Raw genomic sequence first — 57,671 nt, 5'->3', positions numbered from 1 at the left:
CATTCTTACGGCAATAGCCTGTGAACAGTCGATCCGGTTTTCATTAAAGCATATTGGTTCGCAATGGTTTACGCGGTTTCTGAAATCTCTTATCATTTCTAATTTGGCATAAATACTTGCTCGATTTTCGAAAGCAGGCTTATGTTTAAAAACCTGTATTGGACGACCGTTCATCAGTCTGTAATTTGCAGGCTCAAAGAAGGCTATCCAGAAACCAAATGTCTGATCAGAGATCACCCTCCCACATGTGACAGGCGTTTTGGCTTTTCTCAATTTATTTTCTACAGATTCGACGCATTTCCGCAAATAGAAATTTGATTTTTCGAGTGATCGGTCATTCATGAATCCAGCTTTCTCATTAATGATCCAACTGCTATCGTTAAAATGTCTGGCTAAAACGGAATCAATAGCGTTTCTAAGAACAACCTCAAACTGGCTAATTAAAGGGTGAAAGGCCTCTGATAATGCTATCCCCGCATTGTAGAGATGCCCAGCCCGATCATCATTGTATGCACTCGCTATCAAATATCTGTCATATCTCGGCTTCGATAAATATCTATTTCGCAAACTCTTTTTCATCCTTTTTTGGAATTTCCAGTATAATGTGTTTTGTTTGTATCACGTAGGCCTGGTCAAGCCTCTTTCCTTCGTGGAAACGTAACCAGGTAGAGTTAGGGAGTTCTGTACAGAGCTCCCTTTTTTTGTCAAAAAAACACAGGCAATTGATCATTCCAATTGCTGTGTTCTTCAAACGTCGAAACAATGCCTTGTCTTAGGTGTCCAAACACTCATAGAAGCGCTTAGGGAGTTTTCGCTGATCCTCACCGTAACAAGGCAAAACGTTCAAATTATTCAAAAGCTATGTTTTTTTGAAGCGCGAATATTCCGCGGATTTCTTTAGAAAACAACCTCGAACACAACGATATAAGTGTGACTTATACTTTTTTTATTGAAACGTTCTCGAATCAAAAATGATGGGGACAACCTTCTCGATCTTTACTGATAAGGGCCAAGGGATTTGCGGAATTGTAATCTTTGTGAGACAATGGAGTAATTACTTTTTGGCTGACGCTCTTCATAAAATGTTAGATTTATAATGTGTGACGACGCAAGTTAAGATAAGAACAAATTCCTACACACCCATACAACCTTTTCCCCTTCTTGCGGCCTCTTTAAGTTGAGTACCCTAAAAAACAATGTATGACATCTGAGGCTGAGCTTATTTCAGGATGCCTTTTGCATGACCGGATTGCCCAGCGGCAACTGTATGATCGCTATAAGAAGGCAATGTATACGCTTGCTTACCGGATTACCGGGGATTTCGATGATGCTAATGATGTGTTGCAGGATGCATTTATGGACGTTTTCAAACACCTGAACCAATTCCGTGGCGACTCGGCGTTGGGCGCCTGGATCAAGCAGATTGTTATCAGAAAATCTACAAAAAAGAAAAAAATCGTGGTCTGGCATGACCTGGCAGAATATACGGGCGAAATCATCGACTGGAATGATGTAGAAATTAACACGGCGCATCTGGAAACAGCCGTGCGTTCATTGCCAGATGGTTTCAGAACCATTTTCGTGCTGGCAGAGGTGGAAGGCTACACGCACAAAGAAATCGCAGCAATGCTCAACATTACAGAAGGAACGTCCAAATCACAACTATTTCATGCAAAGAGAAAGCTGCGCAGCATGCTCTCCCCAAAATAATCACCACTATGGAAAAGAATCAGCATACATTAAAAGAGGCCCTGACCAAACTCCCGCATTACTCTCCTGGTGAGGGTGTTTGGGCATCGTTACAGCAGGAGTTGAATGAGTTACCATTAAAAGCAGCGGCACAGTCTTTACCAGAATATGAACCGGATGAAAGGCTATGGCAACTGATTGCGAATGGGCCAAAGATCAACCGAACTGCTCATTTCTGGCAGTATGCGGCCGCAGTGGCTTTGTTAATGGGCGTTGCAGGGGTTTGGTTTATTGGAAAGAAGTCCGGTAAACAAATCGCTTTCAGGCAGGAAATGGTTGATGAGCGGCTGCAAACAAAAGTGGACCAGGTTACTGACCAGCAATATGAAAAGCTCAAAGCATATTGCGAAACGGAGACGTTAATCTGCGCCAGCAATGATTACAAAAGGTTGCAAAATGAATATGAGGATTTGGTCAATGCAGCGACCCAGTTGCAGCAGGCCATCGGAGAATACAATGCAGAGCCCGACCTCGTGCGCCAGTTTGCAGACATTGAACAACAAAAGGCTGAAGTGTTGAACGAAATGGCCAAAATGATATAATTCCCTAAAACATGAAACAAATTTTTTATCTCAAAATACTCATGGCCATGCTTTCGGCTGCCGCCAGCCACATTGCCGCTGCACAGAGTGTATTACAAGTGGCAACGAAGACCATTGAAAAAAACATAACGTCACCCGATATACGCACGCTGCACATTTTTGCAGAGAAAGCAGACATTGAACTGACCACCTGGGACAAGTTGGAAATATCCATTGTCATGGAGCTGTCGGCGAGGCACCCGGAGAAAAGCGTTGCTGCGAATGACCTTTCCAAGGTTCAGTATATAGCCGACCGCAACGGCAAAGATTATTTTCTGCGTAACTATATTGTTCTGAAAGACGGAGAAAGCAAACCGGTCTCGAACCTCCGGGCGCGGTACAAAATCCATCTGCCCGCATCCTGCGCAGTGGATTTGAAAAATTCTTTTGGCACAATCACATTGAAAGGCCTAACGAACAGCTTGCAGCTGAAAGCCGATTTTTGTACAACAAATCTCATAGAAATCACGGGAAAAGGACAAATGCAAACCTCTTTCGGCGAGCTGAAAGGCAGTGAAATATCCGGCACTTTCACCTTCCAGAGCGATCATACGAAAATGTCATTATTAAGCATTGGCGGGGTAATCAAGGTGGATGCTGTTTACGGGGACATTGAGCTGTTTCCGACGAGCGGGCTCACAAGCCTGGGCGTAAAATCCAGGAAAGCAGAGATCACTTTGCAGACCAAAAACTGGCAAAACTTTGACTACACCATCCAAAGCGCCTATGCCACCATGAAGCTCCCTAACGGTTTCAAATGGAAGCGCAATACAGCGGATTTCAAAGAAGCATTTTTCTCTAAAAACCAGCTGGCAAACGTCGATATCAACGCAGAATTTGGCAGAGTGACGGTTAAGTAAATTATCTTATTCCAAGTATTAAGTATGAAAAAAGGCTTGACACCGCTTTTGTTCCTATTCGTCCTGCAATACGCTTTTGGCCAGGACAGCATTCCAGTTAATCGGTTTAATGTCAGCATTTTGCGGGATCTGATCGTCTCGCGATACAGGCGTACCAATATCTGGGGCAATGCAAAAGTGCGCTGGTACTACAACATGAACAGCCGGATGCGAAAGGGCTTGAACGCTAACAATTTCAGCGGTGCCTATCTTGCCTTTTCTTACGACCAGCAGCTCCACAACCCTATCCAGGAGGCGCTCCCTTCCCGCTTGCTTACAGGACTTACGGCACTGCCCGTCCGCATTTGACTTCTAAGCTCGCCGTTGGTTTTACATTTTAATACATAAAAAGAGAAAACATTATACAAAAAGAGAGCCGCATAACACGGCTTCTCTTTTTAACTGATGAACCTTAAACTGACTTATTACAAAGAATATCTCAGCGTTACCCCATAAGTTCTCTGATCACCAACGATTCCAGCGTACTGTCCGTAACTGCCCGGTGCGGCAAGCAATTGTTCGTAATAATCTTTGTTAAACAAGTTGCGTCCCCAAAGGAAGAATGTGATGCCGTTGGAAGCTCTGAAACCCGCTCTAGCGTTTGTCAGACCGTAGCCGTCGATGTTCAGATATTGTGATGGTGATGGGCTGGAGGAAAATTCCGAGCGATAATATTCATCCACGCTCAGGAAGAAATTACCTTTTAAGCCGAGCAATTTTCCCTTCGCAACCACTTCACCACCCACAGAGCCAGACCATTTAGAAATTCCCGGCAGACGTCCACCGGAAACATCTTTGAAAGCCTGCGGCCCGCCGACTTCTTCCAGAGGAACCGGAGCATTGATGAATTTAACATATTTACCATCTGTATAAGCCACCGCAGCATTCAATGTCAATGCGCCAAAACGAATATTACCATCCAATTCCGCACCCTGTACACGCACGTTTTCAGCATTGGCCAGGTAACCGCGGTTCACGCCAGGTTCCGGCGTTTGCACCTGCGTTTGAAAATCATCAATGTCGGAGCGGAAGAATGTCAGGTTCAATACCGAGTTACCTGTTGGTTTTGTTTTGATACCAAATTCTTTGTGCTCAACAAATTCCGGTTTTACTTTCGCCAGATCAAGCAAAACGGCCCCGTTTGCTGTTGGTAACCCACCCACATTCACACCAATTGGCTTAAATCCAACAGAATACGTGGCATATGCATTGAAACGTGTGCTGGCCCTGTATTGGACTGATAACTGCCCCGAGAAATTGCCCTCAGCATAATCTGTATTGAAAGCCTGGTTGCTGTAAACGCCGTTTTTCAGTTTCAACAACTCCGCATCGGTTGTCTGCAAGCCACCGTAGGCCACCCTGCTGTAATCCACCACTTTCTTATCGTAATTGTAACGAACCCCAGGAAGAATGTGGAACTTCTCAGCCACAGCCCAGTCAGCTTGTGCGAAAACCGCCAAACTAGTGCTTTTAATACGGTTTGTTGTTCTGATACCAAAGTTATCGAACAAGCCTGGTGTTTGCCATAACGGGCTGGTAGAGCTTTGCGCGAACCTCCATTGTGCAGAACCCGCTTCTTCTGTTTGTACCGGGTCAGAAGTCAGGTCTTGCCAAAGGCCGAATACGCCGATCACACCGCTCAGCTTCGGAGAAATTTTTCCTGAATAACGCAGTTCCTGTGACCATTGATCATGTGCAGAGTTACCCGAGGAAATTGTAAATACAGGCAGTCCGATATAATCCCGGTCATTCAAAGGCGTCCATTTCCAGTAACGCCACGCAGAAGTAGAGGTCAATGTTCCGTTTCCGATTTTGATATCTGCATTCACAGAAACACCACCCAAACGGTTATCTGCCTTGGAAGGCGTGTCCAAGTCCAGTCTGCGCTCGAAAGCACTTTTGTAAGGAAGTGTGTATCCCAGATCAGCAATAATGCTGTTAAACTGTCTGTAACCAGCCCTTTTGGTTGTTACAACCCCGGCCACCGGCCAGCCGTATCCCGTAGGTTTTTGATCTGAAACATCTCCGATCACCGTAATGTTAACCTTTTCCGAAGGCGTGTACAGCAGCTGCCCTCTTACACCAATGTTGTTGATATCATTGATCGGCAGTTGCGTATGCTCATTGAAGAATGTGCCGTTGCGTTGCGTTCCTGTAAAAGACACCCGGGCGGCAAGTTTTTTGCTCAATGGACCCGTTACCGAAGCTTTTGCCTGGATATATCCCAGGTTACCATAGCTTAGTTCGAGGTTGGCGCCGGTTGTAAAGCTTGCGGCGCGCGTTGTAATGTTAAATGCACCTGCGGTTGTGTTTTTACCAAACAGCGTTCCTTGTGGTCCGCGCAAGACTTCAACACGCTCAATGTCAATAAAATCCAATGCGGTTGCCGCCGGACGTGCATAGTAAACGCCATCCACATAAAAACCTACACCAGGATCGATCCCGTCATTGGTAAGTCCGTAAGTGGAGCCCAATCCGCGAATGTTCAATGTGGTATTTCTAGCGTTGGAAGCGTAAAGCTGAACTGTCGGCACCAGTTCTTTCAAGCGATTTACATTAAATGCACCTGCGTCCTCAGCTCTGGTCCCGCCAATTACCGAAATGGGGATAGGCACTTCCTGGGCAGATTCCTGCCGGCGGCGGGAAGAAATCACAACGTCGTCAAGCTGTGTGTTATTCTGTTCCAGTCTTATGTCGACTTTACTCTCATTGATCAGAAGTTCCTTTTTCACATAACCCACATAGGTAACGATCAAGGTAAAGGGCAGGATCTGGCCTGTAACAAGGCTGAACTCACCATTTGAATCGGTAACGTCGCCATTGGTCGTTCCCTTGATGGTCACCGTGGCACCTATGAGCGGTTCGCTGGTGCTGGCATCCAGCACTTTCCCGGTTACCGTAGCATTAACGGTGGCATCTTGCGCAAATAAATAGAGGGGAAAAAGAAGGGCAATTGTTAGAATGGCTGTTTTAAAATAATTTTTCATGCTTACTGCAATTAGCGGTATAATGGTTGTCTGGTTTAATTGAAGTCAGAAAGTTGAAAAGCAACCTCCTGGTTGTAATGCAATAATGTACCGCCAACAATAAGAGCCTTTGCCTAGGATAACTGAATGCATAAAGGAGTTTGATTAGTTTGGTCACAAATATATAAAACATAAACTATATAGAGTTAGTAGGTTAGTAAAAAAGTTAAAAAAAGACGCAATAGCGGCCCTGTAAAGCCACCATTGCGTTTTTTTAATCCTATTCGTGGTTATTTATTCCACCAAAGTAAGGTGGTAATGTCGTCGTTCCCCTGTGCTTTCACCGCATTCTGGTAATTGGCGAGGTTCACGCTTTGTTCTTTTGGCGGATAATATAACCGCAATGGAACTCCCTCACCGAAAAGCGGCTGAAACTTATAATCCGTCGTCTGGCCATTCGCAGTCCTGCGCCAAACCACATCGCCGGATTTTACCAGGAATGTAGGGTAACCAGTGCGGCGGATCTCACTCCACGCTTCATCGCCCTGGGTATAAAGTGCCAGGTATTTTTGGTTCAATACATTGGCCTTGTCGGCTTTCGGAAGCGCTGCGACATAAGTCGTAATGTCCGCCGGAGCAACGCCCCATTTTTGCAGAGAGGCAGTAACGCCGTTGATGTACGCCTGCTGATCCCAGTTTTTATACTCTGAAATCAGGAAAGAAACTTCCGCATATTCCTGCAAAACCTCACCATAATTGGCTGCATTAACTGCCGCTCCCGGAAGACTCACGTCTGTGGCTGTCAGTAAGCCTGCTGCTGCAACCGGCAATCCGTAAGGTTGGCCTACATACTCGCCCGCTGCATTCTTTGTAGCGTAGATAGGCAATCTGGGATCCTGCACTTTTACAGTTCCAAGCTCACCTTTCAGCACATTAATAAGCACGTGGGAAACGGCAAAGTCCTTTCTGTTCGCCGTTACAGTTGCGCGGAAGAGCGGTGCTTCGTTAGGCGCCAGTGCCTGGTATTTGAAAACCGCATTGTCTGCATTAGATGTGAAAACACCTTTTGCCAGAGCATCCTCAAAGTGTATATTTGATTCTGCCGGAAGCTTGGTCCTGATCCGGGTGGCGATCCGCAGTCGGAGCGAATTCGCAAATTTGGCCCACAACTCATTTTTGCCTTTGTAAATCACATCATAGTTGCCGAATGTGTTGGCCGTTTTGTATTTGATCAAAGTGTCACCGGCTGCCTTCAACTCATTCAGAATATCCTGATAGATCTTTTGCTGGCTCGCATAGGCAGGGCTCAGATTCTCGGGCGTCTGCTGCAAAGCCTGAAACTCGGGGTCCGGATTGCCATACGATTGGTAAGGAACATTCCCGAAAACATCGGTCAAGCCTTGAAAGGCATAGGCTTTCAAGATCCGCGCAATAGCGATCTGGTTTGCATTCGTACCCGCCACACCAGCAGCGGCAACATCCTTCTTGGTCGGGTCCGAGTTCAGGATAATGATCTCGTTCAGGTTATTAAGCGCCTTGTAAGCATTGCTCCAATAAGTATCTGAATAAGAACGCGGAATGTCATAACGCGACTGGTCACTGTAAATGTTCTGACTGTAATACTGAGCGAACAGCTGCGTGCCGCGCAGGGAGCTGTTTTCGTTCCGAATGTTGTCAATAAGCTGTTTTTCAGCCGATAGGAGTATCGTGGTCGTCGTCGTATTTCCGGGACGGTTGGGATCTTTGTTAATTTCCTCAAAATGGCTGTCGCTGCATGAAGCAAGGAATGCGAGCGCACCAATAGCAAGAGGAATAAGGCTTTTTTGATATATGGACTTTTGCATGGTCTTCTCTTTTAAACTTTAAATTAAAACTTCACATTCACGTTCAAGCCGTAAGTGGCAGGCACCGGAATGCTTCCGCCTTCAAGCCCCTGAATGTTCCCGCCGCTGCTTGTGAATTCAGGATCAATGTATTTGCTGGCCGTATAAATGTTGGCCAGATTGCGGCCATACAGACCAAAATAGATTGATTTCACTGTTTTGTTGGCCAATGGCAGGCTATAACCGAATGTAACTTCTCTCAGCTTTACAAATGTTGCATCGAAGATTGTCTGGGGCGTCGGACCGCTGTATTCGCCACGCGCCCAGGCTTGTGCAGTGATGCGTGTGTCGTTTTGCGTTGTGTTTGTTACTTCGTAGGAGCCGTCCGCATTGTATTTCACTGTTCCTTTCACACCTTCCAGCACCACGCCGGTTTCACGCACATTGTTGGCAGCCGTTTTGTCCAGCACACCAGCATACATACCTACTTTATAGGTTTGTGAGAAGAATTTCCCGCCGACGCGGCCATCCACCAGGAAGCCCAGGTTGAAGTTTTTATAGGTAAAGCTGTTCTGGAAACCGAAAAGATATTTTGGCAAAACACTTCCCAGCGGCGTCAGTTGCTGGCCACGGTCGTACGTTCCGTCCGCCTTGATCACTTTCTGGCCATCGGCTGCGTATATGAAATCATTGCCCAATATCTGCCCGTAAGGCTGGCCTTCCCGAGCAACCAATGTTACCAGGCTGTTGGCCAGCTGGAATGTGTTTACGCCCGGCGCCAGCGCAATCACCTTATTGCGGTTACGTGACCAGTTCAGGCTCGAATTCCATTCAAAACCGTTCTGCCGGATCGGCGTGCCGGTTAATGTTACTTCCACCCCTTTGTTGTTGATCTTACCTGCATTAATCACCTTGGAATCGTACCCGAACGCCGAAGAAACGGGAATGTTGATGATCTGGTTGCGGCTTACATTATCATAGTAAGTCACGTCCAATCCTACCCTGTTCTTAAATGCCTGAACGCTCAGACCAGTTTCCCAGGAGCTGGTGATCTCCGGTTTCAAAGCCTGGTTATTGAGCTGCGTAGGCAGTTTGTAAGAAGCTAATCCGTCAAATGACTGCGAAGCTTCATAGGCACGCTGCAATTGGTATGGGTCCGTGTCATTACCCACCTGCGCCCAGCCCAGACGAACTTTCGCAAAGTCAAGCCAGGTCCAATCGTCTATTCCGTTAAGCTCGCTCAGGATCAAACTGGTTGTTAATGAAGGATATGCAAATGAATTTCTGGCAACCGGCAAGGTGGAAGACCAGTCGTTACGCAATGTTCCGTCTACAAAAAGCAAACTTTTCCAACCTAGCGAGAAACTGGCAAAAAGTGAGTTGATCTGCTTGCGGTAAGCATTGGAATTCACCAGAACAGAGCTTGCATTTTTAAGGTTGTAATATTCAGGAATGATCAATCCGCCTTGTGTTACAGCGTCGCTCACGCGGCGTTTCTGGCTCATGATGTTTCCTCCGGCGTTCACATTCAACGAAATATCACCCCAGCTTTTGTTAGCCGAAGCAAGCAACTCGTAGTTGAACTCGCTGAAATTGTTGATATACTCCTGGTATTGCGACTGCGTACGCGAGTAAACCGCGATGCGGTCCTGATATTGATAATTGTAAACATCCGCATTCACTTTTCCGCTCACTTTCAGCCAGCTGTTGACGTCGTAAACAAGGCCCACGTTTCCATAAAAACGGTCGCGGTTCTCGTCCAGGTAACTTTCGTATGCCGACCAGTAAGGGTTATCGATAAACTTGGCTGCTTCTCCGGCAGGCGTATTCTGATAGCCGCTGCGGTTCCACAAAATCTGCGTTCCGTCAGCTCTTTTGTAATTTTTCAGCTTTTCATAATCCACCTGCACGGCGCCCCATTGAAATGCTTCCAGGATGATGTTCCGGTTCGTAGCACCCGTCCATGGACGGCCGGTCGACTGGTTTTTGATATAATTAAAATTGTTGTAAACCTTCAACTTACCCAGCTGCGTCGATCCCGAAAAATTGATCGAGTTTCTTTTCAGTGAAGAATTCGGCACAGTTCCTTTTACATTTTTATTGGTGTATGAAAGCCTGTAAGTGGAATTCGCGTTCCCGCCGCTTACTGAAAGGCTGTTGGTATTGGCAACACCCGTTTCAAAGAATGTGTGGACATCATTCTTGGGATAACTCCATGGCTGGGGATTCAGGTAATCCGCCGAATTTTCAGGATCAAGGTTATACCAATGCAGCACGGGCGTTCCGTCCAGCTTCGGCCCCCAGCTTTCGTCTACGGCATATTCTGCAATGTTGTAGTCTTTGCCCCCAATGTTCGCCTGCTGAAATGTGCTTGAAAAACCGCCGCCATATAATTTCTGACGCTTGGGCAACCGCACGATCTGCTCAAACTCGATGCCCGTGTTCAGCGTAATGTTAACCTTGCTGTTTTCTTTTCCTTTTTTGGTTGTGATCAAAATGACCCCGTTCGCGGCCCTGGTTCCATAAAGTGCCGCCGCCGAAGGCCCTTTCAGCACCGAAATGTTCTCGATATCATCTGGGTTAAGGTCCTGGATCATGTTTCCTACATCTTTTCCGCCGCTTCCTGAGCTGGTAGCCGCGCTGTTCAGGTCCGCATTGTCGATAGGCGTTCCGTCGATAACATATAATGGCTGGTTATTTCCAGAGATCGAATTCACCCCGCGCAAAAGCACACGTGACGAACCGCCCATGTTACCACCTGAGGTAACAACTTGCAAACCAGCTACTTTACCGGAAAGTGCGCTCAATGCATTGGTAGGTCGTGTTTGCAGTGCCTCGCCCTTTACTTCCTGCACGGCATAACCCAATGCGCGCTTCTCCCGCGAGATTCCGAGTGCTGTCACCACCACTTCGTTCAGGATCCGGGTGTCGGCTTTCAATGCAACGGCAATTTTATCGCCATTGCCAATCGCCACATCCTGGGCCAGGTAACCGATAAAAGAAACGACAAGGATGGACGCATCGTCGTTGATGTTTAAACTGAAAGCACCGTCTGCATCGGAAAGCGTTCCCGACGAGGTTCCTTTTACCGCCACCGATGCACCGGGAAGCGGTGAGCCGTCATTGGCATCAGTGATGATCCCGCTTATGACCCTTTGCTGGGCAATGACAGATCCCGTCGCGAGAAATGTCAGGATTAATAGATATAGAAATCTTGTTTCCATGAATTGTATTTTAGTAAGATGAGTAATGTTAAGTTCAGCGCACCAGGCGCTCACAATTCTTGCACAAATTTACTAAAAAGGGATTAAATATCTAATCTCTATCGAGATTATAGAATAATAATTTTATTTGTCTTATTCATTGATTTCATCCGTCAATAACGAGGACAATATTGTATTGGAATTGTACAGGAATTATGAAAGTGGCAGCAGAATGGTGCCAGGTAATTAGCGTTTTGACACTTTTGGTATAGCGGGCGAATCAGTTCTAAGATATCATCTCGCGAAGCAGTTGGCTTGTTTTAATAAGGCCGGTTCTTTGAATTTGTCGAGAACCTCGATCGCCGTCATTGGCGGGTTTCGAAGATAGCCTACTTGGTTTTCAAATGCCAGTAACGCATCCTCGGGATTGAGTTCGATCAGATTGCAGATGAAAAGATCGGGATGTTGAGCATCAAGATCGTATTGGCGTAAAAGCTTATTTGGGAAATCTTTTAAGTTAGCAGTGACGATCACATCAGCATTGCAACGTATTGCAGCCGCGAGAACGTGCGCATCGTTTTTATCAGGCAGTGCAATGGAATTTTGCAGCGATTTATAGTTGCGGACATTTGCATCAGGAAATGCATCTTGCATAGCAACCCTAGTTCTTTGCAGTTGCTTCGGAAGAATATCCGGTCTTTTCATCAGTAGATTTCGCGTCCACTCTTCATGGATTTCATCAGTCCATTTGGGGATGTATAAGCCCAAATCTGCCAGGTGCAAAAGTAAATCACGTATCGGTGCCGGGTATAGCACACAGGCGTCGAGGATAGCAACAACCCTTGCAGAATGAATCATTCGTAACCTAAATTTAATTCCTGCGCCTGCTCGGCCAGGAATTTCAGGTTTTGCTTTCTTGTTTTATCCAGCTGATCAGCATATTTCATCAAATCTTCTAATAAGATCCTGCGATGACTTCCAGCCTTTTTAAATGGCATGACGCCTTGTTCAAGCAACTTTACAATGTGAGGCCGGGACACATTCAGCATATCTGCCGCCTGCTGCGTACTCACTTCGGACTCTGAAGGAATTAGTGATATGGCCTTTCCCTCGGCCATGATCGAAAGGATATGCGCCAAAAATTCAAGTGCTTTTTTCGGAATTGTAAACAACTCCCCGCTCTCCTGAATACTAATGATGACCGTACCCGACTTGCGCCTGAATACCGCCGACGTAAAGTTCACTACCGATTCACTTGCCATTTGCTGTTCCCGTTTTGTTGGCCTTTTCAATACAGTTTCCATGTCGTGAGTAAATTTCAGTAAAGATACTAAACGAAATAAACGAAACAAAGGCTTTCCGTGACACACCGCTCCTTCCCCACCACACCCTACCACCAGAAGGTTAATTATTGGTTAATCGCCCGTTAACACAGCCTTAACATTGCCTGTCTACTTTTGCGGGCGTTAAACCTCCCTGCCCTGACGAGGCGAATTTTATCCAATCACAACTATTACTCAATTAACTCACCAAAAAATGAATCGATTAATTACCGGACTTATTGTGGCGTTCGCAATGGTCTTCTGTTCGGCCGGCCTTTATGCGCAGGGCAACGAAGCAACCATCATTGGGAAAGTCTCTGAAGTGAATGCTGGCCCGATCCCGGGCGCGACCGTACTGGTCAGAAACGAATCTACCGGTTTTCAGGCCGGAACGGTTACTGACATGAATGGCGACTACATTATCAAGCAATTACCGCTTGGTTCACCTTACTCCATCACCGTTTCTTTTATTGGTTTTGGAGAACAAAAGAAAACGGGATACGCACTCAACCAGGGCGATCAGCTGAGACTGAACTTTGCGATGGAAAGCAGCGCTAACGAATTGCAAGCTGTCGACATCAAAGCCAATTCACTTAAGAACACGGTGGTAACACTGGGTTCTTCCACGCCGATCACGGCAAAGGATATTTCCAAATTGCCTGTAAACGGCCGGAACTTCACTTCCCTGATTGACCTTTCGCCGCTAAGCAACGGAACCAGTTTGGGTGGACAACTTCAATCTTCTACCAACTTTACGGTGGATGGTATGACATCACGCGGAACGATCGCCGGAGGATCTACCTCAGGTGCCTACTCTATTTCGATAGAAGCGGTGCGGGAGTTTAAAGTGGTGACCAACGAATACGACGTAACCATGGGCCGCGCAGGTGGTGGTACCATCAGTACTGTGACGAAGTCGGGTACAAACAAGCTTTCAGGAAGCGCATTTACATTTATGCGTAATGACTGGCTTACCAGTCCTTATGATTTGAGAGGAAACAAAAGGGTGCAGGATTTCTCAACCTTGCAATTCGGAGGTTCATTGGGTGGTGCTATCAAAAAAGACAAAGCACATTTCTTCATAGCATGGGATCACCAGGCTGATTCCCGTCCTTTATACATTGCCAACATTCAGTCTGCCGCTGATGAAGCTGCCAACCGTGTGACACAGGAAACACTGGATAACTTCCTGGATATCGCCAGATCAAAATATGGTGTTTCTAACGGTCCTCAGTTTGGTTCCTTCGGAAAGACAAAAGGAACAGACGCCATCTTTGCAAGGATCGACTGGCAGTTGAACGCTAAGAACCTGCTGACGATACGCAATAACTTTGTACGGGAAAATGATCTCTTGTCCGAAGGTGATAACTCCGGCATCAATGCATACGAGTCTTATATAGACCGTAAGAAATTCGATAACAGCCTAATGTTGTCTTTGCGGACTATTTTAAACCCGAAAGTGACCAATGAGCTCAAACTGCAGCATTTTTACGAAGACCAGGCTATTATACCAAGTCCAGAACTTCCTGCTGACGGTATCCCCCGCGCCATTGTAGAAAACGTACAATCTACTTCAGGAACGACTAATTACAACACTTCTATTCAGATCGGTGGCCAGCGTTTCTCACCTGAATGGTTCAAAGGAAGTGTGGTTCAGCTGGTTGATAACTTTTACTATAACACGGGAAAGATCAACTTTACTTTCGGTCTCGACCTGATGTACAACCGCATGAAGTCGCGTTACGGAAGCGAAATGAACGGACGTTTTTACTTCACAGGTCTGGAAAACTTCAACAACATGACGCCTTACCGTTATGCAAGAGAGATCAACCTGCTGGAAGACCCCAGCAATGTTGTAAATTCTATGAGCACGGGTGTTTATGCACAAATGGACACGAAACTGGCGTTAGGATTGGAAATGATGGCAGGTTTACGACTGGATAATACGCAGTATCTGAACAAGGCCAATTTCAACCAGGATGTATATGATGAACTGGGATTAAGCACGGATAATGTAATCAACACAACACAGTTACAGCCTCGCGTGCAGTTTACCTGGGATGTCAATGAAAGAAGCAAAGATATCGTACGTTTTGGAGCAGGTGTTTTTGGCTCGGCTTTGAACCCTTACTCGATGATCAACAATATGTTGTTTGACGGAACAAGAGTTGCTTCCGTGGACATTCAGGACGCACGCCTGATGCCAAAACCAAACTTCCCTGGTTACCGCGCAGATCCTTCCACAGCACCGGGTGCAGAGCTTTTCAACATTCCCGGCGTTGAAAGATTGGTAACGATTAATACCAACAGCAAAGACGCGAAAATTCCGGTGGTGTATAAAACCAACTTCTCTTATAACCACTTTTTCAGCGACCGTCTGCGCGTGGGTGTAAGCGGATATGCTTCGTGGGCTCGTAACAACTATATGTACGTGGACCGCAACATGGTGGAAGATCCGTTTTTCCGCATCACAGCAGAAGCCAACCGCGGTGTGTATGTGCCGGCTGCAAGCATTAATGAAAAAAATGGTGCAACAAACTGGCTGCTGGGTCGTAAAACCACAAAGGTGGGTCGTGTGCTTGAACTGAACAGCGAAGGAAAGAAAAACCAGTACGCAGTGGTGATCGACGGAACCTACCGTTACTTCAAAGATGGACAGATTACTGCTTCCTACACCTGGAACGATTCAAAAGACAACACCTCTTACAACGGAAACGTGGCCAATACTGCAACGCTTGACCTGATGGTTACCGATGATCCACGTGATTTGAGCAAAATGACTTATGCCAACAACCAGTTCCGCAACAAAATCGTATTCTACGCAACAGCGCCAAGCATTTATGGGGTAACCATTGGCTTGCGTTACTCAGGCATCGGCGGAACGCGCTACCATCTAGCAGTAGGCGGTAACATGAATGGTGACTTCGTATCATCCAATGACCTGGCATACGTTTACGACCCGAACAGCGCTGAAACGCCTGAATATATCCGTAAAGGACTGCAGGCTATCCTGAACAATCCGGAGGCTGAGCAGAGCATTAAGGATTATATCAACAGGGATAAAGGTAAAATCGCAGAACGCAACGGTGGCGTGAATGGTTTTTACGGTGTATTTGATTTGAGACTTGCTAAAATGTTCAAAATTTACAAAAGTCATGGTCTGGAAGCTTCTGTTGATATTTTCAATGTTGCTAACCTTTTGAACAAAGATTGGGGCGTTGGTAACAACCTGGGTAAGCAGAACCTTTACACCATCAAAAGCTTCGATAAAACGACACAACAATTTGTCTACAATATGAGCGGCGGAACCGGTGTATCCAGCTTGAATGGTAACCCTTACCAGATCCAGCTTGGTTTGAGATACGCGTTTTAAAAGCTATTAATTAAAAGCTCTGTCAGCCTGAGCGGAGACGAAGGCGCGTTACTCCTGGATAACGCGCCTTCGTCTCCGCTCAGGCTGACAGAGCATTATACCGAATAGTCCGATCAGGCTGACAGGTGCTTCAATCCCCTACTTCAACATCTTAGTCAAATCATTTAAATCGACATCTCCGTCTCCATCCTTATCAAGGCCTAGCTTGGCGCCCATGCTGCCTAGGTTTCCGCCTAAGCCGCCGCTGGATGATGTGGTGGTTCCGCCCATGCCTCCGCCGAATTTGCCACCGGTGAGTGAACCGAGAAGCCCGCCTAAGTCAAAGCCGCCGGCTCCGCCCTGGCCGCCTCTGTTGGCCATTTTGGCGAGTACGACGGGAATGATTGCGGAGGCAATCGATGCTGCTGTGCTTCCGTTGATACCAAACTTCTGCATGATATTACCGGAAAAATTATTTGTCATCTGCTGCACGGCCGGGTTGCTTTCCGCTTGCCCGCTTCGCACGGATTCGAACAGACTATTTACCTGATCCGGCTCCTTGTTACTCAAACCGTCCACTATGGACGTTTGTGCTTCTTGCATTACGGCTTCGTTGTGCTCGTTGGGCACTTCGTTATTTTCAACAACCGCCTGTTGTCCGTTTTGTTTTATCAGATTCAACAATTCATCAAACATAGTTTCTCAGTTTAAGATTTGAATTTTGAATGTTAAACAAACCATGCCAATTCCATGCCGTCGATCTGCTTATCCATATGAGACTTGCGAGGCGCTGTCGGACGAGCCTAACAGTTTGTGCAAAGCCGTTGTTAGTCGCTGGTAGGAACTGTGGCCTGCGAGTTTTAAGCCTTTTCCGGCTAATGTCATGGTAATGGTCGGGAATGAATCGATGCGGTTACGGTGAAGGCACATTTAATGCAATTTTCGCGGGGCCAGTTAAAAAAATCCATGCCAGAGACTTACTCCCAAAAGTTGTGGAACGATTTTTAATTGCAACTTTCCCGAACTGATAAAAATGCAAGATTAAACCAAAAATACAGACCGGCATGAAAGATATCCAGATAGGTTACCACGCTTCCCACGAACAATTCAGACCCAGTCAGCTTACCGAGTTTGTGCAGCTGGCGCAGGCCGCAGGATTTACAACCGCGCTCAGTTCCGACCATTTTTACCCCTGGAGCGAAGCCCAGGGTGAAAGCGGATTTGCATGGAGCTGGCTGGGAGCTGCAATGCAGGCGACCAATCTTAGTTTTGGGATTGTTAATGCACCCGGGCAGCGTTATCATCCTGCCATTATTGCGCAAGCGGTGGCTACCCTTTGCGAAATGTTCCCGCGCCGTTTCTGGATCGCGACGGGGAGCGGCCAGTTTTTAAATGAACATATCAATGGCGAAAAGTGGCCTTCCAAAATGGAACGCAACCAGCGCCTGAAAGAGTCTGTGGACATTATGCGTGCCTTGTGGGCAGGCGAAACCGTTACAAATAACGGATTGATTAATGTTTACGACGCGAAGCTCTATACGTTGCCGGGATACATGCCTGATGTCATCGGTGCCGCAATTACGGAGCAAACGGCTGAATGGGTCGGCGGATGGGCGGATGGCATGATCACAACGTCGCGGCCGCCCGCGGAGCTGGCCCGGATGGTGGAAGCATTTCACCGGGGAGGCGGAGAAGGAAAGCCTGTTTACCTGAAAGTGCAGCTGTCCTATGATGTTACCCTTGAAAGAGCATTGTTGGGCGCGCACCAGCAATGGCGGAACAATGTCTTCCCATCCTCCCTTCTTGCCGACATCCGTTCCCCGGCAGGTTTTGATTCTACCGGCTTAATGGTCCGGCCGGAAGATATGTTGCAGGCAGTAAGAGTGTCGGACAGCCTCGACCAGCACACGGAATGGCTTTCGCAGGACATTGCGACAGGAGTTACGCACCTTTACCTGCACAATGTAAATCTGGAACAAGCGCTTTTTATAGAGAAATTCGGAAAAAATGTCATTCCGCACCTTGTCTGACAGTTTTGTTCCTAACTGAAAAATGCAGCCCGGCGATCCAGGAGTCCGGGCATACTTTTAATGGAATTTGCATAATACTTCTTGGCAATACATTAAAACAATAACCAGGGGAATCATTAGTATGGACACCGAATTATTTATAGTAGACGATAACCCGGATTTACATTTTTTGCTTTATAATATTTTCAAACAGTTTGATAAATCGTATCGTGTAAAGTTTTTCGAAGATGGCCGGTCCCTGTACCGCCATCTCGATGCTTTATCGCAGCGCCATGATAATCACCTGTTTCCCGGGCTTATCATTCTCGATCTAAATATGCCGGGCATGAGCGGAATGCAGCTTCTTACGCTGCTCAAACAGCCTTCCAAGCCGGAGCACGTTCATCTCAAAGACATTCCTGTGGTAGTAATGAGCAGCGATAACTCGGAAGAAAAGATTATACAATGTTACAAGCGCGGCGCGGATGCTTATGTGATCAAACCGATTGAACACGAGCTGATGAAATCGACATTGCATTCTGTATGCAAGTTTTTTCTGAGAACGGTGGATCGAAATAACCAGTTAAGCGTTTCCCACTCTGATGTCACTTTCAGGGATTAAGGTTTCGAGCGCAGATAAAATCATTTCCGGCGTGGGATAAGGAATGTGTTCGGTGTATAGTTTTTTTGAAACATATTGAATGACGGTGTTACGGCTTTGCAAATGGGCGGGAACCGAGAATGATAAAATCCTGTGATCCGACTTCCACGGCGTGTGTTGCGGGTTGGTTTCAGCATACAAAACAACCTGGGGCGTTTGCATTGCCGCTGCTATGTGGATTGTTGCAGTATTAACGGAAACGACGCAGGTTGCCTGCCCGATAAGCGCTGCAAATTCCCCTATTGAAAGCATTCCCGCAACCGACACTGCCGGTTTCCCGATTCCCAGGCTGATCATTTCGGCCAGTTCCTGCTCAGCACCAGATCCGGTTATGAAGATCTGCAAACCATATTTTTCCGCAATCTGCTTTCCCGCTTCTATCCAATATTCCGTCGGGTATTCTCTTTTCGCTTCGGACACACCCGGATGCAGTATCATGTATGGCCGCTCCAAAGAACTGGTCACAGTAGAAAGTTTACGAAATAAGGAAGCCCGCTCCAAAGGTTCGATCCCGAGTAAAAGGCGGTCGTCCGCGGTAGCGGCTCCCAATTGGGCAACCAGGTCAAGATCACGCTTAACCTGATGGGATATTTGCTGATAAGGCTCCGGATCTGGGAGCCAATGTGTGAGCAGTTGATAAGGATTTTCCCGCGCATAAGCCAGGCGCACAGGGATATCGGCCATATACACGAGCATTGCGGCTGGCAGCGCGCTTTGACTGTAAACGGTAAAAATGATAGCTGCATCAAAATTCCTGCTTTTTAACTCATCAATTCCCGCAGCCAATGCACCGCTGCTGCTGCCGGCACTCTGCACCCAGGGCAGGTCGGATACGATCAGGTCATCGATGCAATCCAAATAAGGCCCGATGAGCGAGCCCGCTTTTGAGGTGAGCAGGGTTATGCGACTTCCGAATGTCTCTTTCAATGCGCGAATGGCGGGTGCGGTCATGATGACGTCACCCATATTATCGGCCCGGATGCAAAGTATGTTTTCAAATGTTTGCTCAGGCATGGGCAATGGTGTTTTTGTTTGTAATAATGTGGCTTGCGGCATCCAGGAAGTAAGGGGTGGTATAATCGGGCTCCCGGAAAGGGCCTTTCAGCCATTCCGTTTCATTTCCGTTATTGATTAAAATGCTTCGGCAACCAGCACGGTTACCCGCCTCTACATCATTGAGAATGTCCCCGATCATCCAGGATTGTGCGAGGTCAATGTTCAAGTTTTCTGCTGCTTGAAATAATAAACCAGGCTGCGGCTTGCGGCATGTACAGGTTTCACTGCCTTCTGACGGCGCATGCGGGCAATAGTAAAACCCGGAAAGTGCAAGCCCGTTCTGCTCGAAAATGAAGTTGAAATGGTCGATCAGCTCGTTCAATTGACTTTGAGAAAACTTTTGTAAGGCAAGCCCGGATTGATTGGAAATGATCACAAGTTTGAATCCCTCTTCCTGCAACGCACCAAGGCCTTCAAAAACTCCCGGTTCGAATGTTACTCGTGCAGGATCAACATTATAGGGAACGTCTTTTACAAGCGTCCCATCTTTGTCCAGGAAAATGGCTTTGGCGGGAGGGGTTTCCAAATACTGCATGCATTATATTGGTTAATAAGACCGCTTTGGTAAAAAACAGTGCCACTGAGATGGCTTTCCCAAAGCAATATTTAAAACTTGCAGAAGTACTGGCAAACTTTTTGATATGCCGCTATTTTACGAATGTGAAAAGAATTTAACCTTTATATACCGAACACACATGGGCCAGGCCAACAAGCAGCATTCATTTTTATACAGAAACGGCTTAGGCCTTCTTTTTGTGGCTCTATTTATTATAACGCTCTGTGCGCAGGCCGTAACCGGCTGGCACGAACACAACTCAGAGCTTGAACAGGAACAGGCAGCGGCAATCAGCTTCCTCAGCTATCTTCAGACAGGGCATTTCATTTCTGCAACATTCGAAAATTTTGAAAGTGAGTTTTTGCAAATGGCCCTTTACGTAATACTTACGGTAGGACTTCGCCAGCAAGGTTCCGCTGAATCGAAATCCCTTGATGAGCCGGAAGAAGTGGATCGTGAGCCTAAGCCGGGACCGGATGCGCCCTGGCCGGTCCGAAGAGGCGGATTTATATTGAAGCTTTATGAAAATTCACTGTCCCTGGTGTTCGGGATTCTGTTTATCATCAGTTGGGGGCTGCACTTGTATGGAAGCTGGGTGGACCATAATGAGCAGCAGGTTTTACTCGGGCAGGCAAAAGATTCGATTGGTGATTATCTGCTGCAGGCCACCTTCTGGTTTGAAACATTCCAAAACTGGCAGAGCGAATTCCTGTCTATCGCCAGCATTGTAATATTGACTATTTTCCTTCGCCAGAAAGGCTCCCCGGAATCAAAACCAGTGGATGCACCAAATTCTGAGACCGGGAAGTAAGGTTTAATGCGTAAAAAAAGGCGAAACATTCGGGTTTACTGCTCTACAATCCAGCGGTTAACCACATTGTATTTGCCTTCGACAACCACCTTGTAAAATCCTTTCGGGAATTTGCTGATATCTAATGATGCCTTTCCTTCTGACACGGGGAGTTGTCTCATGAGCATGTAAAGGTCACTACCGCCGGTTTCGAATCTGTTGGTTACGGCAAGCCAGATCTTCACCTCGCCATCTTTTTCCTGCGGCAGCCAGCTTACAAGAATGTTGTCCGATTCTTTCTTTAAAGCCAGATCGGTGATGGATATTTTGCCTGTTAAAGGGATGCCGTCCAGCTCGAAACGTTGCTCTTTGGGGATTTTCAGATCCAGATGCCGTGCCATGGTAGGCATAATGTCCACGATAGCCGGAATCTGCTTGTTTTGTGCAGATTTAGTAAAATAAGTGTTGAGTTCTTTAGCATTCGTAACAATCCAGGTGCTGCGCTCGGCGTCGGACTGGCCGCCGTGGTCCTTTCCTGCCGGCTCTCCCCTTCCGTGATCCGTAGTGATAAATAGCTGCCAGTTTTCACCATGCTTGCTCTCTCTTTCGTTCACCGCTTCCCAGAGCTGGCCCATTTGCGCATCCATTCTTTTTACAGCATCAAAAAACTGCGGACTATTGCCATAGCGATGGCCCATATCGTCCGTGAATTCCAGGTAAACCCAGGAAAGGTCCGGCGCTTCACTTTTGATGTTGGCAGCAGCTTCGTCCACAACTTTCCCGTCGATCTTGCTGATAAATTGTGCGCCTTTATCGTGCGGGAAGTTAATGGTATCGAGCTCGAAACCATCGAAAAAGTAATCCATCTTCATCTTTCCCGTTTCGGGCAAGCCCGTCCCGATCAGCTTCGTGCGGTTGTCAAGCCAGGTGGAAAAAATGGCGGTTTTTTTGGCAGGATAGGATTCACGGAAAAACCTGAAAATAGTCCAGTAATGGTAATTGGGTGCCTTAATGTCGTTATCCCAGACGTTATGCTTGTTCACCCAGGTGCCGGTTAGCAGGCTATTGTAACCTACCGCCGAAATCGTCGGCGTTTGTGAATAAGTCTTTTTCTCACCCCCCACATAGGCCCGCGTCATCCCTCCCACTTTCGCAATCGCGTCCAGATTAGGCGTCGCCACTTTTTTCAACTGCTCATATGAAATACCATCCACGATGATGAAGAGGGATTTGTTCTTGTTTTGCGCAGCGGTCTGGTGGACGAGGAATAGGATCAGGATTATGGAGATGGCTTGTTTATGGGACATTGGGATTGTGGGTTATGGGTTGTTCGGTTTTTGTTTGTTTTAATGTGGTTTGTCAGTTCCCCTGTCACCCTGAGCGGAGCCGAAGGGGCGTTACTACTTGGCAGTAACGCCCCTTCGACTCCGCTCAGGGTGACAGAGCTGGTGACTTTTCACACGCTCAATTTAACTACTATATTAACTACTCCCAGCCAAAAAACTGCTTCAAATTCGGGTTAAGCGTTACTTGTGACTTTGGCACGGGTCTGTAATAATATTTTGGTTCGCGGAATGTGCCTCTTTCCGGGTCGGTAACGATAGTGCCGCTGGTTCCATTTTTCAGGAAAAAGGATGCATCGCTGCCAACCGGGCCTACGCGGTAATAGATCAGCTTCTTGCCCAACGAATTGGATTCTTTGTTGGCCTCGGCCGGAATGGCTGAGGATACGGGGATCAGTTTTACATCCACGACGCCATCGCCGGTAAGATCGTAGTTGCCCAGTCCGGGGAAGTATAGTCCTTCGGGTTCTTTTTCAATGAGCTTTCCGGCATTCCAGCGCATAAGGTCGTCATAACGGAAACCTTCCATCGCCAGCTCAACGCGCCTTTCGCGGCGGATTTCAAGCAATGCGCCCAGCGTGCTGCTGGTTGCGGACGGATATTGCGATTTCAACATGGCATCCGCTGTGGCACTCAATGTCAGCTTAGGCATCCCGGCACGGGCACGGACTTTATTTACAGATAAATCCAGATCGGCTTGCGTCAGCTCGTTCAGTTCGGCTTTGGCTTCTGCGTAAGTAAGCAGCACTTCGGCATAACGCAGCAATGGTGTGTCCAGGCTGTTGGCAACTGCGACATCTTTTTGATTTACAAAACCCTTTAGCTGATGATAACCCGACTGATTCTTGGCAAACTGCTGTACATAAATCCCGGCTCCCTGCGAATAAGTTGTCGCATTCACCAGTTCCCAACCTGGGTAAGCGAATGTTTGGTAGAGGCGCGGATCTCGGTTTTTGAATTCTTCAGTGAAAAGCTTTAGAGCATAACCAGCCTGGCTTGTGAAAGGCGTTCCGTCCTTCATTAAATACGTTTGCAGCAAATCACGGGCGGGACTGGCTTCGTAATTCCCGAACATAAATGCGCCCCACCAGCCGCTATTGATCTTATCCTGTTCATTAAATGTGCCCAGAATCACCTCTGCATTGCTTTCCAGACTAGTGTTATTGAATAGCGAAGCGTAATCTTCCATTGGTTTGCCGGTGCTATGGACCGAGTAATCACCGCTGTCAATCACTTTTTTCGCAGCATCCCTGGCAATTTGTAGAAAGCCGTTTGCGGAGGCTTGCAGGTTGAGCTCGCTGTGATATTTACGAAAAGTGCCTTCGTATAAAGCATGTCGGGCCTGGTAAGTGAGCACGGTCGCATTGTTGACCGCACCCGACCGGTTGTCGTCACGCACATGCTGCGCGGCAAACGCATAGTCTTCAAATATTTTACCAATCACAAATTCCCGGTTATCCTGCGGCTTATTAAGCGCTTCGTCATTGGTCGCAAGCACATGGTCATACCAGGGCACATTGGAGTAACGCTTCACTTTTTCCATATAAAACCTGGCACGGAAAAACCGCGCGAGACCCTCGTAATGGTTGAGCGCCTCCTCACTGATCGGCGCTTTGCGGAAATTATCCAGGAAAAAATTTATGTTGCGTAATGCTGTCCAGTCCCAACCTGCATTGACCGTGGCCGATGAAGGGTTTCCTACCATAATGCTCTTGATCTCTGTTGCGCCGGTGGTGGCGGCATTGTCGGTAGAAGCATCATCGACGTAAATACCAGTTCCGCCGAAATCGTACAGGCCCAGTATGTAGGTTTCGAGGTCCTGCTCGCTGTTAAAATATTTATCTTTTGAAATTTCCGTTTGCGGAACACGGTCCAGGAACTCATCATTACAGCCCGAAACAACGGTTAGCAGACCGGCTGCCAGCAGCAATTGAATATATTTTTTCATTTTAAGATCTTATTTAAATTAAAACTGCAGTTCCAATCCGAATGAGAATTTCCGCTGAAACGGATAAGCATAACCCCAGCCGCTCGAAGTCCTTTTCGATGGATCTACTTTATCCACATTGTCCGTGATGGATTCGGGGTCAAAGAACTTTTTTACCTGCGAAAGCTCCGCCAGGTTTTCGCCGCTTGCATAAATGCGCAGTCTCGAAACCTTGATTTTTTGCAGCATTGCCGACGGGAATGTATAACCGATCGTTATGTTTTTGAGTCTCACATAAGCGCCGCTCAGCATATAACGTGTTTGCGGAATGGCAAGCCCCTGAGACTGGTCCACCCGTTCACCCAGGTTTCTGTCTGCAAGCCAGGATTGCAATACGGGGAACTTCGCGTCGGTGTTGGCATCGGCCAGGCCGGCATTGATATAGGATTGCGAATGTTGTCCGCGCAGGACATCGCTATCAGCCGCGCCGCGGTAAAAATCAAGCAAATGCGCATATCCACCGGCATAAGGTTGCTGGTAAAAGCCCCAATAAAGATAATTGAGTGGGTAATAATCCATTTTACCAATGCCCTGGAAGAATGCGCGGAAATCAAAACCATTCCATTCTGCGCCCAGATTCAAGCCAAAACGAAGCCTCGGCGTCACATTACCGATCCTTGAAAGGTCTTTGGCATTATCCACCGTCGTCCCTTTTTCGATCTTACCATTGCCATCCAGGTCCTGATATTTAGGCCAGCCCGGCACAACCGACAATGCACCCCAGGGAATGATCTGCGTTTGGTCGAGCTTGTTGATCTCGTCCTGTGTTTGGAAAAGGCCATCGCTTTTCAGTCCCCACATTTCACCAAGCTCCATGCCTTTGTAATATTGGGTCAAATTCTTGTTCGGGTTGTCGAAGCCGGTGATGGTTGAACGGCTGTCGCCCAATGTGAACTTGCTGTTGAAACGCAGGTTTTTTCCGCCTACATTAAAATCTTCATCATAACCCACGGACAGTTCCCAACCTTTTGTTCTCAGGTCTGCCGCATTTTCTTTCGGCTCAGGCGCACCCAGCACGTCCGGAAGGTCACGGCCCTGCGTCAGCATTCCTTTTGTATCCCGGCTGTAATAGTCAAATGAAGCCGTGATTTTATGCTGAAAAAACCCAAGATCAGCGCCAATATTGGCAGAAGTTACTTTTTCCCAGGTATAGTTAGGCGAAACCAGCGTGTCTGACGTCACCACCTGCGGCACGTTTCCGTCGACAATGTATTCACCTCTTTTCGTCCCCATTTTGGCGATGTACCCATATTCGCTCACGAACTGGTTACCCAGCAAACCGTAAGATCCACGGATCTTGAAATGGTTTACAACCTTCGACATTGGCTTCCAAAACTCCTCACCGTCCACTTTCCAGGCAGCCGATGCCGACGGGAAGAAACCAAAACGCTTGTCCTTCGGAAACTTGGAAGAACCGTCGTAACGACCATTGAACTCAACAATGTATTTGTCTTTATAAATGTAGTTCAAACGGTAAAATGCGCCACGGATCGCCCACTCGCGGATTCCTTCGCCTACAAGCGCCTCGCCCGTGGCCAAACCTATGCTCGGTAAGGAAGCAGAAATAACACCCGCTTTCTGCGCCTCGAAATACTCAGCGCGGTTCGACTCCTGGTTATAACCTGCTACGGCATTCAAATGATGAAATCCTAAGGCCTTGTTAAAGGTCACATAAGCATTGAAAACGGTGTAGTTAACATTATCAGCCCTGCGGTAAGCAACATTGTTACCCTCTTCGCGGATGTCCGAAGGGCCATACCCGATCTGCACTTTTGACTGGTTCTCAGCAGTATTTATGTTCTGCCTCCGCGTTGTGAAATCAGAATTGAATTTCAGCATATCTTCAAAAAAGGACATTTCCGCATTGAAAGTTGTCTGAAACATATTGTCCTTTTTAAGTGAACGGCCTCCTTCTATTAGCTGCGCCGCTACCCTACCCACGTCCGTATTGGCCCAGGTTCCGTCCGGGTTTTTATCCACCGACGTAGGGAACAGGTCGTAAAGTCTCTGGATAGAGAGCTGGAAAGGTTTTGTTCTTTCGGTCAAGGCAATGGAAGTGTTATTTCCTATTGAAAGCCATTTGTAAGGCTGGAAGTTAACCTTGCCCCGCGTTGTGTAGCGGTCGAACTTGTCCTCCGCAATTTTTAACGCACCATTTTGAGAATCATATGCGCCTGATAAATAATAAGTTGCCTTACCCGACTTCCCTGCAAGCGAAATGTTGTGACGCTGGGAAAGGGTGAAATTATCCAGGAAATATTTCGTCCAGTCCGTGTTACCCATGTATTCATAAAGCGAGTTATCGACCGGATTCAGGCGGATCGGATCCGTTCCGGAAGGGTTGTCTGAGCGGTCTTTGGCCCAGGCATACTGGCTCGCCGTGTAATTAACATTGTCCCAGGGCGTGTTATCCGTCGACGTTTCAAGCAAACGCATGTATATATACGGATCAATCACTTTGTTTGGAAGCACTGTGGGTTTACCGAATGAAAAGTTGTTAGAGTAATTGATGCTCATCTTTTCCCCTGTACCGGTTTTGGTCGTGATCAGGATCACACCGTAGGCCGCACGCGCTCCGTAAATGGCTGCCGAAGAAGCATCTTTCAAAACCGAAATACTCTTAATGTCCGAAGGCGCAATGAAACTCAGCTCCGCCGCGTCCATCGGCACATTATCAACCAAAATCAGCGGGTTACCACCATTAATGGAAGTAAAACCACGGATGTTGATGTTGGGAGCCTGCCCGGGCTCGCCGCTTACGAAGTCAATGTTGAGGTTGGGAACTGCGCCTTGCAAACCCTGGGCTACATTCTGGATTGGCCTGGCTTCCAGCATTTTGCTGTCTACCACGTCTACCGCTCCCGAAAGATTTTCCTTTTTCTGGGCGCCATAACCCACAACGACGACTTCGTTCAAATTTGCCGCATCTAGTTCGAGCGTAATGTCCAGCGCGGTTGCTTTGCCCACCGTCGCTTCCTGAGGTTTGTAGCCAATGAAAGAGAAAACAAGAACGGCGTCGGGCTGCAACCCGCGCAGCACATATTTCCCCTCACCGTCGGAAACGGTTCCTTGCTGCGTTCCTTTCACCAGTACGTTCACGCCGGGCAGCACGCCGCTGCCGTCAGCCGATTTGATCACTCCCCGCACCTCGCCCTGCGCAAAGGATTGGAGCGCCGAGCCTCCCAATAAAGCTGTCAGCAGCCATAACAGGCAAACCGACCGGTGCTTTGTAAACAATTTAGATAGATTTTGCGCCATACAAATGATTTGGTTAAAATGATGACTACGGCCGAAAACGACCGTTTTATTCTTGCAAAATTGCTGATTCAGGAGGACATACGTTTTAAGAGAATGTTAACAATTTGTCATTATTTTGATTGAACGTTCATTCAATAAAAATACGTGAGTACAGTATTCTACTCTAATGTTTTTCTTTTGTATTATCGCGGATTCAAATCAAAACTCAGGCATGGGAAGAAAAAGCCTCAAAGGGGCCCGACAGCAGGAAATTATTCTGGCATTTTATAAACTGGCAAAGATAGAGGGACTCGAAAATACATCTATCGCCAAGATAGCCAAGGAGATGGATGTGAACCCGAGCCTTATCATTCATTATTTTCAAAATAAAGAAGAGCTGAGCTACGCACTGATCGACTTCATTCTTGACCGCTACACGCCGATTTTCAAGGTGCCGGGAAAATCTGCCAAGAATTCGAAAACCATTCTGCTGAAAGTGATCGATAATCTTTTTTCAAAAAAATGGGACACATTATTTGACGACGGGCTTTTTTACAGTTGCTATGCGCTATCGTTCAGAGACGAGAAAATTAAAACGAGATATAAATCGCTGCTGGAAAGCCTCAGACACAAGCTTTGCGAATTGATTGACGCATGTAATGAAGACGGCAGCCTTTCAGTTGAAAACCCTTACGAATGTGCCGATCTTATATTTACGATCCTGGATGGCGCCTATTTCTATTTAAGCATGATCAGAGAACCCGCCATTGCCAAAGCAAAACTGGCCAGCTACAAGCAAAAAGCGTTGAATGTAGTGGGTTTGCAAGCTGAAAGTCCGCTTGCGTCCGGGCCTGCTGTGCTGCTGTAATCAGATCATCAGATTTTTACTTTTATCCGAAGCTTTCCAGACGTTGAGTCATTCAGGGATTTATAATTTATATAAACCCGCTGACTGTAATAGTCATTCCTGGCCTCAGGCTGGCCGAGCTTCCCGGCAGGAATTAGTATTTCCGTTTTAGATTCAAACCTGGGATCTGAGGACCAATGAATTGCGGCGCTGTGAGACAGCTCCCCTTCAAACGAAAATTCGATAAATGTGGGCGCTTTTCTGTTTTGGATTACGAACGACGTATCACGATCGGGCCTGAGAACGTCCAGATTATACGTCTTTTCAGATTCCATAAGTGTTCCTTCACAAGATGTCAGAGCAATGGCAAGACATCCGAGCAAGCTTGCATACAGGTTTGAAGATAGCCTCATTAAGCAGGTTGATTATTTATGCCAAAAATAGTTATAGGAAGTTACAAACCATTAATACATCTTCAAAAAGAAAAGCAGAATTAACCGGAGTGTCTTCCTGCATTGAAAAATTCTTTCGGCGTCTGCCCGGTGAACGTTTTGAAGTTTTTGATAAAGTGGGATTGGTCGAAGAAACCTGCATCCAGTGCTAAATCAAGAAGCGGCTTATTTGCCGTTGCCTGCCCGATGAGCACTTTCATACGGACTATATCAGCAAATTGCTTGGGCGTTGTCCCGACAGTCTTTCGAAACCTTTTTTCAAAAACATCTAAACTAACGTGCAGGTTGTCGGACAGTTCTTTCACACTAAGAATTCCTTTTGCAGCTTTTATCTTTTCAACGGAGTGCTTAATGAGCAGATCGTTTTTTTGACCCCGAATCCTTGCAATGAAAAACCGCTGCACAACATTGACTTTGCCTTGAATGGATTCAGCTGCTTCCAGCTGTTCTTGCAAAAACATTAATTCGGAGTGCTTGAAAAAGTGATCTAGTGCGACATTCAGTTCGAACAGTTCGTGAATTGGCAAATGGAAGAAGGCAGCAGCGCCGCCTTCTTTGAACTGGACAAGAATATTAGCACTGTTTTGGCCGTATTCAGCAATCCTGAAAGATTTTCTCAGTCCGGATAGCGACAGCATAGGGAGGCAATTGTTTCCATTCTGCTCCCGATAATGTACATGCCCCTGCAAGCGGATGGCTGCTACAACAGAAGTATCTGGCAACAAACGGTTCGCAAAGGAGCCGTTGCTTTCCACAACCACAAACGCCCTGATGAACGGGCTCAGACAGGAGGCAGGTTCAAATGTTTTCATAGCTAAGATGCAAATGTACTGACTTACAAAACTTTCCGCAACCATTCCGAAATAGCGATGCCTATATCCGCAGCGGAATCTTCCTGTAAGTTATGGTGTCCTTTAACCGTGATATGGGTTTGATTTGGCCAGGACAAACAGGCCTGCTTTTCCGCTTCCGCCAATGTGCCGGGTGTTGCCTCAATAAATAGTTTGGGGATACTGCTTTTTTCCAGCCAGCTGCTGTTTTCAATTACAATGCTGATCATATGCGCCGGTTCACCGCCGAGAGGCAATTGTCTGGCCCAGGCAAGCATGGCCCGCCTGCCTTCACCGGGCTCAGAAAATGGGCGACGGTATTCCGCCATTTCATCGTTCGACAATGTGCGCAGGATCGTTTTTGGTAAATTAAACTCTATGAATGAGTTCTTCATCAGCACCATTTCTTCGCCTTCACTTGTCCGCAGTTTTTGAAAAGTTTCGCGTGCTGCACCGGGCACTTCGTCCCATGTCCGCGGCTTGGTAATGGCTTCCATATATACGATCCCTTTCACAGCACCGGGATGTTTTCTTGCCCAGTCAAAAGCAAGCACTGAGCCCCAGTCATGCGCCACAAAAATGACATTTTCATGAATGCCGAGCGTGCTGAAAAGCATATCCAGATGCATCATGTTATTAGCAAAATTATAATCCGAGGCATTGCTGAAATGTCCCGAATCTCCCATGCCCGGCAGGTCAGGAGCAATGCACCGTCCCAGATCCTGTAGATATGGAAGAACATTTCGCCAGATATAGCTTGACGTTGGGTTGCCGTGAAGAAAAATAATGGGATCACCTTTGCCATAGTCCAGGTAAGCCGTTCGCAGCCCATTGATAGTCTTATACTTTTTCCGAAGTTGAAAGGCAACTTCGATTTCCATGTTTTGAGTTGTTTTCATTTTTTACTTTCCTTTTTTACACAAAATTCTGTGTATCCCAGGGAAGTAAATAGTATAAAATCATTGATTTGGTTTAAGAATTTGAATCCATTACCAGAATGCAGGCTTCTTCGTGGTGCCACCGGCTGTGCGGCAGTCTGTGCATTCGGGAGTGGCTACAAGGACGTAATCCGAGCGCGGGCCCCAATAGGTCAGCAGGAGTTTTTGCGTGTTGAATGCGCAGGGATCATCAGGAAATCTGGTGCATTGAACCGGGATGGTGTCAGGTTCCGTGCATCTTGGAAACCTGCCCAAGCTCGGGCTGATGGTCACTCTTTTGGTTTCCTCGGTGGATGCGCTGAAATAACCGAATACAAGGTTTTTGGGATCAGAAATGTTTTTGATGTTTCCGGTCACCTGCCCTGGCTGCGGATCAAACAAACCTCCTGTGAGTTGTGTCGATTTGGAAAGCTCTGTCCAGTATTCAAATGCTTCCCGGGACAAACCATATTGTTTAACCAAAATGCTGTATTTTCTGAAAAGCTTATTGGAGGATACAGGGACCGTGTTTAAGGGAAGATTTTTAATGATATCCTCACTAAGCCGAACCGTACTTCCCAGTAAAATGCTGCCGCTCTTTTTATTCCCCCAGCACTTGGTAATGTTCTCCCGCCGGGACACGATCTGACTATCCACAATTTCCAGAGCCGACGAATAGGTAGACTCGTACTCCCACGTTTCATCAAACTTCCAGCGGTAAAACTGTGTCTTGTTCTGCCCGTCGTGTGCATTGACATAAAATATCATTGCATCGCGGACCGCATCCAACTTATAGGTAACGCTATCAATTACCGGCGTGACACTAACGGATACGAAATCCGACACATATTCCTGTCCGTTGTCTGTTTGAATCCTGATCCGGTACTTATCGCGCATGTTGAATGCAGCCGGCGGCAGCACATACATTCCGGCGGCAGCTTCAACAAATTCATAATTTGTCCCGGTCTCTCCCTCCACCATCAGGGAAGCACCTGTCTCAATGATCGGCTGCTCCGTCTGGTTCACATTTTGTGTCCTGCGCAGTTCAATGCGGCTGGTGTCATTGCCGCCCACATTGAAAAAACCGTCAACTACAAGATATTGCTCGTCCAGGCTCACCTCGGGAGGCGAAAACGGCACAATGCAGCTTTTGAAAATGAGCAGGAGCACAATACAACATGGGACACTGTATGTTTGCTTGAACTGTAGAGTCATCATTTATCCTGATTGGTTTTATAACGAAGCGACATCACCAAAAGTCACATCATGTTATTAAATACTAAAATGATGAAAACTATTGAAGCGAAGGGTTCTGTTGCCAGCCACTGAAATGCTTTCATTCGTGAGAGCATTCCTATTTCGGATCAAATGCTCAATACGGACATTCATATCCGGCACTGTCCGAAATCGGACAAATTCTTTGGCAGCAATGCGCTTTACAACATAGAATCGATGATTATCGCGATGGCATAATACTTGACCTGGCAATCAGGAATACTGACCAACCTAACCGACCCACGCGATTGCTACGAAATTATATCAAAATGGCGCTGCGGAGCCTGATCCAAAACAAATGGTACTCTGCAATTACGGTTACCGGGTTAGCCACCGCATTGACGATCGCGCTCTTTATCGGTTTGTATATCAAAAATGAGCTGAATTTCGACCGCTACAATGAAAATTCAGACCGTATATACCGAGTAAACAGCGACGTTAGCTTCTCATTGCAAGGCCTGCAAACGGCCGCCGCTCCTACCCCGCTGGGTGCAACTTTGAAAAGAGAATTCCCGGAAGTGGAAGAGGCTGTCAGGTTGAGCAAAAATCAGAACTGTCTGGTAAAAAGCACACGCGACAATGTTCGTGAACAGGCTATTTTGCTTGCAGATTCTACTTTATTCCGTGTCTTTACATTAAAAATGCTGTCGGGCAGCCCAACAACAGCCTTAGCAAAACCCAATTCAGTTGTTATTACCGAGCGAATGGCCAGAAAGTATTTTGGGACAGTCCATGCCTTGAATAAAGTTTTGACTTTCAATAACAACGAGTCCAGGCAAGTAACGGCTGTCATCGGCGACATTCCAGCACAATCACATTTCCAGGCCGACTTCATTCTGCCACTTTGGGAGACCAGGGACGCGAAAGCAGACAAATGGGGAAACCATATTTTTAACACCTACATTCTGCTCAAACCCGGAACCAGTCCAGAAGCCGTCGAAGCTAAATTTGAGAAAGTATTGCAAACCTATCTTGACCCTGCCTTACGACGTTTTTTCAACACAACATTAGCCGAAGCACGCAAGCAAGGCAACTACTTCCGGTATTCGCTGATCCCACTCACAGACATTCACTTACATTCCAACAGAGCCGGTGAACTGATGCCGAATGGCAGCATCGAATATATTTATATTTTCACTGGCATCGCCCTTTTCATCCTGCTGATCGCGGTTGTGAATTTCATCAATTTAACAACGGCCCGATCCATCAAACGTGCACGGGAAATCGGTGTCCGGAAAGTGTTGGGGTCTAATCGCATTGGTTTGATATATCAGTTTTTGTCTGAGTCCATGCTGATCGCATTTATCTCAATGCTCGTTGCGATTGGAAGCTTGGTAAGCCTGCTGCCTGTTTTCAATTCATTGACCGGCGAAAGTTTGTTGGTCTCGGAATTCACAACGATGCCGGTTGCTTTCATTGTATTCCTGGGCGCAGTTGCTGTTGGCTTATTGGCCGGAATATATCCTGCCTTTTATATTTCCTCTTTTCAGCCGGCAGCCGCCATCAAAAACGGTTCCGGCTCACATCCGAAAAGGCAAAGCCTGCGCAGTTCGTTGGTCGTATTTCAATTTTCGATGTCAGTGATCCTGATCATCGCGACTTTACTGATTAACCAGCAGCTGCAATTTATTCAAAGCAAAAACGTGGGCTATGGAAAAGAACAGGTAATTATCCTGAATACACCCGAAGTGCCGGAAAACCGGCTTCGCACTTTTAAGGAAATTGCTTTGCAGGATGAACAGGTCAAGGCGGCGAGTATCAGCAGTTTTCTGCCCGTAACCTCCAAACGGAACGGCGACTACTGGTATCCTGAGGGCCAGACTGACCAAAAGTATTCGGTACCCATGCAGGAGTGGGAAGTTGATGAAGATTACTTGGCAACGTACAAAATGATGTTGATTCAAGGTCGTAATTTCATGAAAAGCCAGGCGGCTGATTCATCCCGCGTCGTGATCAACGAAACTGCCGCGAAACAGCTTGGCTACAAAGAACCCATTGGAAAAAGCATTCACAAGCAAGGCGGTGAAAGATTAACAATTGTGGGTGTCGTCAGAGATTTTCATTACGAATCGTTGCGAACCCGAATAGAACCGTTGTGCTTCATGCTGGATGCTGATATTGTCTCCGGCAAAAGCATTGATGCCGTGTCGCTGCGACTGGAAACATCGGATATATCCGCTTCAATATCCGCATTGGAAAATAAATGGAAGAAAATCGCACCCGGTCAGCCGTTTGAATATTCTTTTCTGAATGAAAGTTTTGATGCAATGTACCGTGCAGAACAACGGACACAGGCGCTTTTTACAACGTTTACAACCATTGCCATATTCATTTCGTGTCTGGGCTTGTTCGGTCTGGCGACATTTATGGCCGAGCAGCGTACCAAAGAAATCGGCGTCCGGAAAGTGCTGGGCGCATCTGTAAAAAGCATAGTAACGTTGCTCTCGGGTGATTTTTTAAAACCCGTATTATTTGCCATCCTGATCGCCTCTCCTATTGCATGGTACATGATGAGTCGCTGGCTGCAAGGCTTCAATTACCGGGTTGAAATCCAATGGTGGGTTTTTGTCCTGGCCGGAACATTAGCGGTAAGCATTGCCTTAATTACCGTTAGTTTCCAAAGCATCAGAGCAGCGCTTATGAATCCTGTGAAATCACTCAAAAATGAATAGTATCTAGCAGCGGGTATTTTACAATCATTTAAATAAACCGTTAATTGTTTTGTCATATTTCTATATTTAAAAATGAAGCTAATCCGTGTTTTCGTATTCATTTGCTTAACTAAATTCACTGCTCTAGCACAGCACAATCCAGTGCCCATTTTGCATGCATCTTCGGATAATTTAATCATGTACCTGGATGGTCAACGGGATGATTTCAATGGTATAAATAAACTTGGTCCGCATTTCAGTTACGTTTTCGTTGTACCGCAGGATTCGTCCGTATTCAAGCTGGTATCAAAATCGGATTCCATATTAATGGTGCTGAAACCTAAAAAGAATAGTGTATTTAAAATTGTCAGAGAAACCCAGGGAGACACAGTTACGTGCGTTTTTTCAATACAAAAATTAGTCAAACCTGCGTCCTTCAGTGATGCATATAAAGTAAAAAATGAGGGTAAAACTTCTACTGAAATTCCGGAAGTATATGAGTTGGTAAATATCATCATTGCCCTCACCCGATACGGAGAAACGAATGCCATTTATAAAGACACGGACTATTATAAAAACGTGATCACCCATTTTACTGCGTATAAGCAGGAAGCAGCTGTACGGTCAGTCGATTCGCTGTTGCAGCTCTCGCCGGAATTCTTTTATCTACATTTAAAAATGGACAGTTATGCGTATATCTTCTCTGGTGATAAAATCGTAAACGGAGGCATTTATGATCGAATAGCATCTGGCGAAAAGAACGAATTGGATCCTTACATTCCAGTTTTGGAAGCATTTGCCAGCAAATCCGGATTTCGTGCATTTTACAAGAAGCAATTGCCTTATTATACCGGGTTGAAAAAAGATTACACGGATAACGTTGATGTATCCGGCATGAAAAAATGGCTTACACGCGAATTTCCAGCCATTAAGAATTCCGCTATCAAAGTGATCTTTTCTCCTTTGGTCGGATGGAACCAATCTGCCAGTTCTTTAACGGATAATGGTTTTACAGAGGCACAAGCACATGTCAATTTTCCTTTTATTAGTGGGAAAGATAAAGCTCAACCTGCCGGAGTTTTGAAAGGTCAGCGGATGATGATTGCATTTACCGAAATTAATCATGCTTACCTGAACCCCGAAGCAGAGAAGCATGAAAAAGCCATTCATAATTCATTCAAAGATTTGTCCAACTGGGTCACTCCCGGCAAACCTTCCGCAGGATATAATAATGCACTGGTGTGTTTTGAAGAGTACATGAATTACGGATTAGTTACATTATTTTATTCAGATATTTTTGATCAGAAAACATTTGCTTTACTCAATGACCGCATTGAAAACATCATGACCGAGTCGCGCGGTTTTCAGCAATTCAAAGCATTTAACCAGCAATTGCTGCGCTTATATAAAAACAGAAAGCCGGGTCAGACTGTTGCCGATTTGTATCCTGATATAATTAATTGGACATCCGGGCAAGCCGGCAACGAAGGCAATTAAAAAACACATTCAAAAGCAGAAAAACATGCTTACAAACTACCTCAAAATCGCCCTTCGGATTATCAGGAAGGACAACACGTTTACACTTATTAATGTCGTGGGTCTGGCCACTGGTTTGGCCGTGGCGTTGCTGATCATTCAGTATGTTCGCTTTGAATTAAGCTACGAAAAATCTTATCCGCTGTCGGAGCAGGTCGTGCGGATCTCTATGGATTACCTGAACAATGGCGCATTGGATGCGCAGGATGCTGAGATGTATCCGCCGGTCGGGCCCAGGGCGATGCGCGAAATGAACGAGGTTGTCAATTTCACGCGTGCTTATCCGTTGCGGAAACCCAATGTGACTGTCCAGCTGGACGATAAATATTATCTGGTAAACAATGTCTACGCGGTCGATTCGGCCTTTTTTTCAATGTTCCATTATCCGCTGCTCAGGGGCAGCCGGAAAGATCTTTTTACCAAACCGCGGCAGGTTGTCCTGACAGAATCGTTGGCGCTGGCTTATTTCAAGACACTTGACATTCTCGGCAAAACATTAAAGTTACCGCGGAGAAATGGCACTGTTCTGCTGGAAGTGGTTGGCGTGGTGCCAAACAGCCCCGCAAACACGCACCTTAAATTCGATATGATTGTATCTTATCCGACCATGGTGTCGGATTTTGGCGAATCGGATGATAATTGGAACAACAATAACACATACACTTATCTTCAACTGGACACAAATACGACTTACGAAGCATTTACAAAATCGCTGGCTGCGTTCAGTGACCGGCTGGTCAACGAAAAGAAGATAGTTAATGAGCGGGTCGTTGCGCAGAAGATCAGCGATGTTCACCTGCATTCTAACAAGACTTATGAGACCGAACCGGGCGGCGACGCGCAGTCGGTGTATTTTCTGCTGGGAGTAGCATTTCTTGTGTTACTGACTGCTTTTGTAAACTATGTAAATCTTACCACCTCCAAAGCGCTTGACCGCGCGCGGGAAATTGGCATGCGTAAAGTGGTTGGTTCAACGAGTGGTCAGATAAGGACACAAATTTTCATGGAAGCCGTGCTCATCAATGTGCTGGCGGGACTTGTGGCGGTTGTGCTGGTAGCAGCTTTTTCTTCGGTATTTATTGAGATGGCGGGGCTACCCGAGGGTTTTGTTGTTTTTGAAGATGCTTTTTTTTGGGAGAGTCTCGGGACATTCCTGTTATTGAGTATTTCTTTATCGGGCTTTTACCCGGCCTTTGTTCTCTCTTCGTTTGATCCGGCCGCTGTGCTGAAAGGGCAGTTCTCTCGTTCAGCGAAAGGCGTATTCTTGCGCAAAGCCTTGGTTGTTTTTCAATTTACAGTCACGATCATCCTGCTTGTGCAAACGTTTGCCGTATACCAGCAGGTGAAGTTTTTGAGGCAGCAAAACCTGGGCCTCAACATGGACCATACACTCGTAGTTGAAGCTCCGGTGGCAAATGATGCGCATAAGGACAATGGCGCGTTCAGGCAAATGCTGCTTGACCAGTCCAATGTCAAATCGGTTTCATTTTCGGGAACTGTGCCAGGTCTGGGATCGACGCAAATGGGAACGACGACTGGACTGAATCTGTCCGGGGCCGCTAAGAAAACGTACTACAATTACTATATTACGGAGGCTGACACTTCGTTTTTCAATGTAATGGGCATTAAACTGCTCGCTGGAAAAAACTTCGATGCGATGACAATTCACGGTTTTTCGGACACCATCAACCGGCAGCTGATCGTCAATGAGGAAACCATCCGGCTTTGGGGGATTGCGACGCCCGAAGCGGCAATCGGTAAGGGTGTTGATATGTGGGGACACAAAGCAACCATCCGGGGCGTTGTCAAAAATTATCATTACGAATCACCAAAAGCCGCCCACATTCCAATCATCCACCTGTATTCTCCGCACTTCCGTTCATTTGCAAGTGTGAAATTCACGGCGGGAAATGCGGATGAGCAACTTGCTTCATTGAAAAAGGTTTACGAGGCCAACTTCCCTTACGCACCATTCAGCTATTTCTTTTTAGACAGCGAATACGACAAACAGTATAAATCCGACGACCGCTTCCAGCAGGTTTTCGGCGCATTAACCGGCTTTGCCATCCTGATCTCCTGCTTCGGCCTGTTCGGACTTGCAACTTTTACTGTCTCAAAGAGAACCAAGGAAATCGGGATCCGCAAAGTAATTGGGGCAAGCACCACAAGCCTGATGCTTTTGTTGTCCAAAGATTTTATCAGGACTGTATCTATAGCCATACTCATCGGCTTACCGATCACATTCTTGCTGGTCAAAAACTGGCTGGCGCATTACGCTGTCCGCATTGAACTGAGCTGGTGGCTTTTTTCCGCTCCTGCCCTGTTGGTCATGGTGTTGGTACTCATATCCATTGGCAGCAAAACAGTTGCTACGGCGTTGATGAATCCGGTCAAGTCTTTACGTAGCGAATAGATTTTTTCTTGTTTTTAACCTAAGTGAAATTTTGGCAGGAAAGAAGGGCGAAACTTTGGGGTGACAAATAACTTAAATTTTGAAATCATGTCATCTTCATTTGTTTCCCATTCAGTAACCGGCGGTCCTGCCACCGGCATAGCCCACGCATTACGCAGGCTTTATTTCATCCGCGCCGCTTTCTCAGTGATTTGGGCAGTTCTCATCACACTTTTTGCTGACAAATCGATGGGCATTGCTACTGCGCTGCTCGTTATTTATCCCGCCTGGGACGTGGTGGGCACTTTCCTCGATATCCGTGCCAATCGTAATAGTGCCTCCGCAACCCCGCAATATGTAAATGCGCTGATCAGCATTGTGACTGCTCTGGCTGTGGGCATTGCTTTGCAGAAGGGCGTTCCCGAAGCGCTGATGGTATTTGGCGCCTGGGCCATCTTTACCGGTCTCATTCAATTGATCCTTGGTCTGCGCCGCAGAAAGTCACTGGGAGGCCAATGGCCGATGATCCTGAGCGGAGGCCAGTCGGTCCTTGCCGGCATTTCGTTTATCGTTTTGGCCCACGACCCGACAAAAGGAATTGCAAGTCTGGCGGGTTATGCGGCTTTTGGCGCCTTTTATTATGTCCTGGCCGCTTTTCGTTTATCCAAAACTGCCGGTCCTGCCGCGTAATCCTAAATTTATAGCCGGCAATGGTCCGGCTTTATTTTTTAATGCGTTTTCTGATCCGGCTCAGCGACGGATTGGTTATACCAAGGAATGAAGAAATGTGATAGGCTGGTATGCGCTCCACAATGTTAGGATGTTCTTCCAGTAATCGCAGATAACGTTCCTCGTGAGAAAAAAGCATGAATTCTTCGGCACGTGTCTGCGCATAGGAAAAGAACAGCTCGGCAAGTAACCGTCCAAATTTCGCCCAGTTTGGATTGCTGTCGTACAAGCCATTGAGGTCTTTGTAAGAGATAAAAACGATTTCAGAGTCCTCCATTGCTTCGATAAAATACCAGCAGGGATTGCGGGAGATGAAGCTCCGGAATGAAACCACAAACTGGTTTTCGGAGAAAAAGAAAAGATTCTTATCCGTTTCAGTTTTAGGATCGCGGTAATAGATGCGAAAAATGCCCTTCACTACTAAACCCAGGTCGTTGCAGACCATGCTCTGCATATTGAAAAAATCGCCTTTTTTAATCTTCCTCGGCTTCCAAAATGGCTGACTTTCAGCTATATCCCTGTCCGTCAGAGAAGCAAATTGTTTCAGGTGCTGTGCGATAATGCTGTTTTTGTCAGCCATTTCATCAAGCGGATTATATATGAAAAATATGATTGCGTACCAGTGCTGTCAGACCAGAAAAGGTCAAATCATCACGAAGTTCTGCAATCATATCGGGTTAAGTTTTAACCTAAGTTAAAAATTGAACAGCATTTCTGAAAAACATCAAATTGCGCTCCGAGGCATCGCTTCATTTTTATAATTCTTAATACTTCTTAATGAATGTTTAAAGCCTGGCCTGTCAGCTGACAGTAGTTTTGTTCAACGCATCGATTACGGGTTTCCAGCCATTTGTTTTAAACTTAAAAATCTACTCCAATGGAATTTAACTTCCAGTATTTACTCAGCCATTTTGAACTCAGAGAACTTAAAAGCGAGGCCGATTTAACAGACCATCTTGCCCTGAGAAGAAAGATTTACCAGAAAGAATATTCAGGAGAATATCTGGACAATAAATATGATCTGCTGCCAAGTGACTGGAAAGCAAACCTGATTGGAATATTTTCCGAAGGGCGACAAATTGCTACGATCCGGGTGGTGAGAAGGGAGGTTAATGCAGCGATTGAAAAACAGTTGGCAAGCATTAACCATAAGTTTGGCCTCGGAATCAAGCCCGACATGTCTGATTCTCTTCCAACCGAATATGCCTTTGATATAAAATCCGGCAACAACCTGCATTTCAGAGACGCTACTGTCGAGTTGAGCAGGGTTGCTGTTTCGGACGAGTTTCGGGGGTTAGGGTTGTGCAGATTTGCTATGTTGGCGGCGATTGGGATTTCGATTTTAGATAATGCCAAATATTGCCTTTACTCGTGTTCGACGAATGCGGTGAAGTATCACGCGGATCTGCTGCCGATGATGGCGGGAATTTATGCAGAGCAAAATGACAATGGTTATCCAGGCTTTAAATTTCCCACTTCTTCGGCTGCTGTGCTTTCGGAGATCCACAGTATGTCGCAAAAGCACATCAACCGCGCCATTCTCGCCGGTATTGTTTGCAGATATGGCATCGATGTCTTAGGCGATCATTTCTCAGAAAAAACTGTAAAAGCAGAGCCTGAAAGTAAATCGCATCTTGCTGAATATAATGCCGTCAGCGCTTAATACACATTGATCTTACTCAAAAAAAATTCAAATCAAATTCCGGACAGAATGCGCATGGATACATTAACAAAGCCCGCGGAAAGGACTTCTGAGCGACTGGAAGCTACATTCAGACCACTTTTCTATCGCCTGCATCATTTGGAGGACAAAAAAAGGCTGGAAGTTCTTATGGAGCGGAATCCTGACATTATGATGTTTGACACCATTTACGATCAGCTTTTTGAACTTGTAAAAATTGAAAATCCTGCCATCAGGCTTAGCCCCGAACAATCAGACGCCTGCATACAGGAACGTCTCGGCGGACTGACATTTCAGGAATATGGTGTCTGGGTTTATTATCCTTGGAGCAGGAGGTTAGTCCATTTGCTTGATAATGAAGAATTTGGAAAGGTCAGGACCAATCGGAACAACTGTAAGATTACCCGTGAGGAACAGCAATTATTGTCTACCAAAAAGGTTGGCATCATTGGTCTGTCGATCGGGCATGCGGTTGCCATGACGCTGGCAACCGAAAGGTCGGTGGGCGAATTGCGGCTGGCCGATTATGATCTCATCGAGCTTTCAAACTTAAACCGCATTCAGACCAGTACGCACAACCTGGGCATGAACAAGTCTGTTGTTGCTGCGCGCGCGATCGCAGAAATCGATCCTTTTATCCAGGTGCGGATCGTTCGCAACGGGATTTCGGAAGGCAATATCGATGATTTTCTGACAGAAAACGGAAAGCTTGATATGCTGGTAGAAGTATGCGACGGTCTCGACATTAAGGTCCTCGCACGGCACAGGGCACGACATTTCGAAATTCCGGTCGTTATGGACACCAGCGACCGGGGAATGATCGATATCGAGCGTTTCGACAAAGAGCCGCGGCGTCCAATCCTGCACGGCCTGCTTGCGGACATTGATCCCAGCAGTTTGAAAAATCTTTCCACACAGGAAAAAATACAGATTGTGGGAAAAATAATTAACACAAATGACATTTCGGAACGCCTGAAAGCCTCGTTGCATGAGGTTGGAAAAACGATTTCATCCTGGCCGCAGTTAGGCTCCGCCGTTGCACTGGGCGGGGCGATCACGACGGACACCTGTCGCAAGATCCTGCTTGGGATTGATGTAGAATCGGGAAGGTATTATGTTGATATCGACCGGATCATCGGGGCGTTGTGACCATTATCGTTTTGTAAACTGATGACCATCACTTTTATCCGACCGATACTGATTTAGCTTTGCCGGAAAGCAGGTCACGCCTGCCACAAACCTGTAAAGCCAAAAAAAGCTCTATGAAAACTTGTATCGTCCTGATTTCCCTAGCATTCATTTTCCTCACTTCCTGTAATTCCGGGCCTACTGAAAATACAGGTCTAAATAAAAAAACATCGGATTCCGACAGCGTCTTCAATTTCTGCTATGCTTCCTTCGTCAAAAAAGACACGGTGCTGCTCAATGCACTTGTTTATGGAGACAGCATCAAGGGCAGCCTGGGTTACAAACTGTATGAAAAACATCAGGATAACGGCCTGCTCATGGGAACAATGCACGGCGACACCATCTGGGGCCTGTACACATTCATGTCATCCGATTCCGAATATGTCAACGAAGTCACATTCCTCCGAAAAGACACATTACTCATAGAAGGACGCGGCAAAAGAACATTTAAAGACGGCAAATTCGCATTCAAAGACAGATCCAAAGTGCAATACTCAGGTGTTGCGCTGGCCAAAACCGATTGCAGGCAATTGCCGGAGCGGAGTGAAGCGAAACGTTAAAATGTAGGCAAACCGCGCGTCGTGCAGTTTGCATTTCAATTAAAAATAAGCTGTTTGGTTACTTTCTGGCCTTTGCCGGTTACCTGGATAATGTATTTGCCCGATGGCAGGTGGCCTGTATCCAGCTGCACCCTGCTTCCGAAAGAATCGAGAGAAACTGACTTTAAGGCCCTTCCTTTGATATCGAATAAGGTAACCCGCGCGTCCTGAATGTCGTCCTTTGACTCAATATAAACGAAATTGTTCTGGACCGGATTAGGATACACGACGACATCAGTTTTCTCAACTTCCGTGATCTCTAATGATGCCTTGTCGGAATAGCAGCTAAGTACATTATTTTCCAGAGTGTATGCAACTTTTGCCCGGGCAGAATACAGTCCGGTTTTCAAAATTTTAACGATTTCGGCAGTGGTGTCGCTCTCTGACCCCGGTCTGCTCCACAAAAATTCGACCTTGTTGCCCTCGCCTTCAACGCGCGCCATGAGCGAAAACGGGCCGGAAGGTTCGATAACGGGCGGCGCAACAGGTGGCCGGATCATGAGGGAAGAAGGGGCCGAATTTTCTGAAAAACAGCCGAATACATTTTGTCCTTTTACATAATAATTACCACTTTCTTCCACCTTTGCAACCGGCCCCGTCGCAAAGGGCGTTGTGGAACCTTCGCGATACCAGGTGTATAGATCTGTCCCGCTGGAAATATTGAATTGAAATGAGGAATTGGCGCAGGCTTGCTGCTGGCCTTCTTCCACAATGCCTGGACGCACCGGCTTAGGGTCGCTTTCCAGCACGATGATAGGCGTAAGAATGGAGTTTCCCGATGCGTCCCTGACGGTTGCGCGGTAAGTTCCGGGGGAAGATATCTGAATCGTGTTGCCGCGTTCCCCAGTCGTCCATTCATAGGATTGATAACCTGTCGGGAGCGAAACGGTGACTGCATTGTTTTCGGTAACGCAGCTTGTAGTGACCGGCGGCAGCTCTGCCGGATTGGCTGGCGTAACAGTTGAGAAAAAGTTGGCGTCCAGACTTGCATTCCATGCATTGGCCAGGATGGTTAATCCTTCCACACCTTCGAAATGCGTTCCATCGATTCGGTTTGGGACCAAAGGATCGGTTTCAGGCCCGGGATATGTTGGATTAAAGTCTGTATTCAAAACAGCATTCTGCGCGGCAATAATATCGGGATTGACTGACGATGGTATTTCTCTCGCAGCGGATGCGCGCGATGTTCTGGCAATAACCCAGGTAATCCTTTTTCCGGTATCAATGCCCAGGCGATTCATGAGAAACTGCAAGTCACGGCTGTAATCGGCCGAAGGTGTTTTGTATACAGCGTCAGTTTCTCCCTGCATCCAAAGCACTGCCCGGACCCCATATTGGTTGACATAGTTACGGGCAGCAATTCTCAGGTTGGCGTAGGGCATATCCTTCGCATACACATGTCCGTATAAACTCGTCGTCGGGACGCCGGCGGCACTTTCCGCCCAGTTTTTAATGGCTGTTCCCTCCCAAGCAACATTAATGAACACAACGGGCACATCCAGATGCGCAACCAGCTGGTCACCAAGAATGCCCCAGCACCAGGCGGTTTGGCCGCGGGGCGACATTGTTTTCAGGTTACTGGTTATTTTTGAAAAAGATGGCGGCACAGGATCAGTCAGCAAGTCGGGATATTGGCCGAGCTCGTCGTTTTCGTAGTTATCAATGTAGAGCACGCGATCGTCCGTTGCGCCGGGAGGAGCAGGTTTGTCTTTGAGCCCTTGTGCATTGGATTGCCCTGCAATGATGAAGACCTCTCCCACTCCCATGCGTGTGAGAACGTCACGGCCTACCACGCTGCCATTGGTTATGCCCCTCACTTCCAGAGAGTACCAGCCTCCTTTTAGCTTTATATCCCCCAGAAAAACGCCCCCCTGCGGCTTCTGTTGCAGCTCCTGCCATGGAATGTCTACTTCCTGGCCTTTTGCAACCGGGACTGCCCTTATTTCTATTTTGTCAACCGGCACCGAGTATGTGCCGGAAACCGAAACGGTCCTCCAACCCTGAATATCCCTTTGATATACAGCTTGATAAACCGGAGAGGTAATTTTAATTTGAGAGAAAACAACGGGCGAGCCAAAAAGCACGAGCATTAGTGCTTTCGCCAGAACACAAAGTATAGATTTATGCATTGGTATACTTAAAACTGTAGGGATTTGGATTTACTGCGGCGAGGAATAGGAATAATAAACGAGTGCTTTCTGCTCATTGTAATGCATGCTCCAGCGCTCGCGATTACTATTATACAGTTCGAATTCATAGCACTTGAAATTCTCGAACTCACTTTTAAAACTTTTCCCAAAATTCTGCTGGCTGTCCAGGTTGAAGCCGAAAAGATGAGATTGCCCCGCGAACAGGTCCCGGAAATACTTGATTTCACTCGTTTTCAAATTGGAAATCCACGAGAGTGTTGTGAAATCCGTGTTAAATTGTCTGATACGGTTAAACTGAGGAATAGATATTAAATTTCCATCCTCGTCAAATCGCATCCCCGACAATCCGGTAACACCCAGAAAATTGACAGTAACTGAGTACGTTTTTGACCCATCCGGAAAGATGCCTACCCCACACTCCATGAAAGTAAGCTCATTATTTTCCATAATGTGCTGCCTGCTTGGCTCATTCAAATTGGTCAGGCTGTTGACAAAGGCGTGGTTGGGCTTGTGTCTCGAATTGATAAATTCCCGGATCTTTTCGGGAAGGTCATCGATGGATTTTGTGACGTAGGAAGTTTGTTGGTAAGGCCGGAGAACAACACGGTCCTCGTTTGCCGTCAGCACATAAGCTTTTCCATTCAGGTGATAATCATAGACATCTTCCTTATCCACACCTCCCGTATAGTAAGATTCCACGACCCTGTGATTGCTGATGCGGCCACCTCTGATAGCCAAAGTTTGCAGCTTCGCAAGTAGCTCCTCAGGAATTTCTTCGTCTGCCTGCCTGGCCGTGTTTAAAATGCCTGCATTATTGACAACCGATTGATAATTAGCGCCTTTATACCGAAAACTGAGTTGATAAACCTTGCCTAACTCCAAAACCCTCATCTTCGAAATTTCCGCAGCCGGATATTTTTGGTAAATCATGTCCCTTGCGCTGCCGGGGACATCCAAATGGGGTTGAACTTTTTCGCGGCTGCACCTGCTGATGAGCACAACTAGCATGAAAAATGTTGCTACTACGAGCGTTTTAGAGCCTGATAGCAAGGGCACAGCCTGATCCTTAGCCTGCATTCGGAGGTAGAGTTGAGTTTTTTTATACAGACGCGATTTCCCTATGTAACCGCTGCTTCATTTCTAAAAAAATTTTAAAGAAATTTCCCCAATGTCGCTCAGGATAATCCGACTCAATTATTAAATTTCAAACCGAGCGAAATCCCAACCTGATTTGTCCTGATTTTTACATTTTCTTCTGCTGTCAGCATGCGAAGCAAGTTATATTCGAAGAAAGGCCCGATCAAAATCGTAGCCTTAGGGCCTGTAAAAATCCTTTTGCCGGCGGCTATTGTTGCTGCGAGCAACTGCTGATCCGAGCCTGTAACAGAACGGGAATACTCCATTCCTATTTGCGCGTACAGCGCGCCCAAAGGTTTTGTCTCGAAATCGAAATGCTTCCTGGCGGCCAGGCCTACGACATCAAATGTGCTTTTTACAACACGGGCCGTGCCCAGTCTTCTGAAATTGTAACTTGCATTTGTCGGCACGGCGGTAAACTCTTCGAGCGCATACACGTATTCCGTTTGATACTGCAAGTGACTGTAATTGAGCATCAGTTGATAGCTTTTTACCTGCATCCCAACACCGATTTTATAACCAATATTGGCGACAGAATTGGGGAAAGAAACCTTCAAGATACGCGAATGTGCGCTTGGCAGCAGATAGACACTCTGCGATGTATTTGTTCCTGAAAAACTAACAAGCATAGCAGGTTTCCAGGAACCAGCGGGCTTGTTGTCAGCCACATTTTGCGCAACGCTGTCCGGCGTCGTTGCTAGCAGAGGCGCTGTGATCATGGGCAGCGGCAATGCTGGATATTTCAGGACATGATGGAGGTCGAGTTCTGTTACATGAATGTTGTCGATATGGGTCGGGGCGACCGACTTGTCATAAGCCTGGTCATGGGCGGAGGCGATTTGCTGGTTGTTAAGTTTGAAATTCTGAGACAAATCCAATATTCCGGATTGTGTTGCCGCGGGTTGATTTTCAAATTGAATTTTTGCCTTTTTCTTAACGGCGACGCGGTGTTCGGATACAACTTTGTGATCATCATGAATAGCGGATGGAGCTTCTGCAGTAGTATTTATACCCGTTTCACTGCCCTGGTTTTTGACATTGATTTTCACTTTATTTTGCTCAGGCAGTGCTTTTGGAGTAACATTTCCGGTTACCGGCTTTGTTGAGGCAGCGCCCATATCTTTTCGGCCAGCATTTACATACCACAGAAAAAGAACCCCCATAACAGCCAGAAGGCCAAATGCAGCCCATAAGGGTTTGCGGCTTGGCTGATGGCCCAGTTCTTTGTAAATGCGCTCGTCCAGAGATGCTCCGGGTTTTCGCTCAAGATTTTCGAACGAGCTTTTCAGCGCATTTTTTATAGCATCATTTAATTCATCATCAGAGGATTTCATGCTGCTTGATTCCTTTTTGTTCCAATAATTTGAAAAGTAAGTTACGTCCGCGTGCCAGTTGTGAACGGGACGTTGCCTCCATAATTCCCAGCATCCGGGCGATTTCAAAATGCTTATAACCGTCGATAAAATAAAGGTTTACCACAATGCGATATCCGTCCGGAAGTTCATTGATCGTTTCCAGTAATATTTCCACGTCCATCCGATGCAAGACAGCGCTGTGATCGTCCACCTGCCATTCCATTTCCACATTCTCATAGGAGCTGCTCAGGATTTCCTTCCGCGTGACCTGATTATAGTAATCGATCGCATGGCGGATCATAATGGTTTTCACCCAGCTGTCGACGGATTCGGGGTTCGATATCTCTCCTATTTTAGAGAAGATCTTCATGATTCCTTCCTGAAATATATCCTCGGCTTCGGCCAAGGTTTTGGCATACCGCACACAGATCCCGAGCAATTTCCCTTTGTACCGATCATAAAAAACAACCTGAGCCCGTGAATCCTGCCGTTGGCAGGCCCTCACAAGCTCGGTCAGGTCCGTCTTTAATTTCGATCTAAAAAAGGCCATTCAGTAGTTTTTGATAATTCGCGCTGCTTGGCCTGAGAATAATATCCAACTATTTATAAACATAGGATGAATATTGTTCAAATATCACCTCCCCGGAATTTCCATTCAGAAAGACTTCATGGGTTTCACTAATGAAATCACGCGTGCCTTCGGGGCCGCTTTTTCTTTGAAAAACATATCTGATACTACTCAGATCATTATATTTCGCTTCGAAAGCCAGCGTGTTAGGCACATTGAAATCTGTAAAACCTCCCTTTATTTTATCAAATAGCTCGGCGCTGCCGACCTCATCATTGCGCTTGTCTTCCAGCGGCGATCCGTCCGAATTTTTTGCGATCCACTTCACATTGCCCTCCTGGTCAAAAAATATGGGAAACAGCGCTGCTTCGGGATGGATTATGTATGTCTTTTTATTTGCCTGATCTTCGTTGACGACTATTTGGGCGCTATCAATGTCAATTTTGGCCTGATTACAAAAAGACGCAATTTTTTCCGGCACCTCGGACAGCTCCACCTTATATGACTCAACCGGATAAGGTGCGCTGAGTTTTACAATGTGCCAGTCGGCAAGCACATAATAGTTTAAAAGCTGAGCCTTTCCGTTCAGCATGTACTGCATCCGCGCTGCATTATCGCCTGCGTTTTCCCGCAATTGCACATTGGAAAGTGTACCTCCCGAAATTACAAGCTTGTCTGTCAAGCCTTTATAAAGACTAACATCATTAGAATTTATGAACACATCACCCGAAATAGCCGAGGGGCTTATTTGCGTTTCATATGAATTTGCGCGGCTAAAAAACTTCGCCTTCCAAAGTTTATCCTGAATAAGTGTTTTGAAAACAAACTGCCCGGCATCCGGGTAACGGGTCTTGATCGCGGAAATAGCAGTTTCGGGCACCACTTCCGTATCCGGCTCTTGTACGTCCACAACATTGTTGCAACCGAAAGTAAATGCTGTAATGAAGCAGAGCAGTAAAATCTTCTTGTTCATTGAAAAGTCTTATACAAGATTATTAGCCTTCTTAGCTATGACCGATTATCACCTCAAAACGCTGCTTGTAAACTTACATTTTTTATTTTACCTGTAAAAAGTCAGCAAGGCGTGGCAGTATTGAGTAGTAAAAAGCAAAAAAAGGGATGGCCAACAATGTTAGCCACCCCTTTGAAACAACAAAACAAACTATCCAATGATATCCTTCACCTTATCAAAAAAATCGGCGTCCGGTTTCACTCCCTGTTCGATTTGACCATGGACTTCTTTGTCACCGGGTGCCAGAGAAGGCAACCCGCCTGTGGGAACTGCTTTTTCAAAAGTAAAGATGCCTTTGCCATCGATTGAAGTCCCTTCCGTCCATCGCCCTCTTGCATTTGTATTGCCGTCCACGCTCGTGCTTATGAAGCTGTAAGCCACATTTTCGTTTTGAAGGTTCGAAGGGAAACTGTTCGGGATCGGATGGGTATCCGGGCCAAGTTCTTCAAGCACCGCCATCCACTGGTTTTGGTGCATCGTATCCCGTGCGATCAGGAACGCAAGCATGTCTTTCATTCCCGAGTCATCCGTCATTTCGTACAGCCGTGTAGCCAGCACCCGGCCTGTTGCTTCCGCCATTACATTGGCGTGCATATCGGCTGCAATGTTGCCGCTGCTCACAACCCATGAACCGTTGAAAGGAACACCATTAGCGTCTGTCGCCATAGCGCCAAGTCCGCCTGAAAGAATGTGACGCGGATCGCGACCACCCATCACCGCTTCCACCATCGGGTTAGCTTTCGCCATTTCGTCCTTCAATGCACTCGAAGAGCCTTCCAGGTTTAAACAAACCGCCGTCGCCAGCATTTCGATGTGCGCGATTTCTTCCGTTCCCGTTTCCATCAGCATATCCCTATACTTTTGAGGCCCGCGGGAGTTCCACGACTGAAACAGATATTGCAAGCATACCCGTATCTCCCCTTCTATCCCACCGATCGCCTGCTGAAGAAGCTTCGCAAATTGGGGATTGGGTTTGTCAACCCTTACATTGTACTGCAGTTTTCCATCATGATAAAACATATCAAAAAAATTTAAGGTTATAGAATGGCGAGCGGGCATATAAAAACTATACCAGAAGCGAAGCTGCCATTGCGATCTACAACCTTATGCTCGACTTGTTATCAGGTGGTTTTTACGAGATAAATGATTAAAAGTATGCTGGCCAGGATTGTGCCGGTCTATGGAAGTTATTTTTGTGGTTCTACATGGTAACCCTTCGTTTTCAGGATAGACAAGATTTCCATTTCCGAGGTCTGATCTTTCCTGAAACTCGCAGAAACAAGTTTGCTTGTTATGTGAATAGTCGCTGGCCTGACACCTTCAATCGCTTTCAAATCCGTGAGAAGTTGTGTTTCGTTGTCGGCCTCCGTCAGAGTGAGTTGAATGCGGCCATGATTTTTGAAATACTCGAAACGCTGTTTTGCCAGTTGCTGCTGCTCGGTTTGAAGTGGTTCCATTATCCCAAACACCAACGCGCCGAGCGCAAACGCAAAACTTAATAGGTATGACCATTTGGCTGTCTGGTCATGCCGTTTCACTCGCGAGCGAAATATGCTAATAAGCTGAATGCCCAGGTATAACAGCAACCCAATCTGCAGAATGGAAAAAAATGGTTTGTAGCGGCCTAGTATGTGAAAATTGGAAAACGAGCCAATTCCTGCAACAATAAGCGGAAATAAACAGCAGCCAACATGGAGTAGTGAAATCAATAAAGAGACGGGTAATGCGGCGGTTAATCTTCTGGACATGAAAAACGAGATTTGGAGCTCAAAATGTTTTTTATCATATTTGCAACATTGTTGCAAATAGATCAAGTTCCATGATGTGCAAAATAATCTCTTACGGGCCAATCGCTCTTTTCCTGGTCGCTTCCTTGAGTTGCCAGCCCGATCAGCAGAAAAGCGAAACGCTGGTTGAAGCAAACAACCTGCATATAGAGTCGTTCGCCACTGCTGAAAAAATTCAGCAAAAGCTGGATAGCATCAAGAAAACCACGACAGATAAATCCACACAAGCAAAGCTTGATAGCATCGGCAATCTCGTCAAGTTGTGGGAAGGCGGTTTGATTGAAGTCCCAGGATTTGCCCATGAGCACCACCACGGAAGTCATGATCACAAGCCAGCGCCGCAAATGACGGACCAGTCTATGCTGGAATTTCAAAGGAATGCCAAACAAGCCATCGAGCAGATCGGGAAACAGGTTAGTGAACCGCTTCAGCCAACGGACCGATGAAAACACATTTTGCAATTCTGCTGAGCATCTTCTTTTTTAAAGCTGCTCTTAGAGATCCGGTTGCAATCAGCCGGAAACATCTTGCCGATGTGCGTTTTACTAAAAAGCTCAATAAATAACTTGATATGCATTTTTTATATCGCTAGCCATTAAAATGATCAGTCCTGAGAAACTCCCACGGCCCGCCAAGATATCTCCACAAATGCACGCCCTTGGCAGCAAAGCTGAATGGTTCGAAGCTCGCCCTGAGTTCGGCTTGCAAGCTTTTGGCAACAGAAGGGTCCACCTTGTTCTGGACAGTGATATGGAAATTCCTTTTCTGCTTATCCTGATTAGTCAGCACCTCGTGATAATGTGTTTGCAAACTCTGGTGAAGCAAGGCCAACTCGGGTGACACAATTTTAAAGGCCGTCCCGCCGCCCAGTGACATTACCTGATCGACCTTAACCTCGAATACAACCTGACTAGCCGCAAGCATTTGCATCTTCTCAAAGATCCACGGCTCGTCGGGCAAGGCGTTGAACAAAGTCAGATGGGCATTCAGATAATTTCTCTCCTTTGGAAAATGCCGCACTCGCAAATCGTCGAAATAAGCCTGTGCAGCTGGATCGATTGATAGTGTGGCTACTAACGGTGGGTTTATCAAAACTTCTTTATTTTCCATATTAATAATAATGCTTATTTGAACTGCTTATTATTCACCAAATTAAAACACTATAAAATAACCAGGCGGTATCAAAGAGGAGCAAGTAAAGCACACAAGCTTGACAGCAGCGAAACTGAACGAAAAATTGATAAATTGACACGACTTAACGTGGTCAATCTGTTACGACAAGCCTAATTTCATTTATTCCAACATTATGATTCGTCGATTTACATCCCTAATCTGCCTTTTTCTGAATATTTATGTCGCTTACGGACAAGTGACAATCACCAACGTTTCCACACCGGAACATCTGCCCATCGCCGGAACAAAAGCGAGTCTCATACCGCCGAAAAGCTTTGAAAAGGCAGCTAACTTCGCTGGCTTCCAGCAAACGCAAAGTGTATCGAGTCCAGCAGAGCATTGTTGCCGGGAGCAATAATAAAATGCCGGGCCGGAGAATTTCCGTCCGGCATTTTATTTAAAATCAAACTTTATAACGTAACCCCAAACCCCGTCCTGATCGAAGCAAGTATGCGATTCGCGTCGGGCTGCCGGTGGAGGACATTGTGGCTGGCATTAAATGACACATCAATGTAGGCCTTCTTGAACAATGTTTGCTGAAATCCTGCTGCAGCGCCGACGCCCAGATGTCTTTTCTGCCTCCCTTCACTAAAAACATTTTCACTTTGATAGTAAACAAAATCGCTGTGCGGCCCAAAGTACATGCCCGAGAGATTCTGCCCGCCCAACCCTCTTCGCATCGCCTCTTTTTGCTGAAAATAGTAACGTAATTGCAATGCCGGCCATATCTGCAAGTCGTTACTTCCAGGGCCGGGAGGTTGCGCGGATCGTTTGGAAACCATTCGCGCGTAATCCGCATTGACTTGTCCGTTCAGGGACAATGGACCGCTGCCGAACTTTCGCTCATAAGCCAGGCCAATCGCGCCTTGTACAAATCGTGAGGATAAATATATTTTGGGCCACAAAAGCTTCCATTGCTGCTGCACGTTTTCGTCACATCGAAACACTTCGCACACCGGCACATTTTTATTTCTTTTCCAATCGCCAAAAGCCAGTCCCATGCTCGTTCGTGACGCAATGGCGAAGTCACTGGCTTTATGCAATGCGTATTCTGATTGAAGTGGATAATGCTCATTTGAGTATCGCTGATAAGACGCTCCGATTGCAAACTCAATCCGCCCATTGTTGAGAAACCTTCTCTGTAAGCCAAATTCAACACCAATTGTTGTTAACTGATAGTCAATATCCGCTTTTCCCCAACGTTTCCCGCCGACAATTGCCAGGTAATTGCCTGTGAAATTGCTCACGCTTACGCCCTGATTGATCCGGCGTTTCATATCATAATACCAACGTCCATAAACATTGCCGTCCAGCACGCCGTTGAAACCGAGCTTGCCTCCCCACCCACCGTTGAGCTGGACATCTGTTCCAATTGAGAAAGCCGGAGCGATTTTATATTCATAGCCAAAGCCGTAAAACAGGGTTTGCAGCGCATTGTTGTCCACTGTGAACAGGTAATTGGGTGCAAATGTGAGGCTCAGCTTAAACATGTGCCTGGTCGGCACTTTTGTCATAAACACATTCTCATATCTGTCGATAAAGCGTTGCTTCGTGATGGTGTCCTGCTCTTGGGAAAATGTGACCGGAATACTGTCCTGCGCAGTCGCGGTATGCCAGAGAAGCGGGCAAAACAGAAAGAAGTAAAGGAATTTCTTCATGATCAAAAGAGTATCATTTAACAATACAGCATTAAATGTCCGTGCATATGTTTATTGCAACCAGTCGTCCTTAAACACAAAGAGGCACTTTCAGCAGCAAAAGGTTGTATGACTTAACGCAAATGATTTGCAGAAACCTTTTGTCATCTCTTTTTGGATTGCTACTGCTTGAATCAAGCTTGGAAACCAACGCAATCCTCTACTTTTTACTTGACCATCCTGGCACGGAGCGTTTTTAAATACTTCAGCAAGTAGAATAGTAAGCTTAAAACAACCAGGGTAAATAACATTCCTACTATTTCTGCTTTTGTAAGGTTGGATAAAAAAACAAGAATGGTTATAACGGCCAGAACGGGAACCAGGTAGCCCCCTGGAATTTTAAAAGAGGGGGAATCTGCCTGATCTTTTATTCTTAACTTAATTACTGCTAAAGCAACTCCTAAATAGATCAAAAGCACGGAAGAGGAAGACAAGATGGCTAACTGTTTAAATTCACCCGTAATAGCCAGTAAACAGCCTAAAGTGGTGAATGCAATGACTGAAACATAGGGGGTGGAAAATCTGGGATGAATAAACGCTAAGGCTTTGATGGGAATCACGCCGTCCTTGGCCGAACGGAATAATACCCGCGGCATATTCAATATGTCTCCACTTAAATAACCAAACATAGAAATGCAAGCCCCGAGTATCATTAAGGTCGCCCCGAAGGGCCCCATTATTCTTTTGGCCACCTCGGCTAAGGGAGCGGCTTTATACCGGGGGAATGCATCGCCCAGTATTCCCTGAGCAACCAATTGCACGGCTATGTAAAGCAAAATAATAACCAATAAACTTAAAAAGATGGCCCTTGGAATAGTTTTCTTCGGGTTCTGAACTTCCCCGCTAACGCTTAAACTATTCTCTGCTCCCTGAAAGGCAAAAAACAGGATCAGGGAAACACTGCCAAAAGAAGGAAGGGAGGGTACTTTGTCCCATTTTAAATTCTGCAGTGATATTTGAGTTGAACCCCAGATCACTAATAGCAGCAAGGGCGCCAGTTTAGCTATTGTCGTTAATTTCACCAAAGTAATGCCTTGCTTTACCCCCCTGACATTGACTATGGTTAGACCCGAAAACAGGATCAGGAAAAAAACGGCTCGAAATGCTTTTTCTTTAAATACGGGCAGCATGTAAGACAAGGTATCTGCCAGGGCATTAGCTACTGCTGCTGTTGCCATCAGGGAAGCTCCAAAGATAAACAGGTTGGTGGTTAGAAAACCGAAATATTCTCCAAAGGCGGCTTCAATGTAAGCATAAGCACCTCCCGTCAGAGTTACTTTACTTCCTACCTCGGCAAAGCAAAGCATGATTATTGTTATCAGGAATCCACAAAACAAGTAGGCCAGTATGCCGGCAGCTCCCAGTCCCTGGCTAACCAGAGCGGGCAAAACAAATATGCCGGAGCCAATGACCACATTGATGATATTAGAGGTTAACCCCCAAATTCCAATTTCTCTTTTTAAGCCTTCTTTTGTGGGAAAGTTACTACTGGTAGTATGCCGCATATAACAATTGGTTGTGGGTTACCTGACTTAAAATATTGGTGCTTTCCTTGAGATATGACTAGCAGGGAATGATGGCAATAATGTAAGATTCCGTGAGATGAAAAGATAGATTAGTTACAAGTACAAAAAGAATACCTAAGCTCAAGGAAGATCCTTTTTTTCGATCTCGCCGATCGATGGTGTTGCCAAATTGAGAGTCCATTCTTATTTTCCATGAAATCAAATTACACTATCTCCGTTTTACGGTAAGAAGCGCGTACTTTCAACATAAAAAATGAACCGAGGGTAGGAATATCTAATATCAGTAAATATTAGCGTTCCATAGCAGGCAACTTGTATCCTAACTAAGTAATTAGATTAGAGTCCTGTACCTAAATTGACATGGCCACCATAAGGTCAAGTTTGAAGTTTGGCATAGATAATTATTCATCTTCAAAAATGAGCCGCAATGAAATCAATATTTTCTGCTTTATTGTTATTGCCTGGCTTTCTACTATCTGGTCCGGGTGCAATCAGCCAGAGTAAGTTTGCGCTATCGGCAACAGTGGCCCCGTACTACGGGCACATAAAATCCAGGGTAGAAGCAATGCTGCCTGATCCGAATGGTAGCGGTGCAATCACATCTCAAGTGTTGCGATCCGAAATATCACCGAAAGGGTATTGGGCCGGCTTGAACGGTAGATATTCATTTTCACAAAAATGGTCGGTGTCCACGGGCTTCTGGTTTAACCACTCCAGCACCAGTAAGTCTGGCACCAAAAGTCGGTCCCATCATTTTTCGATTCCGGTTATTGCCAATTTGCAGATAACTGAAAGGAAGCTGTCACCGTACCTCTCAGCTGGTGCATTATGGAATTTTGGTACAACAAGCCGGCTGACAATACCTGACTTAGGAACGGTTACTTTCAAGTCAGATCGCAATACTTCGAGGATATCTTCTTTAATAGGTGCAGGGGTAATTTACCATTTTGCCGAGCGGTTATCCCTGGTCGCACAACCTACTTTTACTTATGCGATCCCGCCCTCCAACATTAACATCCACGCCTATCAGCTAAGCCTGAATGTGCAACTGATGCTAAAATTGTAGCTTAGTTCTAATATTGAAGTAAATAGATTGGTGCATGCAAGGCTAATTGACATCACAATTGTAATATTCATCCCTAACGCGCTCATGAGTAGGGATCAATTGTATAAGTTGCCGCGTCGGCGGGCTAATTGGTCTGTCAAGACAAGCTTAATATGCGGCTGTCGGGCGTCTGGAAAAGCAACGATTTCAATTAGATGTTATTCGGGAAGAATGTCCGGCCATGTTTTTGTTAATCAGTGCTTGTAGCCCCTTGAATAGCCGACTTCGGTATACTAATTTTAAACAGCTCCGCGGTAATTGTAATCTCCGATTCAATCATTTTACGATGAAGATCGTAAACCTTGGCTTGGAGCACGTCCAAATATGAATTTATGCTGTTTTGGTGAGCACTTTTTGTAATTTATATTTGCTCACCGAAACGCTCACCAAATATTTGAGAATAATTGAATTTTTTTGACTTGGCATCAACAAACAAAAAGCCCACAAATCATTGATTTGCAGGCTTTTGATACTTTTTGTAATTGATACTTGTGGAGATGCGGGGAGTCGAACCCTAACAGTAACCGATTTATTTTCAAATACTTATAATCCCACGAAATGCAGCAGTCCCGAATTTGCCTCTCAATTTGAAAGTTACATTTAGAACATCTTTTCTCTTGTTCAAAGATACAATCTTCAAGCGTTCCCAGCAAATGTCGGTACAGTTACAATCCAAATATTACCTTAGTCAAAATACAGGTATCTACGTGAGATATAATGTTGCATTGGAGATTAGCAAACAATTCATAACATCCATGAATTCGTTCTCGCTGGCTAATCGTTACAAAGAACCGTAAAGTTGAGTTTGAAAATGCCTGTTAGAATAATGTATCGGACCCGCGCTAGTAAGTTCATCAGTCCAAATCTTTGGTATCTTAATCTTAATCCGGGGCGTGCATCCAAGATTTTCCCATGGAATTCAGTTTCAAAACTCAGTTTTCTCCAAGCATTAAAATTACAAGTTTGTCTGCTATCCTCTCGTAATTGCCATACCTACAAATTGTCTTGTCCTGAAATAAGTTGACCACAAATCATTAAATTATGGATCAACTCAAACAACTACGGATGCGGCAGCATAGACAAACCATGCTTCAAATGGTATCTGAGATTCATCAGGGCAAACTTAACATTACTCAGGCAGCTAACAAATTTAGCGTCACACGTCATACGGTTAAAACTTGGTTAGATAAGGTAGAATGAGGTGGCTCCAAAAAACGGCACACATTTTTGCACATTATGATGCAGAATGAAAGACCCCAAATCATTAAAGACTCGTCGGAGCTACGATGCTGATTTCAAGCAAGAAATGACCAGGATGTTGACTTCGGGCAGAAGTGCGAAGGAAATTTCGGAGTCATTTGGAATTGCCGAGAATGTTCTCTATCGTTGGAAAAGGATGGCAACAAAAAAGACAAAATCGAATAGCGGAGAAAAGGTTAGCGACAGAGCAGCAAAGTTGGCTGGCGAAGTAGCAAAACTACGTGCTGAGAACGAGCGCTTAAAAACTGACCGCGAAATCTTAAAAAAAGC

The 57,671-nt window shown here is 46.1% G+C and carries 48 protein-coding genes (1 of these 48 running past the window's edge); 20 read left to right on the top strand and 28 right to left on the bottom strand.

The features are described from left to right. On the bottom strand, window positions 1-579 hold the 5' portion of the coding sequence (locus G395_RS0118340) for a hypothetical protein (RefSeq protein ID WP_026631389.1). The gene continues 102 nt to the left of window position 1, outside the view; only the first 579 of its 681 coding nucleotides appear in the window; its start codon is at window positions 577-579; its stop codon lies beyond the left edge, outside the window. A 621-nt stretch (window positions 580-1,200) separates the two neighbouring features. Here G395_RS0118340 and G395_RS0118325 point away from each other — a divergent pair. From G395_RS0118325 to G395_RS0118310, 4 genes are read left to right on the top strand one after another with little or no spacing between them, the layout of a single operon-like run. Beyond that, window positions 1,201-1,710 (top strand): RNA polymerase sigma factor, encoded by a 510-nt coding sequence (locus tag G395_RS0118325; protein WP_026631388.1) that lies wholly within the window; start codon window positions 1,201-1,203, stop codon window positions 1,708-1,710. 8 nt (window positions 1,711-1,718) lie between these two features. Next, window positions 1,719-2,291 carry a hypothetical protein gene (locus G395_RS0118320; RefSeq protein ID WP_026631387.1) on the top strand — a complete coding sequence of 191 codons (573 nt, stop codon included), beginning with the start codon at window positions 1,719-1,721 and terminating at the stop codon, window positions 2,289-2,291. Between the two features lie 11 nt (window positions 2,292-2,302). Continuing rightward, window positions 2,303-3,190 carry a hypothetical protein gene (locus G395_RS0118315; protein WP_026631386.1) on the top strand — a complete coding sequence of 296 codons (888 nt, stop codon included), beginning with the start codon at window positions 2,303-2,305 and terminating at the stop codon, window positions 3,188-3,190. A gap of 24 nt (window positions 3,191-3,214) precedes the next feature. Then, on the top strand, window positions 3,215-3,538 hold the full coding sequence (locus G395_RS0118310) for a hypothetical protein (protein ID WP_026631385.1): 324 nt from the start codon (window positions 3,215-3,217) through the stop codon (window positions 3,536-3,538). Between the two features lie 116 nt (window positions 3,539-3,654). On the opposite strand, the gene G395_RS0118305 is transcribed toward G395_RS0118310, so the two are convergent. The 5 genes from G395_RS0118305 to G395_RS0118285 form a co-directional block, all read right to left on the bottom strand. Beyond that, window positions 3,655-6,216, bottom strand: coding sequence for a TonB-dependent receptor (locus G395_RS0118305; protein WP_026631384.1), 2,562 nt, complete (start codon window positions 6,214-6,216; stop codon window positions 3,655-3,657). Window positions 6,217-6,485: 269 nt separating this feature from the next. After that, window positions 6,486-8,039, bottom strand: a complete 1,554-nt coding sequence (locus tag G395_RS0118300; RefSeq protein WP_035361715.1) for a SusD/RagB family nutrient-binding outer membrane lipoprotein — start codon at window positions 8,037-8,039, stop codon at window positions 6,486-6,488. Between the two features lie 23 nt (window positions 8,040-8,062). After that, a complete protein-coding gene (locus G395_RS0118295) occupies window positions 8,063-11,242 on the bottom strand; it encodes a SusC/RagA family TonB-linked outer membrane protein (RefSeq protein WP_026631382.1) in 3,180 nt (1,059 codons plus the stop codon). A gap of 273 nt (window positions 11,243-11,515) precedes the next feature. Beyond that, the gene (locus G395_RS29730) at window positions 11,516-12,079 is read right to left on the bottom strand and encodes a VapC50 family PIN domain-containing toxin (RefSeq protein WP_157486736.1); all 564 of its coding nucleotides are present in this window, start codon (window positions 12,077-12,079) and stop codon (window positions 11,516-11,518) included. Then, a complete protein-coding gene (locus G395_RS0118285; protein WP_229204213.1) occupies window positions 12,076-12,483 on the bottom strand; it encodes an excisionase family DNA-binding protein in 408 nt (135 codons plus the stop codon). The genes G395_RS29730 and G395_RS0118285 overlap by 4 nt, the downstream gene beginning before the upstream one ends. Window positions 12,484-12,757: 274 nt before the next feature. On the opposite strand from G395_RS0118285, the gene G395_RS0118280 reads away from it, so the two are divergent. Continuing rightward, window positions 12,758-15,916, top strand: coding sequence for a TonB-dependent receptor (locus tag G395_RS0118280; RefSeq protein WP_026631380.1), 3,159 nt, complete (start codon window positions 12,758-12,760; stop codon window positions 15,914-15,916). 138 nt (window positions 15,917-16,054) lie between these two features. Here G395_RS0118280 and G395_RS29725 read toward each other — a convergent pair whose 3' ends face one another. After that, the gene (locus tag G395_RS29725; protein ID WP_051350242.1) at window positions 16,055-16,591 is read right to left on the bottom strand and encodes a hypothetical protein; all 537 of its coding nucleotides are present in this window, start codon (window positions 16,589-16,591) and stop codon (window positions 16,055-16,057) included. Between the two features lie 69 nt (window positions 16,592-16,660). Then, a complete protein-coding gene (locus G395_RS32160; RefSeq protein ID WP_157486735.1) occupies window positions 16,661-16,825 on the bottom strand; it encodes a hypothetical protein in 165 nt (54 codons plus the stop codon). Between the two features lie 134 nt (window positions 16,826-16,959). Here G395_RS32160 and G395_RS0118270 point away from each other — a divergent pair, with 134 nt between their 5' ends. Next, window positions 16,960-17,925 (top strand): TIGR03885 family FMN-dependent LLM class oxidoreductase, encoded by a 966-nt coding sequence (locus G395_RS0118270; protein WP_026631379.1) that lies wholly within the window; start codon window positions 16,960-16,962, stop codon window positions 17,923-17,925. A gap of 121 nt (window positions 17,926-18,046) precedes the next feature. After that, on the top strand, window positions 18,047-18,526 hold the full coding sequence (locus tag G395_RS0118265) for a response regulator (protein WP_026631378.1): 480 nt from the start codon (window positions 18,047-18,049) through the stop codon (window positions 18,524-18,526). Here the strand turns inward: G395_RS0118265 and G395_RS0118260 are convergent. Together G395_RS0118260 and G395_RS0118255 are read right to left on the bottom strand one after the other, a co-directional pair. Further along, a complete protein-coding gene (locus tag G395_RS0118260) occupies window positions 18,488-19,579 on the bottom strand; it encodes a glycosyltransferase family 9 protein (RefSeq protein ID WP_026631377.1) in 1,092 nt (363 codons plus the stop codon). The two genes, G395_RS0118265 and G395_RS0118260, sit on opposite strands and share 39 nt — an antisense overlap. Continuing rightward, window positions 19,572-20,156 (bottom strand): D-glycero-alpha-D-manno-heptose-1,7-bisphosphate 7-phosphatase, encoded by a 585-nt coding sequence (locus G395_RS0118255; protein ID WP_026631376.1) that lies wholly within the window; start codon window positions 20,154-20,156, stop codon window positions 19,572-19,574. Before G395_RS0118255 ends, G395_RS0118260 begins: the two co-directional genes overlap by 8 nt. A 160-nt stretch (window positions 20,157-20,316) precedes the next feature. Here G395_RS0118255 and G395_RS0118250 point away from each other — a divergent pair, with 160 nt between their 5' ends. Next, on the top strand, window positions 20,317-20,988 hold the full coding sequence (locus G395_RS0118250) for a DUF6766 family protein (RefSeq protein ID WP_026631375.1): 672 nt from the start codon (window positions 20,317-20,319) through the stop codon (window positions 20,986-20,988). A gap of 35 nt (window positions 20,989-21,023) precedes the next feature. Here G395_RS0118250 and G395_RS0118245 read toward each other — a convergent pair whose 3' ends face one another. The 3 genes from G395_RS0118245 to G395_RS0118235 all read right to left on the bottom strand — a co-directional run bounded on the left by G395_RS0118245 (window position 21,024) and on the right by G395_RS0118235 (window position 27,555). Continuing rightward, window positions 21,024-22,274 carry an alkaline phosphatase family protein gene (locus tag G395_RS0118245; RefSeq protein WP_035361712.1) on the bottom strand — a complete coding sequence of 417 codons (1,251 nt, stop codon included), beginning with the start codon at window positions 22,272-22,274 and terminating at the stop codon, window positions 21,024-21,026. A 178-nt stretch (window positions 22,275-22,452) separates the two neighbouring features. After that, entirely contained in the window at window positions 22,453-24,258 is a 1,806-nt protein-coding gene (locus tag G395_RS0118240; protein WP_026631373.1) for a RagB/SusD family nutrient uptake outer membrane protein, read from the bottom strand. 18 nt (window positions 24,259-24,276) lie between these two features. Then, window positions 24,277-27,555: a SusC/RagA family TonB-linked outer membrane protein gene (locus G395_RS0118235; protein ID WP_026631372.1), complete on the bottom strand. Its 3,279-nt coding sequence runs from the start codon at window positions 27,553-27,555 to the stop codon at window positions 24,277-24,279. A 211-nt stretch (window positions 27,556-27,766) separates the two neighbouring features. Between G395_RS0118235 and G395_RS0118230 the strand changes: the two genes are divergently transcribed. After that, window positions 27,767-28,402, top strand: a complete 636-nt coding sequence (locus G395_RS0118230) for a TetR family transcriptional regulator (protein ID WP_026631371.1) — start codon at window positions 27,767-27,769, stop codon at window positions 28,400-28,402. Between the two features lie 8 nt (window positions 28,403-28,410). On the opposite strand, the gene G395_RS0118225 is transcribed toward G395_RS0118230, so the two are convergent. From G395_RS0118225 to G395_RS0118210, 4 genes are all read right to left on the bottom strand, one after another. Then, window positions 28,411-28,794: a hypothetical protein gene (locus tag G395_RS0118225; RefSeq protein ID WP_157486733.1), complete on the bottom strand. Its 384-nt coding sequence runs from the start codon at window positions 28,792-28,794 to the stop codon at window positions 28,411-28,413. Between the two features lie 80 nt (window positions 28,795-28,874). Then, window positions 28,875-29,645 (bottom strand): helix-turn-helix transcriptional regulator, encoded by a 771-nt coding sequence (locus G395_RS0118220; protein WP_026631369.1) that lies wholly within the window; start codon window positions 29,643-29,645, stop codon window positions 28,875-28,877. Between the two features lie 23 nt (window positions 29,646-29,668). After that, window positions 29,669-30,562, bottom strand: coding sequence for a haloalkane dehalogenase (locus G395_RS0118215; protein ID WP_211237788.1), 894 nt, complete (start codon window positions 30,560-30,562; stop codon window positions 29,669-29,671). A gap of 90 nt (window positions 30,563-30,652) precedes the next feature. Further along, complete coding sequence (locus tag G395_RS0118210; protein WP_229204211.1) at window positions 30,653-31,798, bottom strand: DUF4249 domain-containing protein; 1,146 nt, start codon at window positions 31,796-31,798, stop codon at window positions 30,653-30,655. Between the two features lie 305 nt (window positions 31,799-32,103). Between G395_RS0118210 and G395_RS0118200 the strand changes: the two genes are divergently transcribed. The 4 genes from G395_RS0118200 (at window position 32,104) to G395_RS0118185 (ending at window position 39,124) form a co-directional block, all read left to right on the top strand. Next, window positions 32,104-34,527: an ABC transporter permease gene (locus tag G395_RS0118200; RefSeq protein ID WP_026631366.1), complete on the top strand. Its 2,424-nt coding sequence runs from the start codon at window positions 32,104-32,106 to the stop codon at window positions 34,525-34,527. 177 nt (window positions 34,528-34,704) lie between these two features. Next, complete coding sequence (locus tag G395_RS29720) at window positions 34,705-36,003, top strand: DUF4932 domain-containing protein (protein WP_035361749.1); 1,299 nt, start codon at window positions 34,705-34,707, stop codon at window positions 36,001-36,003. 25 nt (window positions 36,004-36,028) lie between these two features. Further along, window positions 36,029-38,455 carry an ABC transporter permease gene (locus tag G395_RS0118190; RefSeq protein ID WP_026631365.1) on the top strand — a complete coding sequence of 809 codons (2,427 nt, stop codon included), beginning with the start codon at window positions 36,029-36,031 and terminating at the stop codon, window positions 38,453-38,455. A gap of 87 nt (window positions 38,456-38,542) precedes the next feature. Next, window positions 38,543-39,124 carry a DUF308 domain-containing protein gene (locus G395_RS0118185; protein ID WP_026631364.1) on the top strand — a complete coding sequence of 194 codons (582 nt, stop codon included), beginning with the start codon at window positions 38,543-38,545 and terminating at the stop codon, window positions 39,122-39,124. Between the two features lie 31 nt (window positions 39,125-39,155). On the opposite strand, the gene G395_RS0118180 is transcribed toward G395_RS0118185, so the two are convergent. Beyond that, window positions 39,156-39,743 carry a Crp/Fnr family transcriptional regulator gene (locus tag G395_RS0118180; protein ID WP_026631363.1) on the bottom strand — a complete coding sequence of 196 codons (588 nt, stop codon included), beginning with the start codon at window positions 39,741-39,743 and terminating at the stop codon, window positions 39,156-39,158. 297 nt (window positions 39,744-40,040) lie between these two features. Here G395_RS0118180 and G395_RS0118175 point away from each other — a divergent pair, with 297 nt between their 5' ends. The 3 genes from G395_RS0118175 (at window position 40,041) to G395_RS31195 (ending at window position 42,592) form a co-directional block, all read left to right on the top strand. Then, window positions 40,041-40,826, top strand: coding sequence for a hypothetical protein (locus G395_RS0118175; protein ID WP_026631362.1), 786 nt, complete (start codon window positions 40,041-40,043; stop codon window positions 40,824-40,826). 54 nt (window positions 40,827-40,880) lie between these two features. After that, the gene (locus tag G395_RS0118170) at window positions 40,881-41,993 is read left to right on the top strand and encodes a ThiF family adenylyltransferase (protein WP_051350253.1); all 1,113 of its coding nucleotides are present in this window, start codon (window positions 40,881-40,883) and stop codon (window positions 41,991-41,993) included. A gap of 113 nt (window positions 41,994-42,106) precedes the next feature. Beyond that, on the top strand, window positions 42,107-42,592 hold the full coding sequence (locus G395_RS31195; RefSeq protein ID WP_157486732.1) for a hypothetical protein: 486 nt from the start codon (window positions 42,107-42,109) through the stop codon (window positions 42,590-42,592). Window positions 42,593-42,627: 35 nt separating this feature from the next. Here G395_RS31195 and G395_RS0118160 read toward each other — a convergent pair whose 3' ends face one another. The 7 genes from G395_RS0118160 to G395_RS0118130 form a co-directional block, all read right to left on the bottom strand. Further along, window positions 42,628-44,760 carry a T9SS type A sorting domain-containing protein gene (locus G395_RS0118160; protein ID WP_035361710.1) on the bottom strand — a complete coding sequence of 711 codons (2,133 nt, stop codon included), beginning with the start codon at window positions 44,758-44,760 and terminating at the stop codon, window positions 42,628-42,630. A 30-nt stretch (window positions 44,761-44,790) separates the two neighbouring features. Next, on the bottom strand, window positions 44,791-45,858 hold the full coding sequence (locus G395_RS0118155; protein ID WP_157486731.1) for a hypothetical protein: 1,068 nt from the start codon (window positions 45,856-45,858) through the stop codon (window positions 44,791-44,793). A 113-nt stretch (window positions 45,859-45,971) separates the two neighbouring features. Further along, window positions 45,972-47,252 carry a hypothetical protein gene (locus G395_RS0118150; RefSeq protein ID WP_026631358.1) on the bottom strand — a complete coding sequence of 427 codons (1,281 nt, stop codon included), beginning with the start codon at window positions 47,250-47,252 and terminating at the stop codon, window positions 45,972-45,974. Further along, window positions 47,239-47,823, bottom strand: a complete 585-nt coding sequence (locus G395_RS0118145) for an RNA polymerase sigma factor (protein ID WP_026631357.1) — start codon at window positions 47,821-47,823, stop codon at window positions 47,239-47,241. The genes G395_RS0118150 and G395_RS0118145 overlap by 14 nt, the downstream gene beginning before the upstream one ends. Before the next feature lie 49 nt (window positions 47,824-47,872). Further along, window positions 47,873-48,814, bottom strand: a complete 942-nt coding sequence (locus G395_RS0118140) for a hypothetical protein (protein ID WP_026631356.1) — start codon at window positions 48,812-48,814, stop codon at window positions 47,873-47,875. Window positions 48,815-49,003: 189 nt separating this feature from the next. Further along, window positions 49,004-49,873, bottom strand: coding sequence for a manganese catalase family protein (locus tag G395_RS0118135; RefSeq protein WP_026631355.1), 870 nt, complete (start codon window positions 49,871-49,873; stop codon window positions 49,004-49,006). Window positions 49,874-50,040: 167 nt separating this feature from the next. Beyond that, window positions 50,041-50,601: a hypothetical protein gene (locus tag G395_RS0118130; RefSeq protein ID WP_026631354.1), complete on the bottom strand. Its 561-nt coding sequence runs from the start codon at window positions 50,599-50,601 to the stop codon at window positions 50,041-50,043. 71 nt (window positions 50,602-50,672) lie between these two features. Here G395_RS0118130 and G395_RS0118125 point away from each other — a divergent pair, with 71 nt between their 5' ends. Together G395_RS0118125 and G395_RS32910 are read left to right on the top strand one after the other, a co-directional pair. Then, a complete protein-coding gene (locus G395_RS0118125) occupies window positions 50,673-51,086 on the top strand; it encodes a hypothetical protein (protein ID WP_157486730.1) in 414 nt (137 codons plus the stop codon). Beyond that, a complete protein-coding gene (locus tag G395_RS32910) occupies window positions 51,083-51,205 on the top strand; it encodes a hypothetical protein (protein ID WP_262485397.1) in 123 nt (40 codons plus the stop codon). The genes G395_RS0118125 and G395_RS32910 overlap by 4 nt, the downstream gene beginning before the upstream one ends. A 23-nt stretch (window positions 51,206-51,228) precedes the next feature. Here G395_RS32910 and G395_RS0118115 read toward each other — a convergent pair whose 3' ends face one another. The 3 genes from G395_RS0118115 to G395_RS29710 form a co-directional block, all read right to left on the bottom strand. Continuing rightward, complete coding sequence (locus tag G395_RS0118115) at window positions 51,229-51,750, bottom strand: 2'-5' RNA ligase family protein (protein WP_026631352.1); 522 nt, start codon at window positions 51,748-51,750, stop codon at window positions 51,229-51,231. 473 nt (window positions 51,751-52,223) lie between these two features. Next, entirely contained in the window at window positions 52,224-53,471 is a 1,248-nt protein-coding gene (locus G395_RS0118110) for a hypothetical protein (protein WP_051350238.1), read from the bottom strand. A gap of 206 nt (window positions 53,472-53,677) precedes the next feature. After that, on the bottom strand, window positions 53,678-55,015 hold the full coding sequence (locus G395_RS29710) for an APC family permease (protein ID WP_035361708.1): 1,338 nt from the start codon (window positions 55,013-55,015) through the stop codon (window positions 53,678-53,680). Window positions 55,016-55,463: 448 nt separating this feature from the next. Here G395_RS29710 and G395_RS0118100 point away from each other — a divergent pair, with 448 nt between their 5' ends. Both G395_RS0118100 and G395_RS0118085 read left to right on the top strand, forming a co-directional pair. Further along, window positions 55,464-56,102 carry an outer membrane beta-barrel protein gene (locus G395_RS0118100; RefSeq protein WP_026631350.1) on the top strand — a complete coding sequence of 213 codons (639 nt, stop codon included), beginning with the start codon at window positions 55,464-55,466 and terminating at the stop codon, window positions 56,100-56,102. Between the two features lie 1,285 nt (window positions 56,103-57,387). Beyond that, a partial coding sequence (locus G395_RS0118085) for a transposase (protein ID WP_026631349.1) occupies window positions 57,388-57,671 on the top strand: 284 nt, incomplete at its 3' end.

It is taken from the genome of Dyadobacter alkalitolerans DSM 23607 (assembly GCF_000428845.1).
In the GTDB taxonomy this organism is placed as follows: domain Bacteria; phylum Bacteroidota; class Bacteroidia; order Cytophagales; family Spirosomataceae; genus Dyadobacter; species Dyadobacter alkalitolerans.
The sequence above is the reverse complement of the archived record's forward strand: the minus strand, read 5'-3'. Positions and strand labels throughout refer to the sequence as shown.

Bases quoted from the DNA above. Each gene is read 5' to 3' on its own strand.
- G395_RS0118265 (WP_026631378.1), top strand. From the start codon at position 18,047: ATGGACACCGAATTATTTATAGTAGACGATAACCCGGATTTACATTTT.
- G395_RS0118170 (WP_051350253.1), top strand. From the start codon at position 40,881: ATGGATACATTAACAAAGCCCGCGGAAAGGACTTCTGAGCGACTGGAA.
- G395_RS0118130 (WP_026631354.1), bottom strand. From the start codon at position 50,601: ATGTCCAGAAGATTAACCGCCGCATTACCCGTCTCTTTATTGATTTCA.
- G395_RS0118210 (WP_229204211.1), bottom strand. From the start codon at position 31,798: ATGATGACTCTACAGTTCAAGCAAACATACAGTGTCCCATGTTGTATT.
- G395_RS0118295 (WP_026631382.1), bottom strand. From the start codon at position 11,242: ATGGAAACAAGATTTCTATATCTATTAATCCTGACATTTCTCGCGACG.
- G395_RS0118145 (WP_026631357.1), bottom strand. From the start codon at position 47,823: ATGGCCTTTTTTAGATCGAAATTAAAGACGGACCTGACCGAGCTTGTG.
- G395_RS0118180 (WP_026631363.1), bottom strand. From the start codon at position 39,743: ATGGCTGACAAAAACAGCATTATCGCACAGCACCTGAAACAATTTGCT.
- G395_RS0118285 (WP_229204213.1), bottom strand. From the start codon at position 12,483: ATGGCAAGTGAATCGGTAGTGAACTTTACGTCGGCGGTATTCAGGCGC.
- G395_RS0118320 (WP_026631387.1), top strand. From the start codon at position 1,719: ATGGAAAAGAATCAGCATACATTAAAAGAGGCCCTGACCAAACTCCCG.
- G395_RS0118190 (WP_026631365.1), top strand. From the start codon at position 36,029: ATGCTTACAAACTACCTCAAAATCGCCCTTCGGATTATCAGGAAGGAC.
- G395_RS0118100 (WP_026631350.1), top strand. From the start codon at position 55,464: ATGAAATCAATATTTTCTGCTTTATTGTTATTGCCTGGCTTTCTACTA.
- G395_RS32910 (WP_262485397.1), top strand. From the start codon at position 51,083: ATGAAAACACATTTTGCAATTCTGCTGAGCATCTTCTTTTTTAAAGCT.
- G395_RS0118270 (WP_026631379.1), top strand. From the start codon at position 16,960: ATGAAAGATATCCAGATAGGTTACCACGCTTCCCACGAACAATTCAGA.
- G395_RS0118150 (WP_026631358.1), bottom strand. From the start codon at position 47,252: ATGAAATCCTCTGATGATGAATTAAATGATGCTATAAAAAATGCGCTG.
- G395_RS0118260 (WP_026631377.1), bottom strand. From the start codon at position 19,579: ATGCCTGAGCAAACATTTGAAAACATACTTTGCATCCGGGCCGATAAT.
- G395_RS0118125 (WP_157486730.1), top strand. From the start codon at position 50,673: ATGATGTGCAAAATAATCTCTTACGGGCCAATCGCTCTTTTCCTGGTC.
- G395_RS0118135 (WP_026631355.1), bottom strand. From the start codon at position 49,873: ATGTTTTATCATGATGGAAAACTGCAGTACAATGTAAGGGTTGACAAA.
- G395_RS0118310 (WP_026631385.1), top strand. From the start codon at position 3,215: ATGAAAAAAGGCTTGACACCGCTTTTGTTCCTATTCGTCCTGCAATAC.
- G395_RS0118300 (WP_035361715.1), bottom strand. From the start codon at position 8,039: ATGCAAAAGTCCATATATCAAAAAAGCCTTATTCCTCTTGCTATTGGT.
- G395_RS29720 (WP_035361749.1), top strand. From the start codon at position 34,705: ATGTACCTGGATGGTCAACGGGATGATTTCAATGGTATAAATAAACTT.
- G395_RS0118325 (WP_026631388.1), top strand. From the start codon at position 1,201: ATGACATCTGAGGCTGAGCTTATTTCAGGATGCCTTTTGCATGACCGG.
- G395_RS0118305 (WP_026631384.1), bottom strand. From the start codon at position 6,216: ATGAAAAATTATTTTAAAACAGCCATTCTAACAATTGCCCTTCTTTTT.
- G395_RS0118220 (WP_026631369.1), bottom strand. From the start codon at position 29,645: ATGAAAACATTTGAACCTGCCTCCTGTCTGAGCCCGTTCATCAGGGCG.
- G395_RS0118160 (WP_035361710.1), bottom strand. From the start codon at position 44,760: ATGCATAAATCTATACTTTGTGTTCTGGCGAAAGCACTAATGCTCGTG.
- G395_RS32160 (WP_157486735.1), bottom strand. From the start codon at position 16,825: ATGTGCCTTCACCGTAACCGCATCGATTCATTCCCGACCATTACCATG.
- G395_RS0118230 (WP_026631371.1), top strand. From the start codon at position 27,767: ATGGGAAGAAAAAGCCTCAAAGGGGCCCGACAGCAGGAAATTATTCTG.
- G395_RS0118255 (WP_026631376.1), bottom strand. From the start codon at position 20,156: ATGCAGTATTTGGAAACCCCTCCCGCCAAAGCCATTTTCCTGGACAAA.
- G395_RS0118250 (WP_026631375.1), top strand. From the start codon at position 20,317: ATGGGCCAGGCCAACAAGCAGCATTCATTTTTATACAGAAACGGCTTA.
- G395_RS0118280 (WP_026631380.1), top strand. From the start codon at position 12,758: ATGAATCGATTAATTACCGGACTTATTGTGGCGTTCGCAATGGTCTTC.
- G395_RS0118175 (WP_026631362.1), top strand. From the start codon at position 40,041: ATGGAATTTAACTTCCAGTATTTACTCAGCCATTTTGAACTCAGAGAA.
- G395_RS0118115 (WP_026631352.1), bottom strand. From the start codon at position 51,750: ATGGAAAATAAAGAAGTTTTGATAAACCCACCGTTAGTAGCCACACTA.
- G395_RS0118240 (WP_026631373.1), bottom strand. From the start codon at position 24,258: ATGAAAAAATATATTCAATTGCTGCTGGCAGCCGGTCTGCTAACCGTT.
- G395_RS29710 (WP_035361708.1), bottom strand. From the start codon at position 55,015: ATGCGGCATACTACCAGTAGTAACTTTCCCACAAAAGAAGGCTTAAAA.
- G395_RS29730 (WP_157486736.1), bottom strand. From the start codon at position 12,079: ATGATTCATTCTGCAAGGGTTGTTGCTATCCTCGACGCCTGTGTGCTA.
- G395_RS31195 (WP_157486732.1), top strand. From the start codon at position 42,107: ATGAAAACTTGTATCGTCCTGATTTCCCTAGCATTCATTTTCCTCACT.
- G395_RS0118215 (WP_211237788.1), bottom strand. From the start codon at position 30,562: ATGAAAACAACTCAAAACATGGAAATCGAAGTTGCCTTTCAACTTCGG.
- G395_RS0118155 (WP_157486731.1), bottom strand. From the start codon at position 45,858: ATGCAGGCTAAGGATCAGGCTGTGCCCTTGCTATCAGGCTCTAAAACG.
- G395_RS29725 (WP_051350242.1), bottom strand. From the start codon at position 16,591: ATGTTTGATGAATTGTTGAATCTGATAAAACAAAACGGACAACAGGCG.
- G395_RS0118185 (WP_026631364.1), top strand. From the start codon at position 38,543: ATGTCATCTTCATTTGTTTCCCATTCAGTAACCGGCGGTCCTGCCACC.
- G395_RS0118245 (WP_035361712.1), bottom strand. From the start codon at position 22,274: ATGTCCCATAAACAAGCCATCTCCATAATCCTGATCCTATTCCTCGTC.
- G395_RS0118235 (WP_026631372.1), bottom strand. From the start codon at position 27,555: ATGGCGCAAAATCTATCTAAATTGTTTACAAAGCACCGGTCGGTTTGC.
- G395_RS0118110 (WP_051350238.1), bottom strand. From the start codon at position 53,471: ATGAAGAAATTCCTTTACTTCTTTCTGTTTTGCCCGCTTCTCTGGCAT.
- G395_RS0118315 (WP_026631386.1), top strand. From the start codon at position 2,303: ATGAAACAAATTTTTTATCTCAAAATACTCATGGCCATGCTTTCGGCT.
- G395_RS0118225 (WP_157486733.1), bottom strand. From the start codon at position 28,794: ATGAGGCTATCTTCAAACCTGTATGCAAGCTTGCTCGGATGTCTTGCC.
- G395_RS0118140 (WP_026631356.1), bottom strand. From the start codon at position 48,814: ATGAACAAGAAGATTTTACTGCTCTGCTTCATTACAGCATTTACTTTC.